The 50,526-nt window shown below is 59.7% G+C and carries 49 protein-coding genes and 1 pseudogene; 39 read left to right on the top strand and 11 right to left on the bottom strand.

Annotated elements, in window-relative coordinates:
• Nucleotides 1-875: 875 nt before the first annotated feature.
• The 5 genes and pseudogenes from thyA to BN1127_RS05855 all read left to right on the top strand — a co-directional run.
• Nucleotides 876-1,169: pseudogene (thyA, locus tag BN1127_RS05875) on the top strand (thymidylate synthase); the annotation flags it as partial.
• Between the two features lie 285 nt (nt 1,170-1,454).
• Nucleotides 1,455-2,645: a Na+/H+ antiporter NhaA gene (nhaA, locus tag BN1127_RS05870; RefSeq protein WP_042648830.1), complete on the top strand. Its 1,191-nt coding sequence runs from the start codon at nt 1,455-1,457 to the stop codon at nt 2,643-2,645.
• A 20-nt stretch (nt 2,646-2,665) separates the two neighbouring features.
• Nucleotides 2,666-3,046: a Rossmann-fold NAD(P)-binding domain-containing protein gene (locus BN1127_RS05865; RefSeq protein WP_171269505.1), complete on the top strand. Its 381-nt coding sequence runs from the start codon at nt 2,666-2,668 to the stop codon at nt 3,044-3,046.
• The gene (gene nhaR, locus BN1127_RS05860; protein WP_005332358.1) at nt 3,033-3,965 is read left to right on the top strand and encodes a transcriptional activator NhaR; all 933 of its coding nucleotides are present in this window, start codon (nt 3,033-3,035) and stop codon (nt 3,963-3,965) included. The genes BN1127_RS05865 and nhaR overlap by 14 nt, the downstream gene beginning before the upstream one ends.
• A 49-nt stretch (nt 3,966-4,014) precedes the next feature.
• Nucleotides 4,015-4,317, top strand: coding sequence for an ArsR/SmtB family transcription factor (locus BN1127_RS05855; protein ID WP_005332359.1), 303 nt, complete (start codon nt 4,015-4,017; stop codon nt 4,315-4,317).
• 49 nt (nt 4,318-4,366) lie between these two features.
• On the opposite strand, the gene rpsT is transcribed toward BN1127_RS05855, so the two are convergent.
• Nucleotides 4,367-4,630 carry a 30S ribosomal protein S20 gene (rpsT, locus tag BN1127_RS05850; protein WP_005308808.1) on the bottom strand — a complete coding sequence of 88 codons (264 nt, stop codon included), beginning with the start codon at nt 4,628-4,630 and terminating at the stop codon, nt 4,367-4,369.
• A 191-nt stretch (nt 4,631-4,821) separates the two neighbouring features.
• Here rpsT and murJ point away from each other — a divergent pair, with 191 nt between their 5' ends.
• From murJ to ispH, 6 genes are all read left to right on the top strand, one after another.
• Complete coding sequence (gene murJ, locus BN1127_RS05845) at nt 4,822-6,384, top strand: murein biosynthesis integral membrane protein MurJ (protein ID WP_042648828.1); 1,563 nt, start codon at nt 4,822-4,824, stop codon at nt 6,382-6,384.
• A gap of 120 nt (nt 6,385-6,504) precedes the next feature.
• On the top strand, nt 6,505-7,479 hold the full coding sequence (ribF, locus tag BN1127_RS05840; RefSeq protein WP_042648827.1) for a bifunctional riboflavin kinase/FAD synthetase: 975 nt from the start codon (nt 6,505-6,507) through the stop codon (nt 7,477-7,479).
• The gene (ileS, locus tag BN1127_RS05835) at nt 7,479-10,340 is read left to right on the top strand and encodes an isoleucine--tRNA ligase (RefSeq protein WP_042648826.1); all 2,862 of its coding nucleotides are present in this window, start codon (nt 7,479-7,481) and stop codon (nt 10,338-10,340) included. The genes ribF and ileS overlap by 1 nt, the downstream gene beginning before the upstream one ends.
• Nucleotides 10,340-10,843: a signal peptidase II gene (gene lspA, locus BN1127_RS05830; RefSeq protein ID WP_042648825.1), complete on the top strand. Its 504-nt coding sequence runs from the start codon at nt 10,340-10,342 to the stop codon at nt 10,841-10,843. Before ileS ends, lspA begins: the two co-directional genes overlap by 1 nt.
• Nucleotides 10,840-11,292 (top strand): FKBP-type peptidyl-prolyl cis-trans isomerase, encoded by a 453-nt coding sequence (fkpB, locus tag BN1127_RS05825; protein ID WP_042648824.1) that lies wholly within the window; start codon nt 10,840-10,842, stop codon nt 11,290-11,292. The genes lspA and fkpB overlap by 4 nt, the downstream gene beginning before the upstream one ends.
• Nucleotides 11,292-12,227, top strand: coding sequence for a 4-hydroxy-3-methylbut-2-enyl diphosphate reductase (gene ispH / locus BN1127_RS05820; protein ID WP_042648823.1), 936 nt, complete (start codon nt 11,292-11,294; stop codon nt 12,225-12,227). The genes fkpB and ispH overlap by 1 nt, the downstream gene beginning before the upstream one ends.
• A 364-nt stretch (nt 12,228-12,591) precedes the next feature.
• On the opposite strand, the gene BN1127_RS05815 is transcribed toward ispH, so the two are convergent.
• Nucleotides 12,592-12,969: a type IV pilin protein gene (locus BN1127_RS05815; protein WP_042648822.1), complete on the bottom strand. Its 378-nt coding sequence runs from the start codon at nt 12,967-12,969 to the stop codon at nt 12,592-12,594.
• Nucleotides 12,970-13,062: 93 nt separating this feature from the next.
• Here BN1127_RS05815 and BN1127_RS05810 point away from each other — a divergent pair, with 93 nt between their 5' ends.
• From BN1127_RS05810 to luxS, 8 genes are all read left to right on the top strand, one after another.
• Entirely contained in the window at nt 13,063-13,596 is a 534-nt protein-coding gene (locus BN1127_RS05810) for a GspH/FimT family pseudopilin (protein WP_042648821.1), read from the top strand.
• Nucleotides 13,590-14,234 (top strand): PilW family protein, encoded by a 645-nt coding sequence (locus tag BN1127_RS05805; RefSeq protein ID WP_081000885.1) that lies wholly within the window; start codon nt 13,590-13,592, stop codon nt 14,232-14,234. The genes BN1127_RS05810 and BN1127_RS05805 overlap by 7 nt, the downstream gene beginning before the upstream one ends.
• A 1-nt stretch (nt 14,235) precedes the next feature.
• Nucleotides 14,236-15,366 carry a PilX N-terminal domain-containing pilus assembly protein gene (locus tag BN1127_RS05800; protein ID WP_042648820.1) on the top strand — a complete coding sequence of 377 codons (1,131 nt, stop codon included), beginning with the start codon at nt 14,236-14,238 and terminating at the stop codon, nt 15,364-15,366.
• Nucleotides 15,367-15,377: 11 nt separating this feature from the next.
• Nucleotides 15,378-17,477, top strand: coding sequence for a prepilin-type N-terminal cleavage/methylation domain-containing protein (locus BN1127_RS05795; RefSeq protein ID WP_042648819.1), 2,100 nt, complete (start codon nt 15,378-15,380; stop codon nt 17,475-17,477).
• Nucleotides 17,478-17,563: 86 nt separating this feature from the next.
• On the top strand, nt 17,564-19,186 hold the full coding sequence (locus BN1127_RS05790) for an NAD+ synthase (RefSeq protein ID WP_042648818.1): 1,623 nt from the start codon (nt 17,564-17,566) through the stop codon (nt 19,184-19,186).
• Nucleotides 19,187-19,195: 9 nt separating this feature from the next.
• Entirely contained in the window at nt 19,196-19,534 is a 339-nt protein-coding gene (gene glnB, locus BN1127_RS05785) for a nitrogen regulatory protein P-II (protein WP_005308848.1), read from the top strand.
• 61 nt (nt 19,535-19,595) lie between these two features.
• On the top strand, nt 19,596-20,189 hold the full coding sequence (locus tag BN1127_RS05780; RefSeq protein WP_139751230.1) for a transglycosylase SLT domain-containing protein: 594 nt from the start codon (nt 19,596-19,598) through the stop codon (nt 20,187-20,189).
• Nucleotides 20,190-20,206: 17 nt separating this feature from the next.
• On the top strand, nt 20,207-20,716 hold the full coding sequence (gene luxS / locus BN1127_RS05775; RefSeq protein ID WP_017782209.1) for an S-ribosylhomocysteine lyase: 510 nt from the start codon (nt 20,207-20,209) through the stop codon (nt 20,714-20,716).
• A gap of 58 nt (nt 20,717-20,774) precedes the next feature.
• Here luxS and BN1127_RS05770 read toward each other — a convergent pair whose 3' ends face one another.
• Nucleotides 20,775-21,797 (bottom strand): GGDEF domain-containing protein, encoded by a 1,023-nt coding sequence (locus BN1127_RS05770; protein ID WP_042648816.1) that lies wholly within the window; start codon nt 21,795-21,797, stop codon nt 20,775-20,777.
• A 133-nt stretch (nt 21,798-21,930) separates the two neighbouring features.
• Here BN1127_RS05770 and rnr point away from each other — a divergent pair, with 133 nt between their 5' ends.
• From rnr to BN1127_RS05745, 5 genes are all read left to right on the top strand, one after another.
• Complete coding sequence (gene rnr / locus BN1127_RS05765; RefSeq protein WP_042648815.1) at nt 21,931-24,324, top strand: ribonuclease R; 2,394 nt, start codon at nt 21,931-21,933, stop codon at nt 24,322-24,324.
• Nucleotides 24,321-25,070: a 23S rRNA (guanosine(2251)-2'-O)-methyltransferase RlmB gene (gene rlmB, locus BN1127_RS05760; RefSeq protein WP_005331757.1), complete on the top strand. Its 750-nt coding sequence runs from the start codon at nt 24,321-24,323 to the stop codon at nt 25,068-25,070. Before rnr ends, rlmB begins: the two co-directional genes overlap by 4 nt.
• A gap of 10 nt (nt 25,071-25,080) precedes the next feature.
• Nucleotides 25,081-25,647 carry a Crp/Fnr family transcriptional regulator gene (locus BN1127_RS05755; RefSeq protein WP_041207080.1) on the top strand — a complete coding sequence of 189 codons (567 nt, stop codon included), beginning with the start codon at nt 25,081-25,083 and terminating at the stop codon, nt 25,645-25,647.
• 56 nt (nt 25,648-25,703) lie between these two features.
• Entirely contained in the window at nt 25,704-26,159 is a 456-nt protein-coding gene (locus tag BN1127_RS05750) for a GNAT family N-acetyltransferase (RefSeq protein ID WP_005331762.1), read from the top strand.
• A 104-nt stretch (nt 26,160-26,263) separates the two neighbouring features.
• A complete protein-coding gene (locus BN1127_RS05745) occupies nt 26,264-27,100 on the top strand; it encodes a DMT family transporter (protein WP_005331764.1) in 837 nt (278 codons plus the stop codon).
• Nucleotides 27,101-27,127: 27 nt separating this feature from the next.
• Here the strand turns inward: BN1127_RS05745 and BN1127_RS05740 are convergent, their stop codons facing one another.
• Both BN1127_RS05740 and BN1127_RS05735 read right to left on the bottom strand, forming a co-directional pair.
• A complete protein-coding gene (locus tag BN1127_RS05740; protein ID WP_042648814.1) occupies nt 27,128-27,976 on the bottom strand; it encodes an alanyl-tRNA editing protein in 849 nt (282 codons plus the stop codon).
• A 113-nt stretch (nt 27,977-28,089) separates the two neighbouring features.
• Nucleotides 28,090-29,313 (bottom strand): Nramp family divalent metal transporter, encoded by a 1,224-nt coding sequence (locus tag BN1127_RS05735; protein ID WP_042648813.1) that lies wholly within the window; start codon nt 29,311-29,313, stop codon nt 28,090-28,092.
• Nucleotides 29,314-29,549: 236 nt separating this feature from the next.
• On the opposite strand from BN1127_RS05735, the gene rpsF reads away from it, so the two are divergent.
• The 4 genes from rpsF (at nt 29,550) to BN1127_RS05715 (ending at nt 31,552) form a co-directional block, all read left to right on the top strand.
• Entirely contained in the window at nt 29,550-29,936 is a 387-nt protein-coding gene (rpsF, locus tag BN1127_RS05730; RefSeq protein WP_005331771.1) for a 30S ribosomal protein S6, read from the top strand.
• A 32-nt stretch (nt 29,937-29,968) separates the two neighbouring features.
• A complete protein-coding gene (rpsR, locus tag BN1127_RS05725) occupies nt 29,969-30,199 on the top strand; it encodes a 30S ribosomal protein S18 (protein WP_005313392.1) in 231 nt (76 codons plus the stop codon).
• A gap of 49 nt (nt 30,200-30,248) precedes the next feature.
• A complete protein-coding gene (rplI, locus tag BN1127_RS05720; protein ID WP_005331773.1) occupies nt 30,249-30,695 on the top strand; it encodes a 50S ribosomal protein L9 in 447 nt (148 codons plus the stop codon).
• A gap of 113 nt (nt 30,696-30,808) precedes the next feature.
• Nucleotides 30,809-31,552 (top strand): ferredoxin--NADP reductase, encoded by a 744-nt coding sequence (locus BN1127_RS05715; RefSeq protein WP_042648812.1) that lies wholly within the window; start codon nt 30,809-30,811, stop codon nt 31,550-31,552.
• A gap of 497 nt (nt 31,553-32,049) precedes the next feature.
• Here BN1127_RS05715 and BN1127_RS05710 read toward each other — a convergent pair whose 3' ends face one another.
• Complete coding sequence (locus BN1127_RS05710) at nt 32,050-32,430, bottom strand: hypothetical protein (protein ID WP_005331789.1); 381 nt, start codon at nt 32,428-32,430, stop codon at nt 32,050-32,052.
• 26 nt (nt 32,431-32,456) lie between these two features.
• Entirely contained in the window at nt 32,457-32,747 is a 291-nt protein-coding gene (locus BN1127_RS05705) for a hypothetical protein (RefSeq protein WP_042648811.1), read from the bottom strand.
• 246 nt (nt 32,748-32,993) lie between these two features.
• On the opposite strand from BN1127_RS05705, the gene BN1127_RS05700 reads away from it, so the two are divergent.
• Nucleotides 32,994-33,992: a hypothetical protein gene (locus tag BN1127_RS05700; RefSeq protein WP_042648810.1), complete on the top strand. Its 999-nt coding sequence runs from the start codon at nt 32,994-32,996 to the stop codon at nt 33,990-33,992.
• 44 nt (nt 33,993-34,036) lie between these two features.
• Here BN1127_RS05700 and BN1127_RS21165 read toward each other — a convergent pair whose 3' ends face one another.
• The gene (locus BN1127_RS21165; RefSeq protein ID WP_162472074.1) at nt 34,037-34,204 is read right to left on the bottom strand and encodes a hypothetical protein; all 168 of its coding nucleotides are present in this window, start codon (nt 34,202-34,204) and stop codon (nt 34,037-34,039) included.
• A 56-nt stretch (nt 34,205-34,260) separates the two neighbouring features.
• Here BN1127_RS21165 and BN1127_RS05695 point away from each other — a divergent pair, with 56 nt between their 5' ends.
• Genes BN1127_RS05695 through gshA form a run of 4 tightly spaced genes read left to right on the top strand, consistent with a single transcriptional unit; the run spans nt 34,261 to nt 40,169 of the window.
• Entirely contained in the window at nt 34,261-35,235 is a 975-nt protein-coding gene (locus BN1127_RS05695; RefSeq protein ID WP_042648809.1) for an NADP-dependent oxidoreductase, read from the top strand.
• Nucleotides 35,232-35,669: a YqaA family protein gene (locus BN1127_RS05690; RefSeq protein ID WP_005331793.1), complete on the top strand. Its 438-nt coding sequence runs from the start codon at nt 35,232-35,234 to the stop codon at nt 35,667-35,669. Before BN1127_RS05695 ends, BN1127_RS05690 begins: the two co-directional genes overlap by 4 nt.
• 27 nt (nt 35,670-35,696) lie before the next feature.
• Nucleotides 35,697-38,510 (top strand): M16 family metallopeptidase, encoded by a 2,814-nt coding sequence (locus BN1127_RS05685; protein WP_042648808.1) that lies wholly within the window; start codon nt 35,697-35,699, stop codon nt 38,508-38,510.
• A gap of 60 nt (nt 38,511-38,570) precedes the next feature.
• Complete coding sequence (gshA, locus tag BN1127_RS05680; RefSeq protein WP_042648807.1) at nt 38,571-40,169, top strand: glutamate--cysteine ligase; 1,599 nt, start codon at nt 38,571-38,573, stop codon at nt 40,167-40,169.
• Nucleotides 40,170-40,298: 129 nt separating this feature from the next.
• Here the strand turns inward: gshA and BN1127_RS05675 are convergent, their stop codons facing one another.
• Both BN1127_RS05675 and aspA read right to left on the bottom strand, forming a co-directional pair.
• Nucleotides 40,299-41,618 carry an anaerobic C4-dicarboxylate transporter gene (locus tag BN1127_RS05675; protein ID WP_041206386.1) on the bottom strand — a complete coding sequence of 440 codons (1,320 nt, stop codon included), beginning with the start codon at nt 41,616-41,618 and terminating at the stop codon, nt 40,299-40,301.
• Between the two features lie 129 nt (nt 41,619-41,747).
• Complete coding sequence (aspA, locus tag BN1127_RS05670) at nt 41,748-43,190, bottom strand: aspartate ammonia-lyase (protein WP_005331800.1); 1,443 nt, start codon at nt 43,188-43,190, stop codon at nt 41,748-41,750.
• Between the two features lie 448 nt (nt 43,191-43,638).
• Between aspA and BN1127_RS05665 the strand changes: the two genes are divergently transcribed.
• Nucleotides 43,639-44,115, top strand: coding sequence for an FxsA family protein (locus BN1127_RS05665; RefSeq protein ID WP_041206385.1), 477 nt, complete (start codon nt 43,639-43,641; stop codon nt 44,113-44,115).
• Between the two features lie 37 nt (nt 44,116-44,152).
• Here BN1127_RS05665 and BN1127_RS05660 read toward each other — a convergent pair whose 3' ends face one another.
• Entirely contained in the window at nt 44,153-45,487 is a 1,335-nt protein-coding gene (locus tag BN1127_RS05660) for an MATE family efflux transporter (RefSeq protein ID WP_231557444.1), read from the bottom strand.
• Between the two features lie 242 nt (nt 45,488-45,729).
• On the opposite strand from BN1127_RS05660, the gene BN1127_RS05655 reads away from it, so the two are divergent.
• The 5 genes from BN1127_RS05655 (at nt 45,730) to BN1127_RS05635 (ending at nt 50,498) form a co-directional block, all read left to right on the top strand.
• Nucleotides 45,730-46,023: a co-chaperone GroES gene (locus BN1127_RS05655; RefSeq protein ID WP_005309514.1), complete on the top strand. Its 294-nt coding sequence runs from the start codon at nt 45,730-45,732 to the stop codon at nt 46,021-46,023.
• Between the two features lie 43 nt (nt 46,024-46,066).
• Complete coding sequence (gene groL, locus BN1127_RS05650) at nt 46,067-47,701, top strand: chaperonin GroEL (protein ID WP_005331807.1); 1,635 nt, start codon at nt 46,067-46,069, stop codon at nt 47,699-47,701.
• Between the two features lie 95 nt (nt 47,702-47,796).
• Nucleotides 47,797-48,294 carry a putative pterin-binding protein gene (locus BN1127_RS05645; RefSeq protein ID WP_041206383.1) on the top strand — a complete coding sequence of 166 codons (498 nt, stop codon included), beginning with the start codon at nt 47,797-47,799 and terminating at the stop codon, nt 48,292-48,294.
• 25 nt (nt 48,295-48,319) lie between these two features.
• Complete coding sequence (locus BN1127_RS05640; protein WP_041206381.1) at nt 48,320-50,251, top strand: putative bifunctional diguanylate cyclase/phosphodiesterase; 1,932 nt, start codon at nt 48,320-48,322, stop codon at nt 50,249-50,251.
• A gap of 58 nt (nt 50,252-50,309) precedes the next feature.
• On the top strand, nt 50,310-50,498 hold the full coding sequence (locus BN1127_RS05635; RefSeq protein WP_041206379.1) for a hypothetical protein: 189 nt from the start codon (nt 50,310-50,312) through the stop codon (nt 50,496-50,498).
• Nucleotides 50,499-50,526 lie beyond the last annotated feature (28 nt).

Raw genomic sequence — 50,526 nt, 5'->3', positions numbered from 1 at the left:
CCAAGCGCAGCGCGGCAGTTGTGGATCCAAGACGTTGGAACAGGACGGTTCATCTGACATCAGAGTACGTGCACTGAGGTGTCCGGAATCGGTGTACACGCAAGCCGGAATCAGCGTTCATTTTAAACCGGAATAGGTGTTCATTTTCGACCGGAATATGCAGCGTTGACGAAACAGCTCCCCACTCAGGGCGATAACAGCCACTTTGCGCAGTACATGGGCCCAGCAAAGCAGGCGCAGACTCGTGCAGATAAACCGGTAGCCAGCGGCCCGCCACCAATACGCCAGCCAACTCCTACTCCAGCAGGCATTCGGGAGGATCTACTTGGCCCACAGGTTCCAGTGACTCAGGTCGAGCAAAAGCCTGTCGTGGAAGTCAGGAATGAAGGGAGCAAGGTGCTAGAGGCTAGAGCACGCTCTTATCGGTTTGAGCTCCAGGGATACCAGGCTACGTTCGCCGAATATTGTGAGCTACGAACAGATTTCCCCGCGTTAGAGGCGACCATTGATAATGTGCTTAGGCACACCTGTAAGGAGTTTCGGAGTTTACGAGGACGGTTGGCAGCCGTAGAGGAGGTAATGAGGGCGTTGGGGAGTTCCGCGTCAGTCCGCTAATGTCATCCCTTCTATATAAGTCGATTTCAACAACATGACCCCAGATGTCCAGCATTTGCAGGTCATATAGTTTCCAGGTCGCGCAGTATAGGTGCGTGACTTCTATCCTTCCTTCTCTTGGGAGCTGTGCCAGCTGATTTTGCACAATGACCCCCTCTTAAAAGGGGATCATAGCCCCCGAAGTGTGCAGTTTTTGTTTTGCACAAGAGGTTTTGTGGTGCTAGGTTCAGTGTTAGTGGTGTTTTGTGCAGTTTTTGTGTTGCATAAAATTTTTCGGTCTGCCATTCAACATCGCGAGCTACGCACTGCTGACCCACATGATGGCCCAGCAGTGCGATCTGGCCGTGGGCGATTTCGTCTGGACCGGTGGCGATGTGCACCTCTACTCCAACCACATGGAGCAGACGGCGCTGCAGCTCTCCCGCGAGCCGCGTTCCTTGCCGCAGCTGGTGATCAAGCGCAAGCCGGACTCCATCTTCGACTACAGGTTCGAGGATTTCGAGATCCAGGGCTATGATCCTCACCCGGGTATCAAGGCCCCTGTCGCCATCTGATCCCGCATCCGCCATGATGGCGAGCGGCTCTCGGCGGGATCTCCCGCTATGCTATTCCATCTGTTCGAAAGGCGCCTGCGGGCGCCTTTTTCATTCCAGATAAGAATGAATATGCAAAGAAATGAATGAAGAACAGGTTCGAGAAGGCGGGGTAAAACGTGCTTATAGCAGACATGATTTATTTTGCCTTCGGTTTTTTCGTTGTTATTGGCAGTTAGAAACGATTTTTCATTAGTTCACTCGGCCCCTAGACTGAAAAAGTACAATTTTATGGATAGTTAGACCATGAGCGATGTGTTCAAGCGATTTCTCAAACTGGAGTCAGCCTCCGGAATAATTCTGATCCTGGCCGCCTTGCTGGCCATCGGTCTGGCCAACTCTGCCCTGGCGGAGCACTATCAGAGTTTCCTCAATACTCAGGTACAGGTGCGCATTGCCGCCCTGGACATCAACAAGCCGTTGCTGCTCTGGATCAACGACGGCTTCATGGCGCTCTTCTTCCTGTTGGTCGGGCTGGAAGTAAAGCGTGAGATGCTGGAGGGGGCGCTCTCATCCCGGGTGCAGGCCACCTTCCCGGCCATCGCCGCCGTAGGCGGCATGCTGGCCCCTGCGCTCATCTATGCCTTCTTCAACTACGAGGACGAAGTCACCCGGGCCGGTTGGGCCATCCCGGCTGCGACCGATATCGCCTTCGCCCTCGGGGTGATGGCGCTGCTTGGCAAACGGGTGCCGACCAGCCTGAAGGTTTTCCTGCTGGCCCTGGCTATCATGGATGACCTGGGGGTCATCATCATCATCGCCCTCTTCTATACCCAACAGCTGTCGCTGACCGCACTGGCGGTCGGCATAGTGGCGACCCTTACTCTGCTCTGGATGAATCGCCGTGGTGAGGACAGGATCGGCCTTTACATGCTGGTGGGTCTGGTGCTCTGGGTGGCCGTGCTCAAGTCAGGTGTTCATGCGACCCTGGCTGGCGTCATCGTTGGCTTCATGATCCCTATCTCCGGGCAGCGTTATGCCTCGCCGCTCAAGCACCTGGAGCATGCGCTGCACCCCTGGAGCGCGTATCTGATCCTGCCGTTGTTTGCCTTTGCCAACGCTGGTGTCTCCCTCGACGGGATCCAGCTGTCGGATCTGCTCAGCCCGGTGCCCATGGGCATCATACTGGGGCTCTTCATCGGCAAGCCCCTCGGCATCTTCACCATCAGCTGGCTGTCGGTGAAACTCGGCATTGCCCAGCTGCCGAGTGGCGTCAACTTCAAGCAGATCTTTGCCGTCAGCATCCTGTGTGGCATCGGCTTTACCATGTCGATGTTCATCGCGTCGCTGGCATTCGAGCATGGCGGACTGGACTACGGCAGCTACTCACGCCTCGGTATCCTGGTGGGATCCACCCTGGCGGCCGTGATCGGTTTTATCGCCCTGCGGATATCGCTGCCCAATCGGGAGGCGAATCAAAGCACGGAGGGGTTATGAGAAGACTCGGATGGTTAGTCATGCTGGCGAGTCCGGCACTCTGGGCGAATAGTCTGGCGGAGTGCCAGCAGGATGCAACGTCGGCCAGTTGTTCGGCTTACCTCAATGGCGTGGTAGACAGCGCCCTTATGCTGGGAGACAAGCAGGCCAAGGCCCAATTCGGCGAGACCTTTGCTGAACGGGCCCTGAGCAGCCGGGCTGGCGAGAGAGTCAAGCAGTCGAACAAGCGTTACTGCGGGGAGCGGATGCCGGATCCGGCCCGCCTCAAGCTCACCCTGCAAGAGCAGTTCGGCGCAAACAAAGTTGACTCGATCAGCGACATGTATGACATTCTGGCGGTTGAACTTAGCTGCTATCGGAGCCCGCGCGGCGCGGGAACCCCACCGGATGTCACACCTTAACTACAACCATCTCTATTATTTTTGGATGACTCAGAAGAAGGGCTCCGTCACCCAGGCGGCGGAAGCCCTCTTTCTCACTCCCCAGACCGTCACAGGTCAGATCAAGCTGCTGGAGCAGCGCCTGGGCGGCAAACTGTTGATCCGAAAAGGGCGTTCCCTCGAGGCCACCGAGCTGGGCCAACTGGTGTTTCGCTATGCCGACAAGATGTTCAGCCTCTCTTACGAGATGCTGGATATCGTCAACTACCGCAAGGAGAGCCAGATCCTGTTCGACGTCGGCATTGCCGATGCACTCTCCAAGCGTCTCGCCAGTCGGGTGCTGCTCTCTGTCATCCCCAATGACGGCTCCATCCACCTGCGCTGCTTCGAATCGACTCACGAGCTGCTGCTGGAGCAACTGAGCGAACACAAGCTCGACATGATCCTCTCCGACTGCCCGGTGGATTCCAGCCAGCACGCCGGTCTGCTTTCCAAGCGGTTGGGGGGGTGTGGCGTCAGCTTCTTCTGCAAGGCGCCGCTGCCCGAAAAGCCTTTTCCCGCCTGTCTGGAGGAGCGCAAGCTGCTCATTCCGGGCCGACGTACCGCCATGGGTCGACAGTTGACGCAGTGGTTCGAGCAGCAGGGCATCTCTCCCAGCATCCTGGGTGAGTTCGACGATGCGGCTCTGATGAAGGCGTTTGGCTTCTTCAATCAGGGTATTTTCATGGCGCCGACCATCTATCGGGAGGAGATTCTGGAGGGGGAGGAGGTGATGCTGATCGGAGAAACCCAGGATCTGATGGAGGAGTACTACGTCATCTTTGCAGAGCGGATGATCCAGCATCCGGCGGTGAAGCGGGTGTGTGAGAGTGATTTCTCCTTCCTGTTTGCCGGTCAGGAGGACTTCACCACCATTCAGCCAGCAACCCTGTCATTTTAAATCGATGAGTCAGGGGGTATGATTCCTGTCTTGCAGGGGAGGGAATGCGATGCAGTTGGAAGAGATGGAGGCGAATGCCGGACGTGCGGTCACCCTGCTCAAGGCGCTGGCCAATGAGCGGCGCTTGTTCATTCTGTGCCAGTTACTGGAGCGGGAGTTGTCGGTGGGGGAACTCAACGAGGTACTTGGACTGAGTCAATCGGCGCTGTCACAACATCTGGCGGTGTTGCGGCGCGATGAGTTGGTGACGACACGAAAAGAGGCCCAGACGGTCTACTATTCGCTGCGCAGCCATGAGGTACGCGAGATGATTGGATTGTTGCACAGGTTGTATTGTAGCGAACCCAAATAAAAAACCGGCACTAAGGCCGGTTTTTTTAGCTTTGTTCAGCCGAAGCTGATTAAGCCATAGCTTTGATCTGGGCAGACAGGCGGCTCTTGTGACGAGCAGCTTTGTTCTTGTGGATCAGGCCTTTGGTCGCCATACGATCCATGATCGGCTGAGCAACAGCGAAAGCGGCAGTGGCAGCAGCCTTGTCGCCAGAGGCGATGGCAGCGATCACTTTCTTCAGGTAAGTACGGGTCATGGAACGACGGCTGGCGTTGTGCTGACGACGTTTCTCTGACTGAAGAGCACGCTTCTTAGCAGATTTGATGTTAGCCAAGGTAAAACTCCTAAAACTGTCTTAGCGAGTGTATTGAAAAGGCCCGGAAATATGCCTTCCCAACCACATATTGTCAAATGATTTGTGCAAATAAACACCGCCCCCCGGTGGTGTGTCAGATGGGAGACGGTTAAACTGTCGGCCGATTCTAACAGCATTCTTTTCTTTCTGACAGTTCCAGAGGCCTCGTCTTGAGTAAGAAATTGATCAAATCCGGCATGATAGTGTCCGGAATGACGCTGGCGTCCCGCGTGATGGGCTTGGTGCGCGATGTGGTCATCGCCAATCTGCTCGGTGCCGGGGTGGCCGCAGACGTCTTCTTCTTCGCCAACCGCATTCCTAACTTCCTGCGCCGATTGTTTGCCGAAGGGGCCTTCAACCAGGCTTTTGTTCCCGTGATGACGGAGTACAAGAAAAACGGTGACGAACAGGCTGTTCGCGAGTTGCTGGCCGCAGTGGCGGGCACCCTTGGCGGCATTGTCACCATAGTCACCCTGCTCGGTGTGCTGGGTTCCGGTGTGCTGACGGCCCTGTTCGGCTGGGGCTGGTTCTGGGACTGGCTGCACGGCGGGCCGGCGGCCGAGAAGTTCGAGCTGGCCAGCCTGATGCTCAAGATTACCTTCCCCTATCTCTGGTTCATCACCTTCACCGCCATGGCCGGGGCCATTCTCAACACCTTCGGTCGCTTCGCCGTCTCCTCCTTCACGCCGGTGTTTCTCAACCTCACCATGATTGCGGCGGCCTGGTGGATAGCCCCGTTGCTGGAGCGGCCCGAGATCGCGCTGGCGATCGGCGTCTTCCTCGGCGGCCTGGTGCAGTTTCTGTTCCAGTACCCCTTCCTGCGTCAGATCAACATGCTGGTGTGGCCCAAGTGGGGTTGGCACCATCCCGGTGTGGTGAAGATCCGCACCCTGATGATACCGGCGCTGTTCGGCGTCTCGGTCAGCCAGATCAATTTGCTGATCAACACCATGCTGGCCTCCTTCCTGGCGACCGGTGCCATCAGCTATCTCTATTACTCGGATCGCCTGCTGGAGTTTCCCCTTGGCCTGTTTGCTGTCGCCATCAGCACTGTGATCCTGCCGGCGCTTGCCAGGAAGCATGTGGATGCGGATCCGGCCGACTTCTCCCGCACCATGGACTGGGGGGTGCGCATGGTGATGCTGCTCGGCCTGCCCGCCATGGTAGGGATTGCGGTATTGCGCGAGCCCATACTGCGGGTGCTGTTCATGCGCGGCGAGTTCGGCATGCACGAGGTGGCCATGTCCAGCGCCAGCCTGCTGGCATCCACCACGGGCTTGCTGTCGCTGATGCTGATCAAGGTGCTGGCCCCTGGCTACTACGCCCGCCAGGACACCAGGACCCCGGTGCGGATCGGCATCATGGCCATGGTGGCCAACATGGTATGCAACCTCATCTTCATCTATCCCCTGGGCTATGTGGGGCTGGCGCTCGCCACCGCCTGCTCCGGTACCCTGAATGCGGCTCTGTTGTTCAAGGGGTTGTATCAGCAGGCGGTCTATCGTCCTTCCCGCAACACGGGGGTGTTCTGCCTCAAGCTGCTGGCAGCGACCCTGCTGATGGGGGGCCTGCTTGGTTATCTGTCGCCGGATCTCGCCCAGTGGGGAGCCTGGAGCATGGGCAAGGCAAGCCTGGAGCTGACCCTGCTGCTCTGCCTTGGGGGGGCGTTGTACGGGATCGTCCTGTTGGTGCTGGGGGTCAGGCCAAGACACCTGAAATCGGGTCAGCAATGAGGCTGATGAGGCCCGGATTCCGGGCCAGATACCTGAAATCGGCTCAACAGCAGGGCTGACCCTGCCTGCTGCCTGATATATAATCCGCCGATTTCCATGGCAGCAACGCACAAGGCACTGATGGAACTCATTCGCGGCATTCACAATATCAAGCCCCGCCACCGGGGTTGTGTATTGACCATAGGCAACTTCGATGGGGTTCATCAGGGCCACCATGCGGTGCTGGTCCGATTGCAGGAGAAAGCCGTGCAGCTTGGCCTGCCCGCCTGCGTCATGTTGTTCGAGCCGCAGCCGCTGGAGCTGTTTGCGGGGAATGCCGCTCCTGCTCGTCTCAGCCGCTGGCGGGAGAAGTACGAAGCGCTCAAGGGGATGCAGATAGATCGCATGCTCTGCGTGCGTTTCACGCATCGCTTCGCCGAACAGGCTGCCAGCACCTTCATCGAGCAGCTGCTGGTGGAGAAGCTGGGCGTGCATTATCTGGTGGTGGGCGATGATTTTCGCTTCGGCAAGGGGCGAGAGGGGGATTTCCATCTGCTGGAGGCGGCGGGCCGTCGTTTCGGCTTTGAAGTGATCAGCACCCAGAGCTTCCAGGTCGAACGCCAGCGGGTCAGCAGCACCCTGGTGCGCGAGGCCTTGGCAGCTGGTCGCATGGCGGAGGTGGAGCTGATGCTCGGCCGCCCCTACGCCATCAGCGGTCGGGTGGCCCACGGCGACAAGCTGGGGCGCACCATAGGTTTTCCCACCGCCAATCTCGCGCTTAAACGGCAGGTGATCCCGGTCGGTGGCGTGTTCGCGGTGGAAGTGTTATGTTCCGGCAAGACCTTCCCCGGTGTCGCCAATGTGGGTGTACGGCCGACCTTGAGCGGTACACAAGCTAGATTGGAAGTACATCTATTTGATTTTTCTGGTGATCTATACGGTCAGCAGGTCAAGGTGCTGCTTCGCCACAAGCTGCGCGAAGAGCAGAAGTTTGCCTCTTTCACCGCCTTGAAAGAGCAGATCGAACGAGATGCCCTGGCGGCCCGAGCCTGGTTCGGGCTGCCACCATTCAATTTACCCAGCACTCTTTTAGAAAAGAAGGGAACCCAGGACTGATGAGCGACTATAAACACACCCTGAATCTGCCGGAAACCGAGTTTCCGATGCGTGGCGATCTGGCCAAGCGTGAACCCAATATGCTCAAGCGTTGGTACGATCAGGATCTTTACGGCGCCATTCGCCGCGCCAAAGCGGGCAAGCCTTCTTTCATTCTGCACGATGGCCCTCCCTACGCGAACGGCAGCATTCACATCGGTCACTCGGTCAACAAGATCCTCAAAGACATCATCATCAAGTCCAAGGGCCTCTCCGGCTTCGACTCCCCCTATGTGCCGGGCTGGGATTGCCACGGTCTGCCCATCGAGCTGAAAGTGGAAGGCATGGTCGGCAAGCCGGGGGAGAAGGTTTCCGCCGCCGAGTTCCGCGCCGAGTGCCGTAAATACGCCAAGACCCAGATCGAAGCGCAGAAGACCGACTTCATCCGCCTGGGCGTACTGGGTGACTGGGAACACCCCTATCTGACCATGGACTTTGGCACCGAAGCCAACATCATCCGCTCCATGGCCAAGATTGTCGCCAATGGTCACCTGCACAAGGGTTCCAAGCCGGTGCACTGGTGTACCGACTGTGGCTCCGCGCTGGCGGAAGCCGAAGTGGAGTACTACGACAAAAATTCCCCCTCCATCGACGTACGCTTCAAGGCCGTCGACGAGGCGACAGTGGCAGCCAAGTTCGACTGCCCTGAAGGTCATGCCGGCAAGGGCCCGCTCTCTGCCGTGATCTGGACCACCACCCCCTGGACCCTGCCGGCCAACCGCGCCATCGCCATGCACGCCGATCTGGACTACGCCCTGGTACAGGTGGAAGGTGACAACCCCGAGCGCCTGATCCTGGCCGCCGAGCTGGTCAAGGACGTGATGGACAGAGCCGGTATCGAGAAGTTCCACAACCTGGGCTATGCCAAGGGTGCGGCGCTCGAACTGCTGCGTTTCAACCACCCCTTCTACAGTTTCGACGTCCCCGTGGTACTGGGTGATCACGTCACCCTGGATGCCGGTACCGGCGCCGTGCACACCGCCCCTGGCCACGGTCAGGAAGATTTCGTGGTCGGTCAGAAGTACGGTCTGGAAGTCGCCAACCCGGTTGGCAGCAACGGCGTCTACCTGCCGGATACCGAACTGTTTGCCGGTCAGCATGTGTTCAAGGCCAACGCCTCCGTGGTCGAGGTACTGACCGAGCGCGGTGCCCTGCTGCACCACAAGGTGTTCAACCACTCCTACCCGCATTGCTGGCGTCACAAGACCCCGATCATCTTCCGTGCCACCCCCCAGTGGTTCATCAGCATGGAGCAGAAGGGGTTGCGCAAGCGTGCGCTGGAAGAGATCGAACGCATCGAGAAAGATGGCATTGCCCAGCACGGCCAGAGCGGCTGGGTACCGGCCTGGGGCAAGAACCGCATCCAGGCGATGGTCGAGAACCGTCCTGACTGGTGTATCTCCCGCCAGCGTACCTGGGGAGTGCCCATCTCCCTGTTCGTTCACAAGGAGACCCAGGAGCTGCACCCGGAGTCCGTGCGCCTGATGGAAGAGGTGGCCAAGCGGGTCGAGCAGTCCGGCATCCAGGCCTGGTGGGATCTGGACAAGGCCGAACTGCTGGGCAGCGACGCCAACCTGTACGACAAGGTGCCCGACACCCTGGACGTCTGGTTCGACTCAGGTTCGACCCACTCCTCCGTGGTCGATGCCCGTCCCGAGTTCAATGGCAATCCGGCCGACATGTATCTGGAAGGCTCTGACCAGCACCGCGGCTGGTTCATGTCCTCCCTGATGATCGGCGTGGCGATGAAAGACAAGGCCCCCTACAACCAGGTACTGACTCACGGTTTCACTGTGGACGGTCAGGGCCGCAAGATGTCCAAGTCCATCGGCAACGTGGTGAGCCCGCAGGACGTGATGAACAAGCTGGGTGCCGACATCCTGCGTCTGTGGGTCGCCAGCACCGACTACACCGGCGAGATGACCGTCTCCGACGAGATCCTCAAGCGCTCTGCCGACGCCTATCGCCGTATCCGCAACACCGCCCGCTTCCTGCTGGCCAACCTGAACGGCTTCAATCCGGCGACCGACATGGTGGCGCCTGCCGACATGGTAGTGGTGGATCGCTGGGCCGTAGGTCGTGCCAAAGCGGTACAGGCCGAGATCATGGCGGCGTTCGACGAGTACAACTTCCACGGCGTGACCCAGAAGCTGATGCAGTTCTGCTCCATCGAGATGGGCTCCTTCTATCTGGACGTCATCAAGGATCGCCAGTACACCGCCAAGGCCGACAGTCTGGCCCGTCGCTCCTGCCAGACCGCCCTCTATCACATCGCCGAAGCCATGGTGCGCTGGATGGCGCCCATTATGAGCTTCACTGCCGACGAGATCTGGGCTCTGCTGCCGGGTGAGCGCGGCGAGTTCGTGTTCACCGAGGAGTGGTATGACGGCCTGTTCGGGCTGGAAGCAGGTGAAACCCTCAACGACGATTTCTGGGCCGAAATCCTCACCGTGCGCGGTGAAGTGAACAAGGCACTGGAAGTGGCCCGTGGCGAGAAGCGCATCGGTGGCTCCCTGCAGGCCGAACTGACCCTGTTCGCCAAGCCGGCACTGGCTGCGCGTCTGAACGCCTTGGCCGATGAGCTGCGCTTCGTGCTGCTCACCTCTAAGGCCAAGGTCGTCAGCGTCGATGCTGCCCCGGCAGACGCCGTGGCGACCGAGCGCGACGACCTGTGGCTGAGCGTGGCCCAGTCTGCCGCCGCCAAGTGTGACCGCTGCTGGCACCATGTGGAAGACGTGGGCACCATCGCGGGTCACGAAGAGATCTGTGGCCGCTGTGTCACCAACGTCGAGGGTGACGGCGAAACTCGTCAATTTGCCTGATGAACATGACTCACCATAAAAGCGGCCTGCGTTGGCTGTGGCTGGCAGTGCTGGCCTTTGTACTGGACCAGGCGAGCAAGCTCGCCGTGGTCAAGCTGCTGCCATTTGGCTACCCGGGAGTGGAGATCACCCCCTTCTTCAACCTGGTCCATGTCTACAACAAGGGGGCGGCTTTCAGCTTCCTGGCTGATCAGGGCGGCTGGCAGCGCTGGTTCTTCGCCGTGCTGGCGTTTGCCATCTGTGGTCTGCTGATCCATTGGTTGCGCAAACAGTCGGTGACTCAGCGCTGGAGCGGCATCGCCTATTCGCTCATCATCGGCGGGGCGCTTGGCAATGTCTTTGATCGGCTGGTGCTGGGCCACGTGGTCGATTTCCTCGACTTCTATTGGCAGCGTGCTCATTGGCCTGCATTCAATCTGGCCGACAGCTTCATCTTCATCGGCGCCGCCATGATAGTGCTGGACGGTTTTCGCAGTGAAAAGAAGAAGGACGTGACGCAATGAGCCAGCTGATTGTTGCAGACAGCTGTGTGCTGTTTCACTTCTCCATCAAGTTGGAAGACGGCTCGGTAGCTGACAGCACGGCGCTGCACGGCAAACCAGCCCGCCTGCGGATGGGGGATGGCAGCCTGACCAACACCTTCGAGCAGTGCCTGCTGGGGCTCAAGCAAGGTGATAGCAAGAGCTTCACATTGCCGCCGGAAGAGGCCTTTGGCCTCTCCAATCCCGACAACATCTACCATCTGGACAGAGCCAAGTTTGGTGCCGATGTGGAGCCCAAGGTCGGTACCATCATCCTGTTCGATCAGCCCAACGGCAGCGAATTGCCGGGGATCATCCGGGCGGTGGAAGGAATGTCGGTGACGGTCGATTTCAACCATCCGCTGGCGGGTCACACCGTTACCTTTGAGGTGGAGATCCTGGGCGTGGATGACGAGGAAAAGGTGAGCTGATGGATATTTTGCTGGCTAACCCGCGTGGCTTCTGCGCCGGTGTCGACCGTGCCATCAGCATAGTCGAGAGCGCGCTGGAGAAGTTCGGTGCCCCCATCTATGTCCGTCACGAGGTGGTGCATAACCGCTATGTGGTGAACAAGCTGAAGGAGGCGGGAGCCGTGTTTGTCGAGGAACTGGACGAGGTGCCGGACGACAGCATCGTCATCTTCTCCGCCCATGGCGTGGCCAAGACGGTGCGCGAGATGGCCAAGTCCCGTGCTCTCAAGGTATTCGATGCCACCTGTCCGCTGGTGACCAAGGTGCACATGGAGGTCCATCGTGCCAGTCGCAAGGGATCCGAGGCCGTACTCATCGGTCACGCGGGCCACCCCGAGGTGATCGGCACCATGGGGCAGTACGAGAATACGGAAGGGGGTATGTATCTGGTGGAGACGCCGGAGGATGTGGCCAGGCTCAAGGTGAAGAACCCGGATGATCTTTGCTTCGTCACCCAGACCACCCTGAGCGTGGACGAGACCTCTGACGTCATCGATGCGCTGCGCAAGCACTTCCCCAAGATCCAGGGGCCGCGCAAAGACGATATTTGCTACGCCACCCAGAACCGTCAGGATGCGGTGCGGGAGATGGCGGGGCTGGTGGATGCCATGCTTGTAGTCGGGTCGCGCAACTCCTCCAACTCCAACCGCCTGCGGGAGTTGGCCGAGAAGGTGGGGGCGCGAGCCTACCTGATCGACGATGCCTCCATGATCGAACCGGGCTGGTTGGACGGTGTGGAGCGTATCGGGGTGACCGCGGGGGCCTCTGCCCCCGATGTGCTGGTACAAAATGTCATCGCCCGTCTGCGTGAGTTGGGGGGCACGATAGTGACAGAACACCCTGGTCGCGAGGAAAACGTAGTATTCGAGGTGCCGCCAGAGTTGCGTATCCTCTGATGGAAATGCCGGCACCACGCCGGCATTTTTGCGACAGGCATCCCGTTTCCCATATATAAAAGCAGCGACAGTTCTCGTTGGAGATCTGCTCTGCCATTAACACTGTCGACAGTGCTGATTGAATTTTCGACATTTTCGCATGCCGACCCCAACCATGGATGGAACTTGCGGAGGGTTTGACACGGTGCACAACAGGATGTTTGCGCCCCTTGGCTTCACGTTCATCGAGCTAATGGCCATCGTAGTACTCTTGTCTATCCTGCTGACGCTGGGAGTTCCTTCTTTTAACTCATTGATCTGAAACATGAGCCTGACAGCTCAGGCGAATCAGTTCGTGGCTTCGGTGCAACTGACCCGCAGCGAGTTACTTCCAGCAGTCAGATGGCGTCTTGGTATCGGCCTTGTTGAGAGTCAGAGTGGTACAGCCTGAATCATTGCTTTGGCTGCCTTTGGCTGTGGCTATCAGGGTATAAACCGTAGCGGTAGCGCCAGAGATGGTAAAGGTGTAGTAATCGCTTGTTGGGTTACCCACTTGAGATGGTGTTCCGCTATAACTCGTATTGGATATGCGAAATTCTTCCTGCTTGAGTTGCATGCTCAGCAACCCCTTGATTGCCTCGGCACGACGGGACTTATGCAGCCCATAGGTAAAGCTCGGATAGGCCACAGCTGCCAGGATGGCGACGACAGCCACCACAACCAGCAGCTCCAGCAATGTAATACCTGATTGTTTGGTTCTCATGGGCGGCACGCTCTGGAAACGGTTTGATACTATAGAATAGTACTGACAGTGAGCTCTACTGGCATGGGCAAAAAGAAAGGAGTCTTGAGCTAAATGATGCGCACAGTAGGACGTGTTTCCGGTTTTACCCTGATTGAGCTGTTGCTGGCACTGACGGTGGCTGCATTGCTGCTTGCCGTAGCCCTGCCCAGCTATCAGTCATTGCGGCAGGAGCAGATGGTCAGGGCTGCCACGCAGGCTATCTATACCGATGTCATGTTGCTCAAATCCGAGGCGGTCAAACGCAATCAGACGCTCAATCTGCTGCTGTTCAATAGCGGTACCAGTAACTGGTGCTACCGCGTGCATATCGATGGTAGCTGTAATAGCTGTGCCGATGCTTGTTCCAGCATCGAGGGGCGAAAAGGGGTGAATGCCAGCGAATTCCCGGGTATCACCCTAGTGGCGAGTTACAGTGAGTCGGCTACCAATATCAGGCCCCTCAATATTTCTCCCCGCAGAGGTACATTGACGGCTGGCAACATCGCCATCTCGTCCGGTAGCTACGCCATGCGAGTCGTTACTAACAATGTTGGGCGGGTTCGTACCTGTGCTGTCAGCAATGTGAGTGGGGTGCCGACATGTTGAGGCGACATGCAGGCTTCAGTCTGGTGGAGTTGATGGTCGCCATGGTGGCGGGCTTGTTACTGGTGGCTGCCGTGACGACGCTCTTCGCAACGATTCTCAGGGCAAATAGCACGGCTATGAAGGTGAGTCGACTCAATCAGGAGGTTCAGGCAATCACCGACATGATGGCCCGCGATATTGAGCGTGCAGGTTATGATGCCAGTGCTGCTACCTCGACTCGATTGGTATCTGGTGCACTCCCATCGCCCTTCTATTTCGACGCAAGCACCGACCTGATGGATCAGACCGCAACAGGTTCCAACATCTATCGCTGCATCAGGATCAGTTATGATGACAATGAAAACGGTGTGCTAAACAACAGCCCATCCAGCAGCCTGGAAACTCGGCTTTATAGTTACAGTAGCGGAGATAAGGGAGTCAAACTCGCTACGGGAACCAGTCCCACTTGTAATAGCGGTAGCCTCATTTCGACCGATAACACCATAGAGATCACCCAGCTTACCTATCGCCTGCTCTCCAGTAGCCAAGTGAGCGGTGCCAGGGCAATTCAACTCAACATTTCGGGCCGCTACAAGGACAATACTGAGCTGACCTTGAACTTGCAGCGTGATATCAAGTTGCGCAATGACGGATACTGATATGAGAATCCAGTCCGGTTTTACGACTTTCACCGTCACACTGATCCTGTTGTTGATCCTGCTGGCAGTCACCCTGCTGGTGGGCAAGCTGCTGGTGGCCGATCGTCGCATCACATTGAATGAAACCCTCTATCGTCAAGTGATGGCCTTGGCAGAACAGGGGTTGTCCTATGGCTTTGGTCGACTATCTGCTGAAGGTTCATCTTGCCCCTCTTTGCTGCCCGCTTGGTCAGGGAACTCGTTTTCTCCATCAGGTGCTGGGGGGACTTATACCCTGACGGTCGAATGCATAACTCCCTTTCCCGTGGTGGCTGGGAGTACCACGCCCATCGCACCTATCCGGATTCGCTCTGTGGCCAGCCTGAGCAACAGCCAGGCGCAAGCGGCTGTCGAGGCTCGATATGTGCAAAGCAACGTGCTGGCTGGGACACCTGCCGCGCCTCTGACTGTCGCAGGGGGAATGGCGGTCGGGGGTAACTTTACCGTTGTTGCCAATCCCAATGGAGGGGGACCTGGAGTGCCGCTTTCCATCTGGACCAATGATTATGTAGATCTGAATACGGGGTCCGGCCAGACCTGCCATCAGGGTGATTACGCCGGTGGCTGCAGTGCCAATATCAGCCAACCGGGCAATAAGCAGTCGGATATCAAGGATAGCGATCCCGATTTTCCAACCGACCTGGTGTGGTATCTGTTCAATGAGAATGACGATGCCGCTGGCTGGGCCAACATAGAGTCAAGAGCCAACCAGATAGTCAATAATTGCAATGGTCTGGGGCCGACGACGACAGGGCTTGTCATTGTCAATGGCGATTGCAATCCCGGTTCCAATATTGGTACTCAATCTGCCCCTGTTGTGTTGATCATCAAGGATGGCAGCCTGACCATCAATGGCAACCGTCAACTGTATGGGCTGGTATTTGCGTACTCTTCACATCCAGCTACGGCAACCACGGATATCAAGCTCACTGGCGGGGCCATCGTGAACGGTGCCTTGGCTGCCAACTTTGAGCTGGGCAAGGCCAATGGTACCTATGATGCCAAATATGATGAGGCCGCACTGAGCAATATCAGGACAGGCGCCGCCTTCCAGACTCTTAAACAGGTGCCGGGTAGCTGGCGCGACTGGTAGAGGACAAGTAAATGAAACGGCAAAAAGGATTTGGCCTGTTTGAGATACTGGTAACCCTGGTTGTGCTGGGGGTGGGGGTGGTCGGTCTGGTGATGCTTTCGAAGTCGACCCTGACGGCCTCCCAGGATGGGCGGCGTTATGAAATTGCCATGCGACTCGCAGAATCCAAGATCGAGGAATTCCGTAACTTCAACAGTCTGGTGACGGCGACGGCCCCGCTCACTGCCTATACGGCCATTGCGAGTGGTAATACGACCAAGAGCCAGTCTGGCGACAGCTACACGTTGGCCTGGACTGTGGCCAACCAATATTGGAACGGAGCCACTTCTGCATGGCAGAACACGGCTCCTACAGGGTATTTGCTGAACTACCCTGGGCGAAAGCAGATCAATACCACAGTGAGCTGGACCAACAGCGAAGGGGTGACTACCTCGGTCGCGCTTACGGGTTATGTCTCTCCCACTGAATCATTGACCGTGGATCAGTTGAATGGGGGGTTGGATACAGCTCGGACAGGGCCGAAGATCAATTACACCCCGGGGGTTGCGCCGGACGTGATCTCAATCGATCTCGGCAACGGCAGCAGACAGGAAACCAGCAAACCTTCTCCAACAGTGGTGGCCAAAAACAACACTGTCGGCAAGGAGGTGCAGTTTGAAACAGTGACCTACCAGCCTGCAAACCAGGGAAATACCCAACAAATCCAGCAAGATATCAGCTCAGTAAGTTGCGCCTGCACTTATGGTTCCACTTTGAGTGCCTATCTGCCGGGCCAGGCCTACAGTACTGCCACCAGCCAGCTCTATTGGAAGACAGGAGCACAACAGACCAAGCAGACCGGAACAGTCAGCGGCAATAACCAGCCAGCGCTCTGCACAAGCTGCTGCAAAGATCATTTTGATGGCTCGGGAGGAAGTTTTCTCAGCTACTACGCACCGCTCAATACCAGTCGGCAGCGCTATAACAGCACCCTGTCCGTAGCGGCCAGCGGCACCTATGTGGATGCTTGCCGGTTTGTGCGACTGGATGGGTACTATCGCCCCCTCCCTGATTGGAACCTGGTCCAGGTTATTGTCACTACCTCGGATTTCTTGGCCAAGGCGGCGAATCAGGTCAGTTACCAGAATTACATCCAGTATGTGGTCAAGGCTTATATCGACTGGCAGAAACAGACCCTGAACTGGACCTCGACCCCGACGGTGAGCGCGCCTGCGATAAGTGATTTTCCCACATGGCTTCAGACTCCTGCCAACGTTGCGCCTGGTGGGGACGCCGTTACGGGGATCACGATCAATACCGGCACGCGCCAGCTGATTGCCCGTGGAATATATGTCGATGTTCTGAATCCTACCTATCTGACCGGGATAGACACCAGTATCACTGGCTATCTGGCCAAGGTGCCATTTCAGGATATCAACCTGACCATGTTGGCGGAGTGGTCCATGACACCGCTCAGTGGCCAGCTCGGGGGGGCCGTGACCGACTATGCCACCGTCAGCAATGAACCGGTCGATACCATAGTGGATCTCAATAACTATTACTTCGGCAGTTACAGCCGTGGTTACCTGGCCGCCAAGAAATCCACCAAGGACAGTAGCCAGGTGCTGCAGAGTGTGAAGGTAAAAGCCACCGTCTATCAGGGTAATTCGGGGATTACCGCTACGCTGATTTCACCAAGGGATCAGAGCCTGGCTCTCAGTACAGAGTTGGCCGTCAAGATTGACTCCGGAACTGTCACGCAGCCTCTGCTGACGGTCACAGGCAAGGTACAGTGCCTGGAGAAAACCAAGAACAATGATCCGACCCCAATCGCCTGCAAGAAAAATGTTTTCAATAACCTGTCGATGAATACCTCGACCTCCGGGGCCACTTGCCAGATAGACAAGCCGAGCAGCGACAACCAGACGGCAATCTATACTTGCACGGCTGAGCAGAACAGCACTCTGGTGGTGAACTTCTCCTACTCGGGCAACACGACCTTCTTGGTTAAGCCGAGTTCTTTGAGTATCCCCATGACTCCGCCAGCCAGCGGTCAGGTCATCAGCGGTCCCTGCACCTTGCTGGTAGACAATGGCGTCACCAATGCCGCAAACCTGACCTGCTCTCCCTAAGGCTTGCTGAGGGAGCCAAGGCGCTGGCACAGCCAGCGCCTTTTCTTTATCATTCCCCATCATTTTCGAATTCAAGATGCATCGCCATGGCAAAAGCCCTCTCTCTGATGCTTGCCCAGTTAAATCTGACGGTAGGCGCCATCGAAGATAACTGTGACAAGGTGCTGGCTGCCGCCGCAGAGGCCGACCAGCAAGGCGCCGATCTGCTGGTCTGCTCCGAGCTGGCGCTGACCGGCTATCCGCCTGAAGATCTGCTGCTGCGCAGCGATCTGATGGTCCGGGTGGAGGCGGCTCTGGCTCGTGTTGTGGCCTGGCAGGGTCGTTGCGCCATCCTGGTGGGCCACCCCTGGCGTGAAGGAGATGCGCTCTACAATGCCGCCTCTCTCTATGAGCAGGGCAAGCTGATCGCCCGTTACTTCAAGCAGGATCTGCCCAACTACGGGGTGTTCGACGAGAAGCGCTACTTCACCGCGGCGAGCGATACCTGCGTGGTGTCGTTCCGTGGCCATCAACTGGGCTTGCTCATCTGTGAAGACCTGTGGCAACCGGGCCCGGCACTCGCGGCAAAGGCGGCCGGTGCCGAGCTGCTGCTCACCATCAATGCTTCCCCTTACGATCAGGAAAAACCCTGGATCCGCCGCGAGCTGATGGCCGAGCGCTGTGATCAGACCGGCTTGCCGCTGGTTTACCTCAATCAGGTCTGTGGTCAGGACGAACTGATATTCGATGGTTGCTCCAAGGTGTTCAACGGCCAGAGCGAGCTGACCCACAAGCTGGCCCCGTTTGCCGAAGAGCTGGCGCTGGTGCGCTTTGTCGACGGCCAGCCGTTGAAAGAGCGGGAACCGTCTGCGCCGCTGGCGCCCCTGGCCGAGACCTATCAGGCGCTGGTGCTGGCGGTGCATGACTATGTCACCAAGAACGGCTTCCAGGGAGCTGTGCTGGGCCTCTCCGGCGGCATCGACTCCGCCCTGACGCTCGCCATCGCGGCCGATGCCATAGGTGCGGACAAGGTACAGGCGGTGATGATGCCGTTCCGCTACACCGCCCAGATGAGCGTGGAAGATGCCAAGGAACAGGCCGAGCGGATGGGGGTCGAGTTCAACATCATCTCCATCGAGCCTATGTTCGAGGGCTTTATGGCTCAGCTGGCGCCGCTGTTTGAAGGGACGGCCCGCGACACTACCGAAGAGAACCTGCAGGCCCGCTGCCGTGGTGTGCTCTTGATGGCGCTCTCCAACAAGCGTCGCCGTATCGTATTGACCACCGGCAACAAGAGCGAGATGGCGGTCGGCTATGCCACCCTGTATGGTGACATGGCGGGCGGCTTTGACGTGCTCAAGGACGTGCCCAAGACGCTGGTCTTCAAGCTGTGCGAATACCGCAACTCCGTCGACTATGTGATCCCGCAGCGGGTCATCGACCGTCCGCCTTCGGCAGAGCTGGCACCGGATCAGGTGGATCAGGACAGCCTGCCCCCCTACGACATTCTGGACGCCATCCTCAAGCGCTATGTGGAAGAAGACGCCTCGGTCGCCGACATGGTGGCGGAGGGCTTCGAAGAAGCCGTGGTGCGCAAGGTGATCCGTCTGGTGGATCTCAACGAGTACAAGCGCCGTCAGGCTGCCGTCGGGCCCCGTATCACGACCCGCAACTTTGGTAAGGATCGCCGCTACCCCATTACGTCCGGGTTCGGCAAACAGAACTGGTAAGGAGTCACCATGAAGAAGATTGAAGCCATCATCAAACCGTTCAAGCTGGACGATGTGCGCGAAGCCCTGGCCGAGATCGGCATCAACGGCATGACTGTATCCGAAGTCAAAGGCTTCGGGCGCCAGAAGGGCCATACCGAGCTCTATCGCGGTGCCGAGTACATGGTCGACTTCCTGCCCAAGGTAAAAGTAGAGCTGGTGGTGCAGGACGAGGATCTCGACGCCTGTCTGGAAGCGATCCAGAACACTGCCCGTACCGGCAAGATCGGTGATGGCAAGATCTTCGTCTGCGAGGTGGAGCGTGTGATCCGCATCCGCACCGGTGAAGAGAACGAAGACGCGATTTGATGTGATGGATGTGCCTCGTAACGACCAAGAGAACGAAAATGTAACCCATCCGATACCAAGGATGCGTCTCATGGTGGCAGCCGGCCTGCTGATGGTGCTGACTGCTTGCAGTAGTCAGCCACCGGCCCAGCCGGAAAACCTGTGCCAGATCTTTCGGGAAAAACCTGAGTGGCACAAGGCAGCACTCAAGATGAACGAAAAGTGGGGGACCCCGGTACATGTGGTGATGGCTATGATGTATCAGGAGTCCTCCTTCGTGCACGATGCCCAGCCGCCGATGCAATATTTTCTCTTCATCCCGACCGGGCGTGCCAGCTCTGCTTATGGCTATGCCCAGGTCAAGGATGAGACTTGGGATGATTACCAGCGGGAGAGCGGCAACGGCTGGAGCGATCGCGACGACTTCGCCGACGCCATCGATTTCATGGGCTGGTACACTCACAAGGCGCAGCGGCTCAATGGCACTTCCAAGTGGGATGCCTACGGTCAATATCTCAATTATCACGAAGGCTGGGGTGGTTACCGGCGCGGCAGCTACCGCAGCAAGGGGTGGCTGATGAAGGTCTCCCGCAAGGTGGAGGCCCGTGCCCAACGCTACGGCGCCCAGTATCGACAATGCAAGGATCGGCTCCCCAGCGGGGGCTGGTTCTCGTAACCAATCAGGAGTCAGAAATGCCGTTATTGGACAGTTTTACCGTCGACCATACTCGCATGGCAGCCCCGGCAGTTCGGGTGGCCAAAACCATGCAGACCCCGAACAAGGACACCATTACCGTGTTCGATCTGCGCTTCTGTGTGCCGAACCAGGAGATCCTCTCCGAGCGCGGTATCCACACCCTGGAGCATCTGTTTGCCGGTTTCATGCGGGATCACTTGAACGGTAACGGGGTCGAGATCATCGACATCTCCCCCATGGGCTGCCGTACCGGCTTCTACATGAGCCTGATCGGTGCGCCGGACGAGGCCCGCGTGGGGGCAGCCTGGCAGGCCGCCATGAGCGACGTGCTGACCGTGCAGGAGCAGGGCAAGATCCCCGAGCTGAACGAATACCAGTGTGGTACCTACAGCATGCACTCCCTGGAAGAGGCCCATGCCATCGCCCGCCACGTGCTGGAGCGCGGCATCGGCGTCAACCACAACGACGAGCTGGCGCTACCGGAAGAGAAGCTGAAAAGCCTCTGAGCAGAATGCGGAAAAATGAAAAGGCCGGTCTGTGACCGGCCTTTTCATATCTGGCGGTTCAGGAGGGGAGTGGCATCACCCGGTTGCGACCCAGCTCCTTGGCCTTGTAGAGCAGCTTGTCGGTGCGCTCTATCAGGGCGTCCGCCGTCTCCTGCCCATTATATTCCCCCACACCGAAGGAGGCGGTGATGTGATCGATGCGCCGGCCTGATTTGCGATCCAGCAGCGACATCCGCTCGATGACCCGGCGCAGGCTCTCCGCCATCTGGCGAGTCAGTGCCAACACTCGGCCCGGCACCAGCAGGGCAAACTCTTCCCCTCCGAGCCGATAGGCCGTGATGCCCTCCTTGCTCACTTCCCGCAGCCGCTTGCCGACGATGCGCAGCACCTGATCTCCCAGCAGATGGCCATATTCGTCGTTGAAGTTCTTGAAACGATCGATATCGGTCATGATCAGCGAGAAGGGCTGCTTGCTGCGGATCAGGCTGTCCATCTCCAGATCGAAGGCGCGACGGTTGAGCAGCGAGGTGAGTGCGTCCTCGGTGGCCATCTTGCGCGTCTCGTTTAGTGCTGCCTTGAGCTCCTTGATCTCCTTCTCGGCGCTGCTGAGCTGGTTGCGAAAGTGCAGGGTGGACATGCGCACGTCCCGCGACTCGCGTACCAGTTCCCGCAAGATGGCCATGGTGTCGTCCAGGCTCAGTCCCTCATCATCGATGAGGTTCAACTTGTCGAAGCTTTTGTCGAGCATGGCCTGGAACTGGCCGGTATCGACCAGCGCATCCTGCATGGAGTGGCCGAGCTCATTGGCCATGGCGACCAGATTGAGCTTCATCGCCTCCATCTGTTGCTCGTCCTGGCTGGCCAGATGCTGGTGATAGAGACGCTCACAGGTGGTGAGGGAGAAGGTACCCTGCAGTTTTATCGCGTGATCGACGGCGTTATTCAGCTCGGGCATGGCGCCAGAGACATAGTTGTACCAAAGATGGTAATTGTTCGGGGTGGTGGGGATTTGATACTTGATCATCAGGGGGACCGCCTGTTTCAAATAGGCGGCCGATTGGGCGAACGAGTCCTTGCTCATGAGTTCCGAGTCTCACATACCTGCAAACTGTCGCCAGTATGACAGAGAGATTGGCCAAAAGGCAGTCGATGGATGCCATTAGCTCCCCCCTTCGATATAATGTCTGGGTTACTACCTACCCTAAGGCCTGCTTATGTCTCAAAAAGATCCTTTCCTCCAACGCGAGGCCGAAAAATACGAAAACCCCATCGCCAGTCGCGAGCTGATCCTCGAACTCATCAAGGGTCACGAAAAGCCGATGTCCCGCGAAGAGCTGGCCAAGGCACTCAAGCTGACTGACGAAGAGCCGTTGGAAGCCTTGCGCCGTCGTCTGCGCGCCATGGAGCGCGATGGGCAGTTGGTATTCACTCGCAACCAATGTTACGCCCTGCCGGATCGTCTGAATCTGGTCAAAGGGTATGTACTCGGCCATAAAGATGGTTTCGGTTTTCTGCGCCCGGAAGGTGGTGGACCGGATCTGTATCTGAACAACCGCGAGATGCAGCGCCTGATGCACGGTGACTATGCCCTGGTGCAGCCGACCGAGATCGACCGCAAGGGTCGTCAGGAAGCACGTCTGGTTCGCCTGCTCAAGCCCCGTGAGGCAGACATCGTCGGCCGTTACTTCGTCGAGAACGGCGTCGGTTTCGTGGTGCCGGATGACAGCCGCATCGGTCAGGACATCATCATCCCTGAAGGCGAAAACAAGGGTGCTCGCCAGAGCCAGGTCGTGGTGGTGCGCATCAACCAGCGCGCCAACTCCCGCATCAACGCGGTCGGTACCGTACTGGACGTGCTGGGCGAGAACATGGCCCCTGGCATGGAGATCGAGATCGCCCTGCGTACCCACGGTATCCCGCATACCTGGCCGGAGGAGGTGACCAAGGAGGTCGCCGGTCTGGGCGAACAGGTACCGGAGAAAGCCAAAGAGGGCCGCATCGATCTGCGTGCCCTGCCGCTGGTCACCATTGATGGGGAAGATGCCCGCGACTTCGATGACGCCGTCTTCTGTGAAGCCAAGCGTGGCGGCGGCTGGCGTCTGTGGGTTGCCATTGCGGATGTCTCCGCCTACGTGAAGCCCGGCACTGCGCTGGATGCTGAAGCCTATCAGCGCGGCAACTCGGTCTATTTCCCCGAGTTCGTGGTGCCCATGCTGCCGGAGGTGCTCTCCAACGGGCTGTGCTCCCTGAATCCGCAGGTTGACCGCCTCTGCATGGTGTGCGAGATGACCATCTCCGCCGCTGGCCGCATGTCCGGCTACAAGTTCTACGAAGCGGTGATGAACTCCCATGCCCGCATGACCTACAGCAAGGTCGCGGCCATTCTGGATGGTGATCCCAAGCTGCGTCAGCAATATGACCCGCTGGTGGGCCACATCGAAGAGCTCAACAACCTCTACAAGGCGCTCAAGCACGCCCGTCACCAGCGTGGTGCGGTGGAGTTCGAGAGCGAGGAGACCCGTTTCATCTTCAACGCCCAGCGCAAGATCGACCAGATCGTGCCGCTGGTGCGCAACGATGCCCACAAGATCATCGAAGAGTGCATGATCCAGGCGAACGTGGCCGCGGCCCGTTACATCGAGAAGAACGAAGCCTCTGCCCTGTTCCGGGTGCACGACCGTCCGGGCGAAGAGCGCCTGACCGGTTTCCGTGACTTCCTGGCAGAACTGGGTCTGGAGCTCAAGGGCGGCCTCGAGCCCGAGCCGAAGGACTTTGCCGAGCTGGCCGCCAAGTTTGAAGGGCGCCCGGATGCCGAGCTGCTCTCCACCATGCTGCTGCGTTCCATGCGTCAGGCGGTCTATCAGGCTGACAACATCGGTCACTTCGGTCTGGCGTTGAAGTCCTACGCCCACTTCACCTCGCCGATCCGTCGCTATCCCGACCTCATTCTGCACCGTGCCATCAAGTACCAGACTGCAAAAGAGCAGCAGGGCAACCTGCGTCACAAGTGGACCCCGAGCGGTGGTTACCACTACCAGCTGGAAGAAGTGGACCCGATGGGCGAGCACTGCTCCATGACCGAGCGCCGTGCCGACGATGCGACCCGCGACGTGGCCGACTGGCTCAAGTGCGAGTACATGCTGGATCACGTGGGTGACGAGTTCGATGGCGTGATCGCCAGCGTTACCGGCTTTGGCTTCTTCGTGCGCCTGGCGGATATCCACATCGACGGTCTGGTACACGTCAGTACCCTCACCAACGACTACTACCAGTTTGATCCCCTGCACATGCAGCTGATCGGCGAGAACTTCCGTCGTCGCTACCGTCTGGGTGACAAGGTGCGGGTCAAGGTGATGGGCGTGAACCTGGACGATCGCAAGATCGACTTCGTGATGGTGGAAGAGCCGCTCCAGGCCACCGGCAAGAACGCCAAGGAGATGGCGCGCAAGCAGGCCGAGATCAAGAAAGAGAAGGCCAAGAGCGCCCAGCGCCACGAGAAACGCAAAGAGGGCAAGGATCACGGCAAATCCGACAAAGGTGGCCGCGCCAAGCCCAGCAACAGACGACCGAGCAAAAACGCTCGCGACAAGGCCAAGAGCACTAAATGAGTACAGAACTGATCTACGGCATTCACGCTGTATCCGCGCTGCTTGAGCGCACCCCGGAGCGTTTCATCGAGGTATGGGCCCTCAAGGGCCGCGATGACGACCGGCTGCAACCCTTGCTGACCGAGCTGGAATCCCTCGGCATCAAGGTGCAGAGCGTGAACCGCAAGACGCTTGATGATAAAGCCGAGGGCAACAATCACCAGGGCATCATGGCCAAGGTGATAGAGGCGCCCAAGCTGGCCGAGCACGACCTGGCCAGCCTGCTGGACGGCCTGGCGGTGCAAGAGACCGCCCCCCTCCTGCTGGTGCTGGACGGCGTGACCGATCCGCACAACCTCGGCGCCTGCCTGCGCAGCGCCGATGCGGCCGGGGTCCATGCGGTGATAGTGCCGCGGGACAAGGCCACCGGCTTGACCTCCATCGTGCGCAAGGTCGCCTGTGGCGCCGCCGAAGTGGTGCCGCTCATTCAGGTCACCAACCTGGCGCGCACCCTGCGCGAGCTGCAGGAGCGCGGTGTCTGGATAGTCGGCACCGCCGGCGAGGCGGACCACGACCTCTATCAGGCCAAGCTGACCGGCCCCATGGCGCTGGTGATGGGCGCCGAGGGCAAGGGGATGCGTCGCCTGACCCGCGAACATTGCGACGAACTGGTGAGCATACCGATGGCGGGGGCGGTATCGAGCCTCAACGTCTCGGTGGCGAGCGGCGTCTGCCTGTTCGAAGCCGTGCGTCAGCGCCGCAGCTGACGCCGTGATGATGGACAGACCTCCCTTTTTCCGGGACAGGGTCACAGATGAGCAGGAGGCCAGGCGCCTCCTCTCTTTTGCCCGGCCGCTGACGCTCGCCCCCAGATCTTGCCTCTGGCACGCCGGCGACAGTCCGGATCTGCTGATCAGGGTGGAGCAGGGGTTGCTGCGGGCCAGGGTGGTGCTGGCGGATGGGCGGGAGTACATCAAGGAGTTCTACTGGGAGGGGGACGAGTTTCTCGACTTCCATCACCTGCTCAGTGGCGAACCCGCCCGCTACAGCGTGGAGGCGCTGGAACCCTGCCGCTTGCAGCTGTTCCAGCTGGCCGACCTGCGTCCGCTCTCCTGCTGGTCCGCCTGGTATCAGCACCTGCTGGAAGTGCAGCTGCGCATCAAGGAAGAAAAAGAGCTGCTGCTGTTGACCGAGAGCCCCCAGGCCCGCTATCAGCACTTCCTGGACTGCTTCCCCGCACTGGATGCCAGGGTGCCGGATCACCAGATCGCCGCCTATCTCGGCATCAGTCCCATCAGTCTTAGTCGCATTCGCAAACGGCTTAAGAGTCTTAACAAAGGTTAATGCCGCCCTGGCTGCGCTCACCTATGCTGGCAGGCCGAATTGATAAGGAGTCGCCGATGAACTGGATCCTGAAACCCTGGTCTGCACTGACCACGGACGAGTTGTACGAGTTGCTGGCACTGCGGGCCGAGGTGTTCGTGGTGGAGCAGAGTTGCCCCTTCCAGGATCTGGATGGGGTGGATCGCCGGGACGGTGTGCTGCACCTGCTCGGTTATGAAGGCGATCATCTGGCCGCCTATGCCCGCATCATGGCCCCCGGCATCGGTGACGACAATGGCGCCGCCATAGGCCGGGTGGTCACCTCCCCCCAGTCGAGAGGGGGCGGTCTGGGCCACAGCTTGCTCGATGAGGCGGTGACCGCCTGCACGGCCCGCTGGCCGGCGCACAGCATCTGGCTCGGCGCCCAGGCTCACCTGCAGGGCTTCTATGGCCAGCACGGCTTCGCACCGGAAGGGGAGGGCTATCTGGAGGACGATATTCCTCACGTTGGCATGCGCAAGCTGCCGGGCTGACTCTCTGTGCTGTGAAAGGGATAGGGGGCAGACATGAGCGGGCTCCCACCTTGTTGCGACACAAACGGGTATGATCCCACTCCCTTGTTGATTGGAACCCCGTCGTGACCCTCTCCATCTTCGCGGCCATCTTGCTGGCCGCCTTGCTGCACGCCCTGTGGAATGCGCTGGCCAAGCGCCAGGCCGAGGGGCGTGTCAGCGTGTTGCTGGTCTCCCTCTGCTCCGGCCTCTTCTCCCTGCCTTTCCTGCCGCTGGTGGGGTGGCCGGCCCCGGTCGAATATCCCTGGTTGGCACTCTCCATCCTGTTGCACTGCGGATATAGCCTCTTTCTCGGCCGGGCCTACCGTTTGGGGGAGTTTGGCCAGATCTATCCACTGGCCCGTGGCAGCGCGCCCCTGGTGACCTTGCTGCTCGGCGCCCTGCTGCTGGGGGAGGTGCCCGGTGTCGTGGCTGTGGCGGGGGCCATGGTGCTGGTGGGCGGGGTCTTGCTGATGGCCTGGCGCGGCGGCATCCGGCTGGCGCCTGCGGCCCTGTGCGCCGTGCTGATCACGGCGCTGTTTACCGCCGCCTATACCCTGTCTGACGGGGTCGGGGCCCGCTCGGCGGGGGAGCCGATACGCTATACCCTCTGGCTCTTTACCCTGACGGCCCTGGTGATGCCGCTGCTGATGAGATGGCAGAGCCGCACCGCCTTGCGCAGCCTGACCCGGGCCGAGTGGTATTCGGGCGCCCTGGGCGGCGCCCTCTCGCTGCTTGCCTACGGCATCGTCATCTGGGCCATGACCCTGGCTCCCATCGGGCTGGTGGCGGCGCTGCGCGAGAGCAGCGTGCTGTTTGCCGTGCTGCTCTCCTGGCTCTGGCTGGGGGAGCGGCTGGGGCGAGTCAGGCTGATGGCGGCCCTGGTGATCCTCTGCGGCATATTGTTGATCCGGCTTGGCTGATGGGGAGAAGCCGGATCTGTCGTCGACTCAGGGGGTGACTTCGGAGAGCAGGCTGAACCCCTCCTCTGCGGGGGCGAGCTGTACTTTGACCTGACCCAGCTCCGCCAGAGTGCCGGCATGGGTGCCGCCGCAGGGGATGGTCAGCTCTTTTCCCTCAAGCGTGCAGTGCCAGTAGCGGGAGTCGATGATGGCCTCGTCTGCTCGCGAGCGACTGATCTCGCCACCCGCAGCCAGCCAGCTAGCGAGTTGCCGGTTGACCTTTTCTTCTATCAGCGCCAGATCCGCCAGCAGTGCCTCACTGTTGACTCCCTTCTTGCGCAGGCTTTTGCCGATGCGGTATTGCTCCCGGGAGCTCAGAGGTTCGACCCGCGAGGTCTGGATGGCGAGGCGGTCGAAATCGGGCTGATCCAGTGCATCGCGCTCGCTCACCTCCTTGCGCCAGTAGGGGATGAGAGCCCGGTTGAGGGCCAGCGCCACCAGATGGCAGCCGCTGTGACCCAGACTCAGGGAGTGGCGGGCCTCGGCATCCACCCTCAGTTCCACCTGCGTGCCGATGGCAAGCTGATGGGAGCCGGCGAGGGGATGCACCACCACGAAGGCCCAGCCCTCGGCGCCCCGCTTGACCGGAATATCCTGATCCACGAACAGCCTGCCTTCCGGGCTGATGGCTCCCATCCTGCAGGGGCCCACGGCCGCCTCGCCCCCATCCCAGCGCACAGTGCCCACATCCCCCGGTTGATCGGGCCAGAGGTGGCTCTGGGGATGGAAGGGGGTGAGGTTGGTGACCAGCAGGCTGGGTTGCCCCTGCTCGCAATAGACGACGCTGGCCTGTTCCTGATGATGGCCCAGCACGAAGCTGACTCGGGTGTGTTCCATGGCAAGGCTTCCGCAACGAGAAATAGAGAAGAGAAAGCGGCAGCATACGCCAAAGCGGGGGCCGGCTCATTAACCTCTGTTAACGAGCCGGCTCGAAGATGGCGGAGTGAACACTAGATCATGGTGACCAGCAGATAGGCGTTGAGGCCGATCACCAGCGCGACTATGACGCGACCGATTGCCTGGGTCAGTGGATGGTTGCGATGCTCCCCCATCAGGGTGCGATCGCCGGTCAGGATCAGCAGCGGAATGAGCGCGAGGGCGATGCCAAAGCTCAGGATGACCTGGCTCAGCACCAGGATCTCAGTGGTGTTGAGTCCCATGGCGATCACCACGAAGGCGGGGGCCATGGTGATGGCCCGGCGCAGCCAGAGCGGTATGGTGAAGCGCACGAAGCCCTGCATCACCACCTGGCCTGCCAGAGTCCCGACTACGGTGGAGGAGATGCCAGACGCGACCAGAGAGAGCCCGAACAGGGTGGCGGCAGCCTGACCCAGCAAGGGAGTGAGTGTCTGGTAGGCCGTTTCCAGTTCCGCCACCTGCTGGTGGCCCGCGTCGTGGAAGGCCGCAGCGGCCATGGCCATCATGGCCAGGTTGACGAAGCCGGCTATGGTCATGGCAATGGCCACATCGACCCGGGTGCTGTGCAGCCGCTGGGGCACGCTGCCCTGATCCTGGGTGTGCTGGGTCAGCGCCGAGTGGAGATAGATGACGTGGGGCATGACTGTCGCACCGAGCACGCCAGCGGCGAGATAGACGGCATCGCCGTTGGGCAGGCCGGGGAAGAGGGCGCCTTCCAGCAGGCTGGGCAGATGGGGGCGGGAGAAGACCAGCTCGACTATGTAGGCGGCGGCCACGAACAGCAGCAGACCTCCCACCACGAACTCCAGCGGCTTCTGGCCGCGGGATTGCAGCATGAGAATGCCCCAGGTGACCACGGCAGTGATGCAGGCCCCTTCCAGCAGCGTCACCCCGAACAGCAGCTTGAAGCCCACAGCTGCGCCGATGAACTCGGCGAGATCCGTGGCCATGGCGATGATCTCCGCCTGCACCCAGTAGGCCCAGACTGCCGGTTTGGGTAATTTGTCCCGGATGTGCTCCGCCAGATTCTTGCCGGTGACGATGCCGAGCTTGGCGGAGAGGGTCTGCACCACCATGGCCATCAGGTTGGCCCAGACCACCACCCACAGCAGTTGATAACCAAAGGTGGAACCGGCCTGGATGTTGGTAGCGAAGTTGCCCGGATCTATGTAGCCGATGGCGGCGATGAAGGCGGGGCCAAGCAGGGTCAGCTTGAATTTGCGGGCCGGGATGGCCGTGGTCAATGCGGGTTGCATGGTGTCACCCTCCATAAGAGCATGGAGATAGAATAGATCTAAATGATAATTATTATCAATTGAAGTTTTGCATCAGGGTCATCGACAAAAACATCTGTCGACGCCAGTTGCAGTGGGAGAGGCTATTTCGTACAATACGCCGCCCTAGAAAGCAGCGTCTAAACACCACTATGTTCCTTGCCTCCGAGGTCTGGCTGCACCTGGGCGGAGGCTGAATTAATCCGTAAGGAGCTAAAATGCGTCATTACGAAATCGTCTTCATGGTTCATCCGGACCAGAGCGAGCAAGTACCTGGCATGATCGAGCGTTACACCGGCGCTATCACCACCGCTGGTGGCACCATTCATCGCCTGGAAGATTGGGGCCGTCGTCAGCTGGCTTACCCGATCGACAAGCTGCACAAGGCTCACTATGTTCTGATGAACGTAGAAGCTGAGCAGGCCGTTATCGACGAACTGGAAACCAACTTCCGCTTCAACGATGCCGTTATCCGCAACATGATCATGCGCACCAAGCACGCCGTGACTGAAGTTTCTCCGATGGCCAAGGCCAAGGAAGAGCGCTTCACCCGTCGTGACGACGAGCGCCGCGAAGATGCTGTTGAAGCGTCTTCCGAAGAGTAATTCTTAGATCACCGCATTAGAGGATAAAGGCCATGGCACGTTATTTCCGTCGTCGTAAGTTCTGCCGCTTCACCGCCGAGAACGTTACCGAGATCGACTACAAAGATATCGTTACTCTGAAAAACTACGTCACTGAATCTGGCAAGATCGTACCGAGCCGTATCACCGGTACCCGCGCCAAGTATCAGCGTCAGCTGGCACGCGCCATCAAGCGTGCTCGTTACCTGGCTCTGCTGCCGTACACCGATCTGCACAACAAGTAAGAATCGGTCCGGCACTTAAGCCTAACTCAACTTTTATAGAGGAAAGGTAATGCAAGTTATCCTGCTCGACAAAATCGCCAAACTGGGCGGTCTGGGTGATCAAGTCGCTGTTAAAGCTGGCTACGCCCGTAACTATCTGATCCCGCAAGGCAAGGCCGTTATGGCTACCAAGGCCAACATCGAGACCTTCGATGCTCGCCGTGCTGAACTGGAAGCCAAACTGGCTGCCGGTAAAGCTGCCGCTGAAGAGCGCGCTGCCAAGCTGGGTGAACTGGCTGCCGTTGTCATCGCCTCCAAGTCTGGCGACGAAGGCAAGCTGTTCGGTTCCATCGGTACCCGTGACGTGGCTGAAGCCATCACTGCTGCCGGCGTCGCCGTTGCCAAGAGCGAAGTCCGTATGGGCAACGTTCTGCGTAACACCGGCGAGTACGAAGTTGTTGTTCAGCTGCACGCTGACGTCAAGGCAACCGTACAGATCCAGGTTGTTGCTCTGTAATAGCGATTCGCTTTGCAGAAAAAACCCGCGCACATGCGCGGGTTTTTTTCTTTTTGAATCAAGAGGGGATCAAGGGGTAGAGTGAGGTTCTGTTTCTTTGGAGGAGAACCTGTATGGCAGCCTGGGTCGAAGGTCGGGTACTCGAGCGCATCGAGTGGACGCCCACCCTGTTTTCCTTGCGCATAGCGGCGGATCTCGCCCCCTACAAGGCGGGGCAATTTACCAAGCTTGCCCTGCAACGGGGCGATCAGCGGATCCAGCGCGCCTATTCCTTCGTTAATCCCCCCTCCGCCCCCTACCACGAATTCTATCTGGTCGAGATCCCGGACGGCGAACTGACCCCCTCCCTCGGTGCCTTGCAACCGGGGGATTCCTTGCTGGTTCAGTCTCAGGCCACGGGCTTCCTGACCCTGGACGAGCTCCCGCCGGGACGGGATCTCTGGCTGCTCTCCACCGGCACGGCCATAGGCCCCTTCCTCGCCATGCTGGCTGAGAGGGAGGTCTTCGAGCGTTTCGAGAATCTGGTGCTGGTGCACGGGGTGCGCAAGGGGGAGGAGCTCACCTATCAGGGCCTGATTACCAGCCTGGTCGAGCAGTATGGGCCCCGTTTTCACTACGTGCCTTTCGTCAGCCGCGAACCCTGGCCCGACGCGTTGCCCGGTCGGATCCCGGCGGCCATTGCCAGCGGCGAGCTGCAGGCCAGGGTCGGGCTCGCATTCTCGGCTGAGCACAGCCAGGTGATGATCTGCGGCAATCCCGCCATGGTGAAGGAGACGCAGCAAACCCTGCTGGAGCTTGGTCTTGCCAAGAACCTGCGCCGGGCCCCCGGCAACATCAGCATGGAAAATTACTGGTAGACGCCAGCAGGGGCGGTCAGCGACCTATCTTGTCACCATCGTGCTTGCAAGAGCCCTCAGTGCGGGGAATATCGCCAAGTGGCTGCCTTCTCGCTCCCTGTTCTTCCTGATGGGAGCCAGCATCTTGGGTGGGGCTGCGCCGGGTAAGAGGGGCTTCAAATGCTGCGCCGCTGTTCAGTAACCGGGCGAGCAGGTGGGAAATGGGGTTGCGCATGATGGCCTCGATGACGGCTGGAGGAGAGGCAGTCTATCGCCGCCAGCCTTAACCGGGGCGGAACAACACCTTGGCACCATGGTGATTGATCTGGTGAGGAATGGGTGGTGAACGTTCGTAAAATGACATGATTCAACTTTTTGCCAAGACCATGGAGGGGGCTATCGAGTCTTGATGGGGGGGAAGTCAACAGTCACAGAGTTTCATGAGTTCTGAGCTTTGGCAATAAGTTGGCCACTATCAGCGTCAGTGAACGCATTCAGGGGCCGGAGCCCCTGAGCCATTACTTGTTCTTGCCTTTCCCGTTGCCTTTTTCTTTGTATTTCGCGTTGTCGTTGCTGTCCCAGTCGTTCTTGTCGTGGCCCTTGCCCGGGTTGTTGCCGCTGTGGATGCTACGGTTGTAGTGGTCGCGATACTTGCCATCCATGTTGTCACAGTTGAGTTTGATACTGCTGCTGCGGGTGCTGATATTCAGGCAGTTGTTCTGCCACCAGTCGTACTCCTTGTCGTCCCAATCCAGGCTGATTTGGCCCCGATCGGTGGAGATCTTGATGTCGTCGTTGTTCTTGGAAGGAGGCGCAGCAAAGGCGACGCCGTGGACAATGAACAGAGAGAGCAGCAGAGCGGTGCGGTTGATCATGGTATTGCGCTTGGGATGTGTCATATCAGAGAGGCTCCTGTCGTGACTAGTCACTGTTCCGGGCTGGCCGGGATCTGGTTGGTGCTGGGGGGTTGGTTGCGGGGCGTCTCATCATCCAGGTTGAGCTTGACGCCCTTGCAATCGGCAGAGGCATCCTCACCGACCCCCAGATCGAGACAACTTGTCTGCGACCAGTCAAATTGCGTGTCATTCCAGTCCAGATTGAAGGTGAGCTCGTCAACGGAGAAAGCGTTATTCCCCTGCTCCTGAGCCTGGACCGATGAGATGGAGGTGCCGGCAACCAGAAGCAGGGAGAGCAGCAGCGTAGTCGTTCTGTTCATGATGTCCTCGGATAATGGCAATAGGGAGTCAGTGTAGCGCGCCGGGCTGAACCCAGGCACAACGAAATACTCCCTTCAAGTCTGAGGTCGATTGTAGCGGTTTTCTGCTGCCGATTCGTCCGTTTTGGTCGCACTATGGACAGCTGGTTATCCATATGAGGGAATTCAGGTATTTGCCCTTCTCTCCGACCGCCCGGTGACTATAATCGGCAGCCAACTTTTCCTGCACGGCATACCCTCTCCATCATGACCACACAGGCTCCCGCCGCATTGCGCTATCCCAAGGGCTGGTTCGCACTGACCACGGTGTACAGTTTTACCGGGCTGGCCATTCTGGCCTCCATCGTCTTCTCCCTGCTGCTGTTTCTCTCCATCGACGACAACCCCCTGATGAAGTGGTTGTTTGGCGGTCTGGCCATCATCTTCGAACTGGGCAAGTTCTATGTCTGGTATGAATATGGCGAGTGCAAGGCACGGCGGGATCTCGGCGGTGCCTTCTGGTCGCTGCTGTTTTACAGCGTGCTGGCTGCCATCTCCATCGGTGGCAGCATTGGCGGCATCAACAGCGCCACCAACACCATCTTGAGCCAGCAGGCGCGCCACGAGCGGGAGATCGCCCGCTTCGACGAGCAGATTGCCAGCATAGAGCGGCAGATCCAGCTCAACGAGGAGGCGGCGCGCAAATACATAGAGATGGCGCGGATCTCCAGCGGGGTGAGCGGATTGCAGCAGGCCAACACCAAGCTCAGGCTGAAGCAGGATGAGCTGCGCCAGGAGCGCGACGCCAAGCCTGTCAATGAGCAGTCCTCCATGCTGGGGTTGATGAGCAGCCTGGCGGACGGGGTGGGCATGAGCATCAGCCAGGTACAGTTCCTGCTGGTCTGCTTCCTCTCGGTGTTGCTGGATGCGTTCGGTGCCTTTTTCGTCAGCCTGATCGGCGAGGAGAACCGCTTCCGCCGTCAATGGCAGTTGCAACGGGCGCGGGAAGAAGCCGAGGTTCGCCAGGTCGAGTCAGCTGTCGCCGCACCCATGGTGGTGAGCAGACCAGAGCCCGCACCGGCCGTGGTGGCCCAGGTGCGCAGCGCGCTGGAGAGCGGAGAGCTCAAGTGCAGCAAGCGCAAGGTGGCCGAGGCCCTCTCCCTCTCGCTGGAAGAGGTGGACAGGGTGTTCCAGCATCTGCTGGCCCAGGGGGTGCTGGGGCAGGGCAGCAATCGCCACTACCACCTCAGTGCGCAGGCGGGTTGAGATCCGGGCCACCTCAGGGTGGCCTTTTTGTTGCCGCAGGCGCGTCAGTGGGTGAGCACCATCATCAGGCTGAAGAAGGCGGCAAGTCCCCCACCTATGCCGATGATCCAGTAAAACCCCTTGGCACCCTGCTTGAGCGGAATGCGGAAGTAGAGCAGAAACGCCCACCACCCCAGGGCCAGCAACAGAGGAATAAGAAACATTCGAGCCATGGTGTCCTCGCTGTTATTCTGTTGACCCTTGATCAATCAACAGGATGGATTGTGCAATGACGCAGCTACAGATTACCGCATTCGGCGACCCCTCGGTACTTCGGCTCAACCCCTCCCTGGACAAGGTGCCCGCCGAGGGGGAAGTCCGGGTACGCATCTGTTTTGCGGGGGTCAACCCCATCGATGCCAAGACCCGGGCCGGCCTCGGCTGGGCGGCGGCCCAGAACAAGGACAAGCTGCCCTGGACCCCGGGCTATGACGTCTCCGGCGTGGTGGAGAAGGTCGGCCCCCATGTCGCCACTCTGGTGGAAGGGGATGCGGTGTGCGGCATGGTGGGCTTTCCCCTGACGGCCGGTGGCTATGCGGAATCTGTGGTGGTACGCGAGGACGAGCTGGTCAGGCTCGACGGGGTCAGTCTCAAGCAGGGGGCTGCGCTGCCGCTGGCGGGCCTTACCGCCTGGCAGGGGCTGTTCGAACACGGTGCCCTCAAGGGCGGGCAGCGCGTGCTGATCCTGGCCGGTGCCGGCGGTGTGGGCCATCTGGCGGTGCAGTTTGCCAGCGCTTATGGCGCCGAGGTGGTGACGACGGCGAGTCGCGACAACCACAGCTTCCTGCACGGGCTGGGAGCCAGCCAGATGGTGGATTACAATGACGCAGACTGGGTTGCTCAAGTGGTGGCCGGCGGTCAGGTCGATCTGGTGCTGGATCTGATGGGGGGCGAGAGCGGCAAGGCGGCGCTGGCCTGCGTCAAACCGGGTGGCCGCCTGGTGACTGTGCCCACCATCACGGCCCAGCAGATCAAGGAGGCGGGGGCCGAGGCGGGCATAGAGGTGCTCGGCATGCTGGTCCACCCCGATCAAAAACAGCTGACCCAGGTACTGATGCTGCTGCGTCAGGGAGATGTGCATATCACCCTCTCCGGTGAGTTCCCCCTGGCGGAAGGGGCACTGGCCCATGGCGCCATCGAGGGCGGTCATGTGCGGGGCAAGCTGCTGCTGCGCATGCCTGCCGCCGACGGCCAGCCCGGATGAACGACATCGCCGAGATGGGGCTGGGCTGGCTGTTTCTGAGCGCCTTCACCTCCGCCACCCTGCTGCCCGGCAGCTCGGAAGTGCTGCTGGGGGCCATGGCCACCCGGGGAGAGTGGAGCATGGCCAGCCTGCTGCTGTGGGCGACGCTGGGCAACACCCTGGGTTCCATGACCACCTGGTGGCTCGGTCGGCTCGCCACACACAAGAAAAAACCGGAAGATTTTCAAGGCCGTGGGGAACAAAAAGCGCTCGCCTGGCTCAAACAGCATGGTCATTGGTGCCTGCTGCTCGCCTGGACGCCGGTGATCGGCGATGGCCTCTGCCTGCTGGCCGGTTGGCTTCGCTTCTCCTTCTGGCGCTCTCTCATCCTGATCGGGCTCGGTAAATTGCTTCGTTATGCCCTGGTGTTTCTGCTGGCCAGCCAGATCTTCTAGCCCATTTTTGTCACTCACGAGGTAACCGTGAACAAACTCATTCCATTAAGCATTCTCCTGGGACTTTCCCTGCCCGTGCTGGCAGCGCCCACCCTGGTGTCCGAGCAGGTCAGGCAGGAAGGCAAGCTTGGCATTCCCTATCAGATGTACAGGCTGGACAACGGCCTGACCGTGATCCTGGCGCCGGACAAATCCGATCCCCTGGTACACCTGGATGTCACCTATCACGTGGGGTCGTCGCGGGAGACGGTCGGCAAGTCGGGTTTTGCCCACTTCTTCGAGCACATGATGTTCCAGGGCTCCAAACACGTGGGCGATCAGGAGCACATGCGGATCATCAATGAGGCCGGTGGCGAGATGAACGGCACCACCAACAAGGACAGGACCAACTATTTCGAGACGGTACCGGCCAACCAGCTGGAGAAGGTGCTCTGGCTGGAGGCGGATCGCATGGGTTTCCTGCTCGATGCGGTGAGCCAGAAGAAGTTCGAGATCCAGCGTGCCACCGTCAAGAACGAGCGGGCCCAGCGCATCGACAACCAGCCCTACGGCCTGCTCAGCGAGAAGGTGGGGGAGGCGCTCTATCCGCGCACCCATCCCTACTCCTGGCAGCCCATCGGCTATGTGGAGGATCTGGACAGGGTCGATGTGAACGACCTCAAGCAGTTCTTCCTGCGCTGGTATGGCCCGAACAACGCCACGTTGACCCTGGGCGGTGACTTCGACACCAAGCAGGCGCTGGCCTGGATTGAGCAATACTTCGGCCCCATTCCCCGTGGCCCCGAGGTGGCCGAGCCGACGCCGAAACCTGCGATCTTGCCCGAGACCCGCTACGTGACGCTGGAAGACAAGGTGCACCTGCCGCTGCTCTATATCAGCTACCCGACCGTGTCCCTTGGCGATCCGCAGGAGCCGGCGCTGGACATCTTTGCCGACGTGCTCGGTGGCTCCGCCAGCTCCATGCTCTATCAGTCCCTGGTCAAGACCGGCAAGGCCATCGAGGTGGGGGCGTCCCACTCCTGCGAGGAGCTGGCCTGTACCCTGGCGGTCTACGCCTACCCGAACCCGGCGGTGGATGGCAGCCTCAAGACCCTCAAGGGGGAGGTGGACAAGGTGATCGGCGAATTTGCCCAACGCGGCATCAAGCCCGCGGATCTGGAGAAGGCCATCAGCAGCTACCGTGCCTCCGCCATCTGGGGGCTGGACAGCATCGAGGGCAAGGTGAGCCAGCTCGCCATGGGTCAGGTGATGACCCGGGACCCCAACTATGTGTTCAAGAACCTGGATGCCATCAGCCAGGTGAATGCCCAGCAGGTCAAGGCAGCCTACGACAAGTTCATCGCGAACAGGCACTCCGTGGTGCTGAGCGTGGTGCCCAAGGGCAAGACCCAGTGGCAGGCGGGCACGCCGAACTTCACCCCGGCCAAGCGCGAGCTGCCGGATTACAGCCAGCATGGGGAGCAGCTGGCCCAGCAAACGATCAAGGACAGCTTCGATCGCAGCGTGCAGCCCAGGACGGCAGAGGCGGTCAGCGTCAAGGTGCCCGCCATCTGGCATGGCAAGCTGGACAAGGGCATCGAGATCATCGGTACCCGAAGTGACGAGATCCCGGCCGTCTCCATCATGATCGCCCTGCCGGGGGGCATCCGGGCCGAGGGCAAGGGTGAGCTGGGGCTCGCCAGCCTCACCGCCGCCATGCTGGGGCAGGGGACGGCGCGCCTCTCCGAGGCCGAGCTCAGCGACGAGCTGCAAAAGCTCGGCGCCAGCATCAGCGTCTCGACCGCCCAGTACAACAATCTCATCACCATCAGTAGCCTGACCGACAAGCTGCCCCAGACGCTGGCACTGGTGCGCGAGGTGTTGCTGCAACCCGGTCTGCGGGAGGCGGACTTCGAGCGGCTCAAGGCACAGACGCTGCAAGGGATGAAACAGAGCGAACAGCAGCCCGAGTGGCTGGCGGGGCAGGCGTTCCGGGAGTTGGTGTACGGCAAGCAGAATCGCCTCGGCCAGCCGACCGACGGGGTGCTGACCGACGTCGAGAAGCTGACCCTGGCGGACGTGAAGCGCTTCTATCATGCCTACTACAACCCGACCAATGCCAAGGTGGTGGTGACCGGGGACGTGACCCAGCAGCAGGTGGAACAGCAGTTGGGCTTCCTCACCGAGTGGCAGGGGGCGGCACCGACTCTGGGGGATCTCAAGCTCAAGGGGGAGCAGGCCAAGGCGGGCATCTACCTGGTGGACAAGCCGGGGGCGCCCCAGTCGGTGATCCGCATCGGTCGCCGTGCCATGCCGTTTGACACCACGGGGGAGTACTTCGTCGCCAACCTGATGAACTTCAACCTGGGGGGCAACTTCAACAGCCGCATCAACCTCAACCTGCGGGAAGACAAGGGCTACACCTATGGCGCCAGCTCGGGCTTCCAGGCGAACCGCGAGGCTGGCATCTTCGCCACCGGCGCCAACGTGCGCACCGACGCCACCGCGGATGCCATCCGTCAGTTCCTCAAGGAGATGGACGGCTACCGTGCGAGCGGGCCCACCCCGGTGGAGCTGGCCTACATGCGCAGCGCCGTCTCCCAGCAGGATGCGCTCTCCTACGAGACCCTGGGCCAGAAGGCGGGCTTCCTGCTGCAGATGATCATGTATGACCTGAAGCCGGACTATGTGCAGGCCCAGAATCAGCTGATCAAAACGGTGTCACCCGAGACGCTAAAAGCCAGTGCAGCCCGCTGGCTCGATCCCGCCGACATGGTGATTGTGGTGGTGGGGGACAAGCAAAAGCTTGAAAAACCCTTGAGCGAGCTTCATCTTCCCATCTATCCACTGCAATTGCCTTGAGGGGCGTTGCATAAAAATGAGCGCCGCCCCAGGTGGGGCGGCCATACATGAGCCGTGAATATGACTACTACTAGCTTGTCGCTCACCGAGTTGCTGACCGCGCTGGGAACCCCGGAACGGGTGACCGCCCTCAAGGGGATCCGGCGCGGGATCGAGCGTGAATGTCTGCGCATCACCCCCGAAGGGACCCTGGCCCAGACCGATCACCCCAGAGGCCTGGGGTCGGCGCTGACCCATGCCAACATCACCACCGACTACTCCGAGAGCCTGCTGGAGTTCATCACCCCGGCGACCGACTCCATCGAGAGCCTGATCGAGCAGCTCGGCGACATCCACCGTCACGCCATTCACCACCTGGGGGATGAGCGGATCTGGCCGCTCTCCATGCCTTGCTTCGTCGGCGACGAGGAGAGCATTCGCCTGGCCCAGTACGGCAGCTCCAACATCGGGCGCATGAAGACCCTCTATCGCCAAGGCTTGAAGAACCGCTACGGCAGCCTGATGCAGGTGATCGCCGGGGTGCACTTCAACTTCTCCATGCCGGACAGCTTCTGGTGCGAGTGGCAGGATCTGGTGGGAGAGGGGTGCTGCAGCCAGCGCTTCATCTCCGACAAGTACATGGGGCTTATTCGCAACGTCTACCGCTTCGGCTGGCTGGTGCCCTATCTGTTCGGCGCCTCCCCGGCCATCTGCGACTCCTTCCTCAAGGGGCGCAAGAGCAGCCTGCCATTCCAGAAGACCGGCAAGGGAACCCTCTATCTGCCCTATGCCACCGCCCTGCGCCTGTCCGATCTCGGTTACACCAACAGCGCCCAGGCGGGGCTCAAGATCAGCCATGACAACCTGCCGGCCTACGTGAGCAGCCTGCGCCGCGCCATCAACACCCATGATCCCGAGTTTGCCAAGATTGGGGTCAAGGTGAACGGCGAGTACCGCCAGCTCAACGACAACGTGCTGCAGCTGGAGAACGAGCTCTATGCTCCTATCCGGCCCAAGCGTACCCCGCGCAGCGGCGAGAAGCCCTCGGATGCGCTGGAGCAGCGCGGCATCGAATACATCGAGCTGCGCACCGTGGACGTGAACCCCTTCACCCCGTTCGGCATCGAGGTGGATCAGATCCGCTTCTTCGATCTGTTCCTGGTCTGGTGCCTGCTGCGACCCTCCCCGCTGCTGACCGAGGAGGAGATTGCCCGTAACCGCCGCAACCAGAACAAGGTGGTGCTGGAAGGGCGCCGTCCTGGTTTGGAGTTGGAAGATGAACAGGGTGCTGCCATCGGCCTCAAGGAGTTCGGGCTCCAGCTGTTCGACGAGCTGGACCAGGTCGCCGGGCTGCTGGATCGCTGCTGCGGCCGCAACCGCTACCGCGAGACGCTGGCCATGCACCGCGAGAAGCTGCTCAATCCCGAGCTGACCTATTCCGCCCGCCTGCTCAAGCAGTTGCTGGAAAGCGGCCAGGACAATGGCTGCTTCGGCGACGAGCTGGCGAGCCGCTACCGGGAAGAGATGCTGGCCGGTGAGCTGCAGTACTGGGATGAGGCCTACTTCGCCGGTGAGGCGCGGGAGTCCCTGGCCAAGCAGCGGGAGCGGGAGCGCGGCGACAGCCTCTCCTTCGACGACTTCCTCGCCGATTATTTCGGGACCCGGCAGACCACCGCCTGAGGGTGCCATCACAGTGACGAGAGCCGCTCCCTTGAGCGGCTTTTTTATGGGCGTAGAGGTGGGATCCTGCCCGCAGCAGGCATAAAAAAACGGCCCCGGAGGGCCGTTTCGCAAAGGAGGGGACCGCTATCAGAGGATGAGACCGCCGAAGAAGAAGCCCAGTGCCACTGCCATGGCGATGGTGGCCACGCCCGGGATGAAGAAGGGGTGGTTGAACACCGCCTTGCCAATCCGGGTGGAGCCGGTGTCGTCCATCTCGACCGCCGCCAGCAGGGTCGGGTAGGTCGGCAGCACGAACAGGGCGCTCACGGCAGCGAAGGAAGCGATGGCCGCCAGCGGGCTGACACCCAGTGCCAGCGCAGCCGGCATCAGGGCCTTGGTGGTGGCGCCCTGGGAGTAAAGCAGCATGGAGGAGAAGAACAGCACCACGGCCAGCAGCCAGCTGTACTGGCTCAGCAGATCGCCGGCGAACGCCTGGATCTCGACCATGTTGCCTTTCACGAAGACGTTGCCGAGCCAGGCCACGCCCAGCACGCAGATACAGGCCGACATGCCGGACTTGAAGGTCGGCATGTTGGTGATCTGGGCGGCGTCCAGCTTGCAGAACAGCACCATCAGGGTGGCGGCGGAGAGCATGATGCCCATGATGGCGCCATCGCGGGGGATGGGCGGGCTGGCGATCAGGCCCACGTTGCCTGAGATGGCAGTGGCATAGGCCATGACCGCGACGATGGCGACGATGAAGATGCCGACGGAGAGCTTGGCATAGGGCTTGAGCTCCACCTTGCTGGTGCCGCGCAGCTTGATCAGGCCTTTGGCCTTGCGCTCCAGATAGACCTCATCCTGCTCCAGCGGCTTGCCCAGCATGTTGGCCACGAAGGCCCCCAGCAGACAGGCGATGAAGCTGGACGGGATGCAGATGGCCAGCAGGGTCAGGTAGTCAACGCCCAGCGGCTCCAGCATGCCGGAGAAGGCAACCACGGCCGCCGAGATGGGGGAGGCGGTGATGGCTATCTGGGAGGCAACGACCGCGATGGAGAGCGGACGGGAGGGACGAATGCCCTGCTCCTTGGCCACTTCGGCGATCACCGGCAGGGTGGAGAAGGCGGTGTGACCGGTACCGGCCAGCATGGTCATCAGGTAGGTGACGACCGGGGCGGCGAAGGTGATGTGCTTGGGATTCTTGCGCAGGGCCTTCTCGGCCAGGTGCACCAGATAGTCCATCCCGCCGGCGAGCTGCATGCAGGCGATGGCGCAGATGACGGACGCGATGATCATGATCACGTCCCAGGGGAGGTAGGTCACCAGCTGATCGCTCGGGATGGGCATGCCCAGCCCCCAGGTCAGCACCAATACCCCCAGACCACCGGCGAAGCCGATACCTATGCTGCCTATCCGGGCTCCCAGATAGATAGCGGCGAGCACCACAAGTAACTCGATTCCAATCATAGCGAACACTCCATTTTCCAGTTTTTTTAGGTTTTATTGGGCTGAAAAGCCAATTCCCGATGGGACTTGCAGGAGGTCGCTCGGGAATTGACTTTAATGGGCCGGGATAAACCCGGCCCATCTGCTCGCTTATACGGTGGCTTCGCGGGTGTAACGCTTGGCCTTGTATTGCGGGTTCATCAGGTTCTCGATGGAGAGGATCTCGTCCAGCTGCTCGGCGGTCAGCAGGCCGCGCTCAAGCACGACTTCGCGGACGTTCTTGCCGGTCTGGGCACAGATCTTGCCGACGATGTCGCCTTCGTGGTGACCGATGAAGGGGTTCAGGTAGGTCACGATGCCGATGGAGTTCAGCACGTGGTTCATGCAGATGTCCGGGTTGGCGGTGATGCCTTCCACACACTTCTCGCGCAGGGAAATGCAGGCTTTTTCCATCAGGCTCAGGGATTCGAACATGGCCTGACCAATCACCGGCTCCATGACGTTCAGCTGCAGCTGACCGGCTTCGGCGGCGAAGGTGATGGTGACGTCATTGCCGAACACCTTGAAGCAGGACTGGTTGACCACTTCCGGAATGACCGGGTTGACCTTGGCCGGCATGATGGAGGAGCCAGCCTGCATTTCCGGCAGGTTGATTTCCTTCAGGGCAGTGCGCGGACCGGAGGAGAGCAGACGCAGGTCGTTGCAGATCTTGGACAGCTTCATGGCCAGACGCTTGATGGCACCGTGCAGCATCACATAGGCACCGCAGTCGGAGGTCGCTTCGATGAGATCCTCTGCCGGCACATAGGCGCGACCGGTGATCTCGGCCAGCCGCTTGATGGCCAGGGCGGAGTACTCGGGCGGGGTGTTCAGACCGGTCCCGATGGCGGTGGCACCCAGGTTCACTTCCAGCAGCAGTTCCTGGCAACGCTTGATGGACTTGATCTCTTCGCGCAGGGTCACGGCGAAGGCATGGAACTCCTGACCCAGGGTCATGGGGACAGCATCTTGCAACTGGGTACGGCCCATCTTCAGGATGCTCTTGAATTCCTGGGCCTTGGTATCGAAGGCTGCGATCAGCGCTTCCAGGGCATACAGGGTGGTGTCGGTGCTGTTGACCACGGCGACGCGGAAACCGGTGGGGTAGGCGTCATTGGTGGACTGGCACTTGTTGACGTGGTCGTTCGGGTTGATGACGTCGTAACGTCCCTTCTCCAGACCCATGATTTCCAAGGCGATGTTGGCCAGCACTTCGTTGGTGTTCATGTTGACGGAGGTACCGGCGCCGCCCTGATAGACATCGACCGGGAACTGGTCGAAGCATTTGCCGGTATTCAGCATCAGATCACAGGCTTCGATGATCTTGTCAGCAATTTCGGGACGTATGGTGCCGAGCTCACCGTTGGCCAGTGCGGCGGCCTTCTTGGTCAGCACCATGCCACGGACAAATTCGGGAACGTCAGAAATCTTCTGAGTGCTGATCTTGAAGTTCTCGACGGCGCGCAGGGTATGCACACCGTAATAGAGATCGTTGGAAACTTCTTTGGTGCCCAGCAGGTCTTCTTCAATGCGGACGTTCTTGATGTCGCTCATTGTAATGCCTCAGAAATCAGATAAATGGAAACGATCCTCACCGAGTGGCCGCGACATCCTTACGCACATTTCATCCTGAAGCACCACACATCGGGTGGGGCAGTGGGGAACCCGTGGTTCCCTGTGCAATGACTGGAATAGATTTTACCTCAATTGGGGTATCTGATATTAGACTTGGATCACTAAATTTGAGGCAACCTCAAATATCTTGTGGTCATTAAACAGATATTGCAATTGAGCGATTAACTTTGACAGAACAATCACTTCAATCACAGTTGGGCGACCAAATATTTCTTCCGATCCCGAGGTGTCTGGCGTCGCAGACTTGAAAAACCGGCATGACTCCCCATTTTAGTGACAAGAGACCTGCATGATGGCGAGTTGGTATGGGCCATACTCCGCTGACTGTGTGATTGCAGGTTCATTTATTCACCGCACTGAGGTTGCTATGGGCAAGTTGTTACTGTTGTTGGTTGGCCTGGTATTGCTGGAGCTCACCGTGATGATAGAGGTGGGCTCGGTGATAGGTGCCTTGCCGACCGTGGGCCTGCTGGTACTGACCGCGGTGCTGGGCTCTTCTCTGGTGCGCAGCGAGGGGATCAAGACCCTGTTCAGCGCCCAGCAGAAGATGCAACAGGGAGAGATGCCGGGCCGCGAGGTGATGGGCGGCATGCTGCTGGCGTTGGCCGGTCTGCTGCTGATCATTCCGGGCTTCGTGACCGACTTCTTCGGCATCCTGCTGCTGCAGCCCTGGCTGCGCAACAAGCTGGCCGACAAGCTGGTGAGCAGCAGCCAGTTCAGGATGCAGATGGGGGGCTTCCAGGCACAGCAACCGCCGTTCGGGGCGCACCCTGGCGAGGGGCAGCCGGATCAGGCCAAGGGTGGCGGAACCACGATTGAAGGGGAATTTGAACGCAAAGAGTGAGTGAACGGAATCGGCCGCCATCCTGGGGCCCTTGCCGTCAGGGGTTGACCTGATGGCAGAGCCTCTCAAACCTGCGGTGGGCATAGCCCCAGGCCAGCAGCCCCGCCGCCAGGTTTGCCAGCAATATCCCCAGATAGATCCCCTGCTCACCCCCCAGCTTTGCCCCCAGCCAGGCCCCTGGCAGCAAGAAGACGAACAGCCGCATGCCGTTGAAGACGAATGACACCGTCGAGGCCCTGACGCCGTTGAGTGCCGAAGCCAGCAACATCACCATGCCCTGAAAACCGTAGCCGATGGGCACCAAATGCAGGTAGAGCACGATCAGCCGAACGACCTGAGGGTGATCGCTGAACAGGTTGGCGATGAGCGGCGCCAGCAGCCAGACGAGGCCGTAGATGGCGAGCTGGAACAGCAGGGCGAACCGCATGCAGAGCAGCAGGGCGGCCCTGGCCCTCGCCAGATTGCCCGCTCCACAGTTCTGCGAGACGAAGGGTGCCAGCACCGAGGAGAGCGCCATCATCACGATCAGCAGCAGCGCCTCCACCCTGGAGGCGGCTCCATAGGCGGCCACCACCTCGGTACCCAGACCGGCGAAGATGACCATCAGCACGGCGCTGGCCAGCGGATTGAGCATGTTGGTAAAGGAGGCGGGCACGGCCACCTGCAGCAGGGCGCGCCAGTGGGCCAGCCGCTGCGGGCGAGGGGAGAGGCGCCATGACAGCAGTTGCTCCCGCTGGCGCAGTATGTGCAGGCTGACCAGCATGGCCATCAACCAGGAGAGGGAGGTGGCGATGGCGGCGCCGCGAATGCCCCATTCGGGGAAAGGGCCGGGCCCGAAGATGAGCAGGGGATCCAGCACCCCGTTGACCAGACCGGCCACCCCCATCACCAGGCTGGGGGTCTTGGTATCCCCCGTGGTCCGGATGGCGGCATTGCCGACCATGGGAATGACCAGCATGGGTACGGTCAGATACCAGATCAGCATGTAGTCGTGGATGAGAGAAATGAGCTCGGCGCTGGCGCCCAGCAAGGTAAAGAGGGGTTCTATGGTCAGCGCCCCCAGCACGGCGAGCAGGGTCACTAGGATGACGGCAAGGAACAGGCAGTCGGTGGTGATGCGGGCGGCCTCGTCGTGACGGCCCTGGCCCAGGGCATGGCCGAGCAGGGCGCACAGTCCAGCTCCCAGCCCCATGGTGAGGGAAGTGACCACGAAGGTGACCGGGAAGGTGAAGCTGATGGCGGCGAGCGCTTCCGTGCCCAGCATGCCGATGAAGAAGGTATCGACCAGGTTGAAGGCGAGGATGGCAACGATGCCGAGGATCATGGGCCCCGTCATGCGCAGCAGCATTGGCGTCATGGGGGCGGTCAGCATGGGGTTGGGTCGGCTCAAGGCAGGGTCTCTATGTGCTCTGGGCCGAAATGCTGGCCGCGTCCATCCGCCTTCCTGATTGGGGGTGGGTGATCCATCAAAGATACTCATAGTACGTGAAAATATTTTTTTTGTATTTGCCCTTGAAGGGCTACCCAAATTGCCCCAGATCAGGGGCATAACAAATTTGGCCGACTGCGGCCATTCCTCAAGCAACACAGAGACTCATTTTGGGAGAGTTATCGATGAAAATTCGTCCACTGCACGACCGCGTCATCATCAAGCGCATCGAAGCTGAAGCCAAATCCGCTGGCGGCATCGTCTTGACTGGCACTGCGGCCCAGAAGTCCACCCGTGGTGAAGTTCTTGCCGTGGGGACTGGCCGAATTCTGGACAATGGCGATGTCAAAGCCCTCGCCGTCAAGGTGGGTGACAAGGTGATCTTCAACGAAGGCTACGGCGTGAAGACCGAGAAGCTGGATGGCCAGGACGTGCTGATCCTGTCCGAGACCGACATCCTGGCGATTGTCGAAGAGTAATCACCTCCCCCTTTTTCCCGAATTGATTTAAGGACTGAAGAACATGGCAGCTAAAGAAGTTAAGTTTGGCAACGAAGCCCGCATCAAAATGCTGGAAGGCGTCAACATCCTGGCCGACGCCGTCAAGGTGACCCTGGGCCCGAAAGGCCGCAACGTGGTACTGGACAAGTCCTTCGGTGCCCCGACCATCACCAAGGATGGCGTCTCCGTTGCCCGCGAGATCGAGCTGGAAGACAAGTTCCAGAACATGGGCGCCCAGATGGTCAAGGAAGTTGCTTCCAAGGCCAACGACGCCGCCGGTGACGGTACCACCACCGCTACCGTACTGGCGCAAGCCATCGTCAACGAAGGCCTGAAGGCCGTTGCCGCCGGCATGAACCCCATGGATCTGAAGCGCGGTATCGACAAGGCCGTTGTAGCTGCCGTCGCCGAGCTGCAGGCCCTGTCCCAGCCCTGCGCCGACAACAACGCCATCGCTCAGGTCGGTACCATCTCCGCCAACTCCGACGAGAAAGTGGGTGCACTGATCGCCGAAGCCATGGATAAGGTCGGCCGTGACGGTGTGATCACCGTGGAAGACGGTCAGGGTCTGGAAGACGAGCTGGCTGTGGTAGAAGGCATGCAGTTCGACCGTGGCTACCTCTCCCCCTACTTCATCAACAAGCCGGAAACCGGCTCCGTCGAGCTGGATGATCCCTTCATCCTGCTGGTGGACAAGAAAGTCTCCAACATCCGTGAAATGCTGCCGGTGCTGGAAGGCGTGGCCAAGGCGGGCAAACCGCTGATCATCGTGGCCGAAGATGTGGAAGGTGAAGCGCTGGCTACCCTGGTGGTCAACACCATGCGCGGCATCGTAAAAGTCGCCGCCGTCAAGGCGCCGGGATTCGGCGACCGTCGCAAGGCCATGCTGCAGGATATCGCCATCCTGACCGGTGGTACCGTGATCTCCGAAGAGGTGGGCATGGAGCTGGAAAAAGCGACCCTGGAAGATCTGGGCCGTGCCAAGCGCATCGTCATCACCAAAGAGAACACCACCATCATCGATGGCGTGGGTGATGCAGCCCTGATCGAGAGCCGCGTGGCTCAGATCCGTCAGCAGATCGAAGATACCTCTTCCGATTATGACCGTGAGAAGCTGCAAGAGCGCGTGGCCAAGCTGGCCGGCGGTGTTGCTGTCATCAAGGTTGGCGCTGCCACCGAAGTCGAGATGAAAGAGAAGAAAGCCCGTGTTGACGATGCCCTGCACGCCACTCGCGCTGCAGTAGAAGAAGGCGTGGTTGCCGGTGGTGGTGTGGCGCTGGTGCGCGTGGCCGCCAAGCTGGCCTCCCTGCGTGGTGACAACGAAGACCAGAACGTGGGCATCAAGGTCGCTCTGCGCGCCATGGAAGCACCGCTGCGTCAGATCGTCATCAACGCCGGTGAAGAAGCCTCCGTCATTGCCAACGCCGTGAAGAACGGTGAGGGTAACTTCGGCTACAACGCCTACACCGAGCAGTACGGTGACATGCTGGCCATGGGCATCCTGGATCCGACCAAGGTGACCCGTTCTGCCCTGCAGTTCGCCTCTTCCATCGCTGGCCTGATGATCACCACAGAGTGCATGATCTCCGAGCTGCCGAAGAAAGATACCCCTGCCATGCCTGATATGGGTGGCATGGGCGGTATGGGTATGATGTAATTCCGTCATAGTCATCAAACGGCTCGCTTTTGCGGGCCGTTTTTTTTAGTGCTACTAAGCTGAAGCTGTTGATAGTGAAATGATCTGAGGTGAGCATGCGAACATTAGGTTTGATCCCGCTACTGTTTTCCCTTGTCGTTCCCACCATGGTCCTGGCCGCTCCCGAGGGGCCGGTGATCCTCAAGGTGACAGGGAATCTGGACCCCGCCAACCCGGCTGATGGTGAAGTTGATTTCGACATGGCCATGATCCAGGCCCTGCCACAGCATGAGATAGTGACGAGCAATCCCTGGGTGGACAAACCGCACAAATACGTGGGGCCCAAGCTGGCGGACGTGCTGACGGCGGTGAAGGCCAATGGCAAGAGCATCACGCTCACTGCCTTGAACAGCTTTCAGATCCGGATCAACTGGGATAAGGTCAGGCAATACGATCCCATTCTGGCCTGGCAAGATGATGGGGTAACCATGCGGGTACGTGACAAAGGGCCGCTTTGGTTTATCCTGCCGCTGGATCAGCATCCTGAACTCAAGCGATCCGAGTTCACCGACATGATGATCTGGCAACTGAGCGCGATCGATATTCAGCAGTAAAGACGGTGGCTTACGGGAGTACTGGGTGAAAGCGAAGACCAGGGCTTGGCCCTTACTCGGCGTTCTTTATCTATCCATTCTGTTATTCACGGGTAGCACGCTGTATTGCCTGGTGCAGATACAAAATGCGACCCGGGTAATGGAGAAGTACACCTATGACGTCTCCTGGGCATTGATGCAGTTGCAGCTAGAGCTGGGGCGCTTTCTCAATGCCGTCGAGATTTACCACTACGGCGGTATCGATCATGAAACCCTGCTGCTGCGTTACGACATCCTGTGGAGCCGGACGCCGATTCTGCTGAGTGGGCAGCTGCGCAAGAGCCTGTCGGATAATCCGAAGACGCTGCGGCTGGTGCAGCTGACCGAGAACAACATCCGCAAGCTGGAGCCGGAGCTGACCAAGCTGAAGCCGGGGATGTCGGATTACCAGCAGATCATGATGACCCTTGCGCCCTTGCAGGAGCCGCTCTCCTACTCTCTCGCCTCCATGATGCAGAAGAACATCAACGTCTATTCGGGCAATGACAAGCGCTTCGGCCAACTGCGCGATGCGCTGTTATTCATGGTGTTGGGCCTGGTGATATCCGTCATTCTGCTTAGCGGTCTGCTGGTGCGTGAAGCCAGGCGTCATTTCAGAACGGCCCGGGTCGATCCGCTGACCGGCCTGGCCAACCGATTGGCCTTGCTGGAGAAGATGGAGTCTTACGTCAGCCGTGATACCCCCTTTGGCCTGGTACTGGTCGACATCAATGACTTTCGTGACATCAACAGCAAGTTTGGCTACAGCACTGGGGACATACTGCTGCAGGAGCTGGCGAAGCGGCTGCGGGCCCTGTGTGAAAACGGCGAGTGGGTGGCTCGTCTGGGGGGCGATCAGCTCGCCATGCTGCAACGGGACAGCAGCGATCTGCGTCAGGTCAGGGAGCTGGTGGCGAGAGTGCTCCACTCCATCAAACAAGACATCATCATCGACAACTATCCCTTCCGGCTAGAAGTGGGCATAGGTATCGCTTTCTTCCCCACGGACAGCAACCAGACCCAGGAGCTGCTGAGCCGGGCGGAGCAGGCGCTGTTCCACAGCCGCAAGACCCATGTCCCTTATGTCATCTATGACAGCTCCCTGCTCAACGAAACCACCAGGCGCAAGCACCTCGCTTCCGACATGGTGATGGCTCTTGAACACAACGCCCTGGAGCTTTACTACCAACCCATCGTCAACCTGGAAAGCGGTCGCTGCGAGGCGGTCGAGGCGCTGCTGAGATGGCGTCATCCTGAGCTTGGCTTCATTCCTCCCAACGAGGTGATCCAGGTGGCGGAAGAGTTCCAGCTGGCCGAGAAGCTTGGCAGCTGGGTACTGAACACGGCGTGCGAGCAGCTCCACCAGTGGCAACACCTGGGGTTGGTCGATCTGCAGATGTGCGTCAACATCTCCCCTGGCATGTACCAGCGCAACTTGTTGAAGCTGGTGGCCAAGGCCTTGATGGAACACCACATTCCGGCCTCCTGCCTGGTGCTGGAAGTGACGGAAGACACCACCATGCGCGAGGTGAAGAATTCGCTGCAGTTGATGCAGGATCTCAGTCAGCAGGGGGTTCATCTGGCGCTAGATGACTTCGGGACCGGTTACTCCTCTCTCAGCTATCTGCAGAAGCTGCCCGTGAGCAAGGTGAAGATAGACAGATCCTTCATCCAGGGCATAGACACCTCCATCGAGGCGGCCGAGCTGGTGGCCAACATCTGCCGCATGGGTTCCATGCTGGGCAAGAAGCTGGTATGCGAGGGGATTGAAACCCAGGGCCAGCTCGACGTGCTGCGTTCATTGACCGACATCCATCTCTACGGACAAGGCTATCTGTTCAGTCGCCCGGAGCAGGCATCAAAGGCCTATCAGACCCTGCTGGAGATGGAGGAACGTTGGCTCGCACGGCGTGCACCAGACAAGGCATACCTGCTCTGAACGATAGGTCTCATGTCTGCCATTCTCTGGCCGATAGTGATTAGGCAGGAGGTACACAATGGATATTTCTAGTTCTGCAAATGCGTCGTTTGGTTCTGCACTGATGGTGGCCAGCCTGGCCAAAAAACAGCAGACCCAGGAGGGCGAGTCGGCTTTGAAACTGCTGGCAACAGCAGCTCAGTCAGCTCCAGCAGCACCGACATCGGCCAGCGCTTCTCTGGGAAGCAAGATCGATATTCGCGTCTGACCCTAATGAAAAAGGCGCTGTCCCAGTT

Origin of the sequence: Aeromonas media, from assembly GCF_000819985.1 — a bacterium.
GTDB lineage: Bacteria > Pseudomonadota > Gammaproteobacteria > Enterobacterales > Aeromonadaceae > Aeromonas > Aeromonas media.
This window is presented reverse-complemented; position numbering and strand designations above follow the sequence as displayed.

Excerpts from the sequence above, each read along its gene's own strand:
- nhaA (WP_042648830.1), top strand. The coding sequence starts at position 1,455 with ATGAGCGATGTGTTCAAGCGATTTCTCAAACTGGAGTCAGCCTCCGGA.
- BN1127_RS05865 (WP_171269505.1), top strand. The coding sequence starts at position 2,666 with ATGCTGGCGAGTCCGGCACTCTGGGCGAATAGTCTGGCGGAGTGCCAG.
- nhaR (WP_005332358.1), top strand. The coding sequence starts at position 3,033 with ATGTCACACCTTAACTACAACCATCTCTATTATTTTTGGATGACTCAG.
- BN1127_RS05855 (WP_005332359.1), top strand. The coding sequence starts at position 4,015 with ATGCAGTTGGAAGAGATGGAGGCGAATGCCGGACGTGCGGTCACCCTG.
- ribF (WP_042648827.1), top strand. The coding sequence starts at position 6,505 with ATGGAACTCATTCGCGGCATTCACAATATCAAGCCCCGCCACCGGGGT.
- ileS (WP_042648826.1), top strand. The coding sequence starts at position 7,479 with ATGAGCGACTATAAACACACCCTGAATCTGCCGGAAACCGAGTTTCCG.
- lspA (WP_042648825.1), top strand. The coding sequence starts at position 10,340 with ATGAACATGACTCACCATAAAAGCGGCCTGCGTTGGCTGTGGCTGGCA.
- fkpB (WP_042648824.1), top strand. The coding sequence starts at position 10,840 with ATGAGCCAGCTGATTGTTGCAGACAGCTGTGTGCTGTTTCACTTCTCC.
- ispH (WP_042648823.1), top strand. The coding sequence starts at position 11,292 with ATGGATATTTTGCTGGCTAACCCGCGTGGCTTCTGCGCCGGTGTCGAC.
- BN1127_RS05815 (WP_042648822.1), bottom strand. The coding sequence starts at position 12,969 with ATGAGAACCAAACAATCAGGTATTACATTGCTGGAGCTGCTGGTTGTG.
- BN1127_RS05810 (WP_042648821.1), top strand. The coding sequence starts at position 13,063 with ATGATGCGCACAGTAGGACGTGTTTCCGGTTTTACCCTGATTGAGCTG.
- BN1127_RS05805 (WP_081000885.1), top strand. The coding sequence starts at position 13,590 with ATGTTGAGGCGACATGCAGGCTTCAGTCTGGTGGAGTTGATGGTCGCC.
- BN1127_RS05800 (WP_042648820.1), top strand. The coding sequence starts at position 14,236 with ATGAGAATCCAGTCCGGTTTTACGACTTTCACCGTCACACTGATCCTG.
- BN1127_RS05795 (WP_042648819.1), top strand. The coding sequence starts at position 15,378 with ATGAAACGGCAAAAAGGATTTGGCCTGTTTGAGATACTGGTAACCCTG.
- BN1127_RS05790 (WP_042648818.1), top strand. The coding sequence starts at position 17,564 with ATGGCAAAAGCCCTCTCTCTGATGCTTGCCCAGTTAAATCTGACGGTA.
- glnB (WP_005308848.1), top strand. The coding sequence starts at position 19,196 with ATGAAGAAGATTGAAGCCATCATCAAACCGTTCAAGCTGGACGATGTG.
- BN1127_RS05780 (WP_139751230.1), top strand. The coding sequence starts at position 19,596 with ATGCGTCTCATGGTGGCAGCCGGCCTGCTGATGGTGCTGACTGCTTGC.
- luxS (WP_017782209.1), top strand. The coding sequence starts at position 20,207 with ATGCCGTTATTGGACAGTTTTACCGTCGACCATACTCGCATGGCAGCC.
- BN1127_RS05770 (WP_042648816.1), bottom strand. The coding sequence starts at position 21,797 with ATGAGCAAGGACTCGTTCGCCCAATCGGCCGCCTATTTGAAACAGGCG.
- rnr (WP_042648815.1), top strand. The coding sequence starts at position 21,931 with ATGTCTCAAAAAGATCCTTTCCTCCAACGCGAGGCCGAAAAATACGAA.
- rlmB (WP_005331757.1), top strand. The coding sequence starts at position 24,321 with ATGAGTACAGAACTGATCTACGGCATTCACGCTGTATCCGCGCTGCTT.
- BN1127_RS05755 (WP_041207080.1), top strand. The coding sequence starts at position 25,081 with ATGGACAGACCTCCCTTTTTCCGGGACAGGGTCACAGATGAGCAGGAG.
- BN1127_RS05750 (WP_005331762.1), top strand. The coding sequence starts at position 25,704 with ATGAACTGGATCCTGAAACCCTGGTCTGCACTGACCACGGACGAGTTG.
- BN1127_RS05740 (WP_042648814.1), bottom strand. The coding sequence starts at position 27,976 with ATGGAACACACCCGAGTCAGCTTCGTGCTGGGCCATCATCAGGAACAG.
- BN1127_RS05735 (WP_042648813.1), bottom strand. The coding sequence starts at position 29,313 with ATGCAACCCGCATTGACCACGGCCATCCCGGCCCGCAAATTCAAGCTG.
- rpsF (WP_005331771.1), top strand. The coding sequence starts at position 29,550 with ATGCGTCATTACGAAATCGTCTTCATGGTTCATCCGGACCAGAGCGAG.
- rpsR (WP_005313392.1), top strand. The coding sequence starts at position 29,969 with ATGGCACGTTATTTCCGTCGTCGTAAGTTCTGCCGCTTCACCGCCGAG.
- rplI (WP_005331773.1), top strand. The coding sequence starts at position 30,249 with ATGCAAGTTATCCTGCTCGACAAAATCGCCAAACTGGGCGGTCTGGGT.
- BN1127_RS05715 (WP_042648812.1), top strand. The coding sequence starts at position 30,809 with ATGGCAGCCTGGGTCGAAGGTCGGGTACTCGAGCGCATCGAGTGGACG.
- BN1127_RS05710 (WP_005331789.1), bottom strand. The coding sequence starts at position 32,430 with ATGACACATCCCAAGCGCAATACCATGATCAACCGCACCGCTCTGCTG.
- BN1127_RS05705 (WP_042648811.1), bottom strand. The coding sequence starts at position 32,747 with ATGAACAGAACGACTACGCTGCTGCTCTCCCTGCTTCTGGTTGCCGGC.
- BN1127_RS05700 (WP_042648810.1), top strand. The coding sequence starts at position 32,994 with ATGACCACACAGGCTCCCGCCGCATTGCGCTATCCCAAGGGCTGGTTC.
- BN1127_RS21165 (WP_162472074.1), bottom strand. The coding sequence starts at position 34,204 with ATGGCTCGAATGTTTCTTATTCCTCTGTTGCTGGCCCTGGGGTGGTGG.
- BN1127_RS05695 (WP_042648809.1), top strand. The coding sequence starts at position 34,261 with ATGACGCAGCTACAGATTACCGCATTCGGCGACCCCTCGGTACTTCGG.
- BN1127_RS05690 (WP_005331793.1), top strand. The coding sequence starts at position 35,232 with ATGAACGACATCGCCGAGATGGGGCTGGGCTGGCTGTTTCTGAGCGCC.
- gshA (WP_042648807.1), top strand. The coding sequence starts at position 38,571 with ATGACTACTACTAGCTTGTCGCTCACCGAGTTGCTGACCGCGCTGGGA.
- BN1127_RS05675 (WP_041206386.1), bottom strand. The coding sequence starts at position 41,618 with ATGATTGGAATCGAGTTACTTGTGGTGCTCGCCGCTATCTATCTGGGA.
- aspA (WP_005331800.1), bottom strand. The coding sequence starts at position 43,190 with ATGAGCGACATCAAGAACGTCCGCATTGAAGAAGACCTGCTGGGCACC.
- BN1127_RS05665 (WP_041206385.1), top strand. The coding sequence starts at position 43,639 with ATGGGCAAGTTGTTACTGTTGTTGGTTGGCCTGGTATTGCTGGAGCTC.
- BN1127_RS05660 (WP_231557444.1), bottom strand. The coding sequence starts at position 45,487 with ATGCTGACCGCCCCCATGACGCCAATGCTGCTGCGCATGACGGGGCCC.
- BN1127_RS05655 (WP_005309514.1), top strand. The coding sequence starts at position 45,730 with ATGAAAATTCGTCCACTGCACGACCGCGTCATCATCAAGCGCATCGAA.
- groL (WP_005331807.1), top strand. The coding sequence starts at position 46,067 with ATGGCAGCTAAAGAAGTTAAGTTTGGCAACGAAGCCCGCATCAAAATG.
- BN1127_RS05645 (WP_041206383.1), top strand. The coding sequence starts at position 47,797 with ATGCGAACATTAGGTTTGATCCCGCTACTGTTTTCCCTTGTCGTTCCC.
- BN1127_RS05635 (WP_041206379.1), top strand. The coding sequence starts at position 50,310 with ATGGATATTTCTAGTTCTGCAAATGCGTCGTTTGGTTCTGCACTGATG.